Here is a 57,100-nt window from a genome sequence, read left to right as displayed (position 1 = left end):
ATCGCCTTGACCAGCATCGAACCGATGCCCGGCCACTGGAACACGGTCTCGATATACACCGCGCCGCCAAGCACGAAGCCGGCCTGGATGCCGATCACCGGGATCACCGCCACCAGTGCCGCCTTGAACGCGTGCCGGTAGATCACCCGCCGTTCCGACAATCCCTTGGCGCGCGCCGTGCGGATATAGTCCTGGCGCAGCACCTCAAGCATGGCCGTGCGTGTCAGGCGGGCGATCACCCCGGTCGCCACCGCCGCCAGCGTCACGGCCGGCAAGAACAGGTGATGCAGTAGGTCGAGCGGGCCGCCGCCGCCATAGATCGCGTACATGCCGCTGACCGGAAACCATTTGAGTTGCACCGAGAACGCCAAGATCAATAGCAGGCCGAGCCAGAAGGAAGGGGTCGAGATGCCGATCAGCACGATGAAGGTGATCAGTTTGTCGGCCCAGGAGAACTGCCGCACGGCCGAGATGACGCCGGCTATCAGGCCGAGGATCGAACACAGCACCAAGGCACTGCCGGCCAGGATCAGCGTCGCCCAGAAGCGCTCCATCACCTCGTCGAGCACCGGCCGGTTGAGGGTGTAGGAGCGGCCGAGATCGCCCTGGAACAGATTCCCGAGCCAGATGAAATATTGCTGCACCATCGGCTTGTCGAGGCCGAGGTCCTTGTTCAGCTTGGCGACATTTTCGGGTGTGGCGTAGGAGCCGAGAATGGCCGTCGCCGGGTCACCGGGGATCAGCGCCATGATGACGAAGACGATGATCGTCAGCCCGAACAGCACCGGGATGGCGGCCAGCAGCCGCTTTGCAATGTATAGGCCCACTTTGTTCGCCCCGTTCTGGCGCCGGCCGCGGAGGGGCCGGGCACTCCGGTGGATTTGGCAAAGCGGCGGCCGGATCCCTCACCGGGGTCCCGGCCGCACGCGAAAGTCCGCAGCCTATTGCGGCTTGGCAACGTCCTGCAGCATCAGGAAGAAGGAGGGCTGCAGCTTGAAGTTCTCGACACCCGCCTTGGTCACGGCGTTCTGCTTCCAGTTGGCGACGAACACCCAGGGTGCGTCCTCCTGCACGATCTGCTGCATCTGCTTGTACAGCTTGGCGCGCTCGGCCTGGTCGGTCACTTCCCGCGCCTTGTTGAGCAGTTCATCAACCTCCGGATTGGAGTAATAACCGGAATTGAAGCCGCCCTTGTCGGGGAACGCTTCCGAGCGCAGCGCCAGATAAGGCAAAGTATCCGGATCATTGGTCATCCAGGCCATTTCGGCCATGTCGGCCTTGCCTTCGAGGCCCGGATTGACCTTGCCGAGGAACGTATTCCACTCATAGGTCTCGATCTTCACCTTCATGCCGACTTCCTGCAGGTCGGCCTGGATGGCCGTTCCCATGGCAATCGGATCGAGCATGCCCGAGCCGCCTTCGGTGACATAGAAGGTCAGTTCCTCGCCGTCATAGCCGGCTTCCTCAAGCAGCGCCTTGGCCTTCTCCGGATCATGCGGATACGGCTCGAGCGTTTCATCATAGGCCCAGGCAAAGGCCGGCGGTGTCGGTCCGGCGGCCACTTCGGCGGTGCCCTGCAGGACATTCTCGACCAGGGCCTGCTTGTCGATGGCATAGTTCGCGGCCTGACGTACTTTCTTGTCGGCGAACGGACCTTCCTTGGCATTCAGGATCAGGAACCAGACATGCGGTCCGGCCTGCTCGAGCACCTGGTAGTCGGGATTGTCACGGAACTGCGCCAGGCTGTCCGGCGGCACTTCCACCATGATGTCGAGCCCGCCCGCGAGCATTTCGGCAATGCGGGTATTGGCGTCGGTGATCGGCCGGTAGACGATCGCCTCGAGCGGCGGCGCGCCGTCCCAGTAGTCTTCGTTGCGCGTCAGCACCACCTTGGCATTCGGTTCCCATTCGGCGAACTTGTAGGCTCCGGTTCCGGACGGCTGGCGCCCGAATTCGGTGCCTTTCGCCTCGACTTCGGCCGGCGAGACGATCAGCCCCGTCGGATAGGCGAGGTTCGACAGGAACGGCGCATAGGGCGCGTTCAGCTTGAACTCGACCGTCAGATCGTCGACCACGCTCACCTCTTCCACCGCCGAGAAGAAGAAGGCCAGCGGGAATGGTCCGGTATCGTGGGCGGGATGGTCTTCCTTCAGCATCCGGTCAAAATTGAACTTGACCGCCTCGGCGTTGAAGTCCGAGCCGTCATGAAACTTCACCCCCGAGCGCAGCTTGAAGGTGTAGACGGTGCCATCATCGGAGATGGTCCAGCTTTCGGCCAAAGACGGCTCCACTTCCAGTGTGCCGTCCTTGTAACGGGTCAGCCCGTCATAGACGTTGACGAGAATGCGGAAGTCGTTGACCGCCGTCACCGTCGCCGGGTCGAGTGATTTCGGTTCGGCGATCTGACCGACCACCGCGACATTCGGCGGGGTCTGCGCCAGCACCGGCGCGGTCAGGAGCAGGCCCGCCGCGCCAATCGCTGCTGCCAGGAAATGTTTCATGGGGATCCTCTTCCTTCGAAACGGGGAATGCGCATTAAACATGAATAATTTTGGAGATGACAAGGTTTTATTATAATAAATTTGGCACAGCCGTCTTCGAAACCTGCCGTGGAGAGTGTTAAGTGACTGAGAAGAAAACGCCTTCTGAATTGGCGAAACAGCCGCGCATTGCCTCCTCCCGGCTGCGCGAACTGCTTGATGATCTCAATCGCTTTGGTCATGACGCAGAGACCGGCGGCTACAACCGCATCGGCTACGGGGCCGCCGACATGGCCGCCCGCGACTGGTTCGAAGACCTGCTGCGCCGCGAGGGGCTGACGGTTTCGCGTGACGGCGCCGCCAATATCTTCGGTCGCTACGGACCCGCCGAAGGGCCCTCGATCCTGGTCGGCTCACATCTCGACACGGTGCCGCAAGGCGGCGGCTTCGACGGTGCGCTCGGCGTTGCGGCCGGTCTGGAATGCATCCGTGCGCTCAAGACGGCGGAGATCTGGCCGAAGACGGCCGTCGAAGTGGTCGCCTTTGCCGAGGAGGAAGGCCGCTTTGGCGGCATGCTCGGCTCCCAGGCCCTCGCCGGGCAGGTTGATCCGGGCTGGCTGCACACCGCCTCCGATGCGCAAGGCATCCGCCTCGCCGACGCCATGCGACAGGTGGGTCTAAACCCCGACAGCGTCCCGACCGCGGCGCGATCCCCCGCCGACATCGCCGCCTTTCTCGAATTGCACATTGAACAGGGACCGGTCCTGGAATCCGAGGGCCGCGCCATCGGTATCGTCGAGGCGATTTCGGGCGTCTGCAACCTCTCGGTCACCTTCACCGGCCTTGCCAATCACTCCGGCACCACCCCGATGAACCTGCGCGCCGATGCCTTTGCCGGTCTGGCGGAATTCGCCGTGACGATCCCGTCGCTGATCGAGGCGGTCGGCGGAGCGCAGTCGCGCATCACCATCGGCAAGGTCGAGCTCGAACCCAATTTTCCGCACACCATTCCGGGCCTGGCGATCTTTTCGATCATCATTCGCGATACCGACGCGGCAATTCAGCAAAAACTCCGCGAAGCCGTGCAACAGCGCCTGCAAACGGTGGCTTCACGCCATCGTCTGACCGTTGAAATCGTTGAGAAAAGTCTGCTGGCGCCGGTTCGCCTCGATCCTGAACTCGCCGAGCGCATCGCGGCCATCGCCGAGCGGCGCGGCATGGCATGGCGACGCATGCCCTCGGGGGCCGGACATGACGCCCAGACCATGCAGAGCCGCTGGCCCTCCGCATTGATCTTCGTGCCAAGCCGCAACGGCATCTCGCACGCCCCCGAGGAATACACCGAGTGGGACGACGTCGTGTGCGGGGCTGAATTGCTCCTCGACACCCTCACCGAACTGGCGGTGCAGGGCGACAAGTTTTAATATCATATCGCCCGCCTGCCCCTTGCACGTTGAGAACGGATGACACCGATGTCCGAGCGCCATGACTTTCATGCCCGCATCCGCTGGACCGGCAACCGCGGCGAAGGCACCCGCCGCTACACGGGATACGATCGCAACTGGGTAATCGACACGCCGGGCAAGCCGCCCGTCGCCGCCTCCAACGATCCCCGCCTCGGCGGCGATCCGGCTCTGCACAATCCCGAGGACCTTCTGCTTTCGGCGCTCGCCAGCTGCCACATGCTCTGGTATCTGCATCTGGCTTCCAACACCGGCATCATCGTCATGGCCTACCAGGATGCGCCGATTGGCCAAGCCGAAAGTGAACCGGACGGCAGCGGCTCATTTCGCGCCGTGACGCTGCGCCCGAAGATCGAGGTTGCTGCGGGCACGGACCTTGCCAAGGCCAGGGCTCTGCATGCCGAGATCCACAGGCATTGCTTCATCGCCCGCTCGGTGAATTTTCCCGTGACGTGCGAACCCGAAGTGACTGAATCCCGGCCCCGGGATTAGGATCCTAGGCGCCGGCCACGCCCTTGCCGATCATGTTTTCCGGCACGATCACCCGGTCATAGGTCTCGGCATCGATCTTCCCGGACGCCAGCGCCGCCTCGCGCAGCGTCACGCCGCGCTTGTGGGCATCCTCGGCGATGTGCGCTGCGGCCTGATAGCCAATCTCCGGCGACAGCGCCGTCACCAGCATCAGCGAGTTTTCCAGATGCGCGGCGATCTGCGACCGGTCGATCTCGGTGCCCTCCGCCGAGAATTGCCGGAACGTGCCGCAGCCATCGGCAAGAATGCGGATCGATTGCAGCACATTGTAAATGATCAGCGGCCGCATGACGTTCAATTGCAGATTGCCCTGGCTGCCGGCCATGCCGACGGCCGCATCAAGGCCGATCACCTGGGTGCAGATCATGATCATCGCTTCGCATTGCGTCGGATTGACCTTGCCGGGCATGATCGAGGAGCCGGGTTCATTTTCCGGCAGGCGCAATTCGCCAAGCCCGCAGCGCGGGCCCGAGGCCAGCCAGCGCATGTCATTGGCGATTTTCAAGAGCACCACGGCGACGCCGCGCAGCGCCGAGGAAGCCTGCACCATGGCATCCAGCCCGCCAAGCGCAGCGAATTTGTTGGGCGCCGTGACAAACGACTTGCCGGTCAGTTCAGCGATCTTTGCTGCCACAGCTTCGGAAAAACCCTCCGGCGCATTCAGCCCGGTGCCGACCGCCGTGCCGCCGAGCGCCAGTTGATACAAGCCGGCGCGGCTCGCGGCGACGGTTTCCATCACGGCGCGCAGTTGCGCCGCCCAGCCCGACCACTCCTGCCCGACCGACAGCGGCACCGCATCCTCGAGATGCGTGCGGCCGATCTTGGCCACATCCATCCACTGCTCCGCCTTCGTTTCGATCAGCGCCGCCAACTTTTCCAGTTCCGGCAGCAGACGCCGGTCGAGCATGTCCAGCGTGGCAATGTGCATTGCCGTCGGAAAGCTGTCATTCGACGATTGCGACATGTTGACGTGATCATTCGGCGCGACCGGTTTCTGGCTGCCCAGTTCGCCACCGAGCAGCTGGATCGCGCGGTTGGAAATCACTTCGTTGACATTCATGTTGGTCTGCGTTCCCGAGCCCGTCTGCCAGACATACAGAGGAAAATGCGCATCGAGCGCGCCGCTGATGGTCTCCTCGGCGGCCTGGCTGATCGCCTGCAGCGTGTCATCGTCGAGCCGTCCGGCCTCCGCATTGACCAGCGCCGCCGCCTTCTTGACGATTCCGTAGGCGTGGCAGACCTCCTTCGGCATCAGGTCGCCGCCGATCGCGAAATGATGCAGCGATCGCTGCGTTTGCGCGCCCCAGTATTTCTCGCCCGGCACCTCTATCTCGCCCATGGAATCGAACTCCCGCCGAGGCCCTTCCGCATCGATGCCGATTTGCGGAAACCTGGTGTTCGCAGCGTGTGCCATTCCATTTTCTCCTCGTGGCAGTAACCTGGTACCCGCCATATAGGTCACCGGGCAGCCATTGCCCGCATCATCAACCGGCAGCCCGCAAAAAGCAGCCGGACAACCGCGAAATCAAGGACTTGCGCGGCGCGACCTCTTGAAAGACGGCCATCCCGACCTCACATTGCCTGCGAGTGTTACCCTATCCTTGCAGGTCCAATTTCGGCAGTATCCATCCATGTCCACTGATCCCTACGATATCCTCGGGGTGAAAAAGACCGCCAGCGCCGAGGAACTGAAAAAAGCCTACCGCAAGCTGGCGCGCGAAAGCCATCCGGACATCAATCCTGATGATTCCGAGGCCAAGGCGCGTTTTGTCAAGATTTCCGGCGCCTACGATCTGCTCAAGGATCCGGAATTGCGCCGCAGATACGATGCCGGGGAAATCGACGCCAGCGGCCAGGAAAAGCCCGAGCGGCAATTCTACCGGGATCACGCCGGCGGCAGCGATGGCGCTCGTTACCGCACGACGCGCGGCTTCGAGGATTTCGGCGACCCCGCCGACATTTTTGCCGAGATGTTTCGCCAGCGCTCGCGCGGACCCTCGGGCACCGCTGGCGGATTTGCCGACGGCAGCCAGTTCGCCATGCAGGGGGCCGATATGCGCTACGCCATGGACGTTGCCTTCCTAGACGCTGCGCAGGGCGCCACGCGGCAGATCACCCTGCCCGACGGCGGCAAGCTCGACGTCAAGATCCCGGCCGGGATCCAGGATGGCCAGACCATTCGCCTGCGCGGCAAGGGCGGACCCGGTTCGGGCGGAGCTCCGGCCGGCGACGCCTACATCACCCTTTCTGTCAAGCCGCACCACGTGTTTCGCCGCGAGGGCAACGACATTGTCATGACCCTGCCGATCACCATCGATGAAGCGGTTCTCGGCGCCAAGGTGAAGACGCCAACCCTGGACGGACCCGTCAATCTGACGGTCCCGCCGGGAGCGACCTCCGGCCAGTCCCTGCGTTTGAAAGGCCGCGGCATAGCCGCAAAAGGCAAGCCGCGCGGCGATCAGCGCGTCGAGTTGAAGATCGTCGCGCCCCCGGAGATCGATGACGAGCTGAAGACTTTCATGGAAACCTGGCGGGCAAAGAACGCCTATGATCCGCGCCGGGGCATGATCTGAGGAGGCTGCGATGACGTCATTTTACACTGAAGAGCAGGTCCTCACCCGGGTCGGCCGCCTGACCCGCCTGCGCCTTGTCTCCTACGTCGAAGCCGACATCGTGCGGCCTTTGGCCACCGAAAGCGGTCCGGCCTACCGTCCGGTGGACGTGGCCCGCCTCGAACTCCTGTCGGAACTGACCGAGGAATTCGAACTCGCCGACGATACGCTCGCCATCATCGTCTCGCTGCTCGACCAACTGCACGACGCGCGTGCGGATCTGCGAACCCTCGCCGATGCCATTGCCCGCGAGCCGCTCGAGGTGCGCGCCAGGCTCGGACAGGCTCTGGTCCGGCGTCGCGGTTGAGACCTCGGGCCAGTGCCCATCCCTGTAGTTGTCGGGACCGAATCCTAGAGTTTTGAGGTGTCGAGCGCGGCGACCGCTTCAAGCACGCTGTGACCGAACCTGACGCCCGCCGCCCCGGCCGGCCCATTGACATGCGCAATGATACCGCTGGCCCACATGTCGGCGGCATCGCCGATCCGGGCGCTGTCCTTGTCAACCGCCGCAGCCGCCACCCCGTGTTCGGCAAACATCGACAGCGCAACAATCCCGGCCCGGTCCTTGCCGACCCCCGCATCGTTGAAGACCACCAACCCTGGAAAACACTTCAGTGCAATGGCGCCGGAGCTCGCCCCGCCATGCGATCCGGTAATGACCACGGCGCCGCGATCGTCCATTGTCAGGCTGGTGATCGTGTCGAGCAGCAGCACTGCGCGCCCGCCACATTGTCCGATCACTTCTCGCAGCATTGTCTGCCTCCTCCCCTCGCGCCGCTCAGCCCGGCGGCACATAGGACACCTCGCGCTTCAGACAGCGCAAGGAAAAGTTCGATCGCGCGTGGCGCAGGCCCGGGATGCGGAACAGTTTCTCGCGCAGAAACTCCTCGACCCCACGCGTGCCGTCGGCCGCAACTTTCAGAAGATAGTCGAACTCGCCGGCCATCAGATGGACCTCGAGCACCTCCGGCATCGCCGTGATTGCCTGGGCGAAATTTTCCAGCGCTTCGGCATCATGGCGATCAAGAATGACTTCCACCAGCACGGTCTCGCCGACACCGAGCGCCTGATGGTCAAGAATCGCCGCATAGCCGGCGATGATCCCCGCCTCCTCGAGACGTTTGACCCGCTGCCAGCACGGGCTCGGGGACAACCCGATCAGGCGAGCCAGGTCCGTGTTGGACAACCGGCCGTTCTGTGCCAGCGCCTTGAGGATACGGCGATCCATGTCATCCAGCACGGCCATCAGATATTTCTTCCGCAAATATGAGACATAACAGAATTATCGTTTGCCAATACAACGATTGCAAACATTAAAAGCAGAACATTTTGCCTTTTTTTCGCTAGCCTCCATATCCGAGAAGAGCGACACTGACGGCAACCTGACCGTTCAGGACGCAAAGCCGAGGCGTAGAGGAGCACGTCATGGATGCAAGCCAGGCAGGAGCAGCAGGCCTTGCGCCGCAGCCGGCATTCTCCATGCTCGCAACTGCCTTTCGGCTTCAGCACTTCGACCATCTCCGCCGCTTTCTCGATCCGCGCTCCAGCCGCTGCGGCGCCGCCCCTTTGCGCGGCTTGCGCTTTCCGTTTCTCCTCTCCACCTCCCTGCGAAGGACGATGCGCCATGCCTGATTCCAAGCCCTTGTCGCTGCGCATTCCCGAACCGGGCTGCCGCCCGGGCGACCAGCCCGATTTCAGTGATTTCGTCGTGCCGCGCGCCGGCGAAGCGCGGCGCCCCGACACCGATGCGTCGCCCGAAGACATGCGCGACATGGCCTTTTCGATCATTCGCGTCATCAACAAGAAGGGTGAGGCTGTTGGCCCCTGGGCCGATACGCTCTCGGTCGAGAACCTGCGCGACGGCCTGCGCCACATGCTGACCCTGCGCGCCTTCGATGAACGCATGCTCAAGGCACAACGCCAGGGCAAGACCAGCTTCTACATGCAGCATCTCGGCGAGGAAGCGGTCGCCTGCGCATTCCGCATGGCGCTCGAAGAGGGCGACATGAATTTCCCCACCTACCGGCAGGCAGGGTTATTGATCGCCGGCGGCTATCCGCTCGTCGACATGATGAACCAGATCTATTCGAATGCCGAGGATCCGCTCAAGGGGCGGCAATTGCCGATCATGTATTCCTCGCGCGAGCATGGGTTCTTCACCATATCGGGCAATCTCGGCACGCAGTTCATCCAGGCCGTCGGCTGGGGCATGGCCTCGGCAATCGCCGGCGACACGCGCATCGCCTCGGCCTGGATCGGTGACGGCGCCACCTCGGAAAGCGATTTCTACGCCGCGATGGTGTTCGCTTCGACCTACAACGCCCCGGTCATTCTCAACATCGTCAACAACCAGTGGGCCATCTCGACGTTTCAGGGTTTTGCCCGCGGCAATGCCGTCACCTTTGCCGAGCGCGGCCACGGCTTCGGCATTCCCTCGCTGCGCGTCGACGGCAACGATTATCTGGCGGTTCATGCGGTCGCCAAATGGGCCGCCGACCGGGCTCGCGCCGGGCTTGGTCCGACATTGATCGAACATGTCACCTACCGCGCCGGCGGCCATTCCACCTCCGATGATCCCTCCGCCTACCGCTCCAAGGACGAGTTCTCGGCCTGGCCGCTCGGCGATCCGATCGACCGGCTCAAACGCCATCTCATCACGCTTGGCGAATGGTCGGAAGAGCGCCACACCCAGGCGCTGGCCGAGATCACCGAGACGGTCCGCACGGCGCAGAAAAAGGCCGAGGCGATCGGCACCCTGATTTCCGGCAGCCATCCCTCGCCGCGCTCGATGTTCGATGACGTCTATGCCGAGATGCCGCCGCATCTTGTCGCCCAACGCCAGGCCGGAGGCTACTGACATGGCGCGCATGACGATGATCGAGGCGATCCGCAGCGCCCATGACCTTGCCATGCAGCGCGATGAGAAGGTGGTCGTCTTCGGCGAGGATGTCGGCTATTTCGGCGGCGTCTTCCGCTGCACCGCCGGCCTGCAGGAAAAATACGGCAAGCATCGCTGTTTCGACGCGCCGATCAACGAAAGCGGCATCGTCGGCGCGGCGATCGGCATGGCGGCCTATGGCCTCAAACCGGTGGTCGAGATCCAGTTCGCCGACTATGTCTATCCCGCCTATGACCAGATCGTCTCCGAAGCGGCCCGCATGCGCCACCGCTCGGCCGGACAATTCACCTGTCCGATGGTCATCCGCATGCCGACCGGCGGTGGCATTTTCGGCGGTCAGACGCACAGCCAGAGCCCCGAAGCGCTGTTCACGCACGTTTCCGGCGTCAAGGTTGTCGTGCCCTCGAGCCCCTATGATGCCAGGGGCCTGTTGCTTTCGGCGATCGAGGACCCTGACCCGGTGATCTTCCTCGAGCCCAAACGTCTCTACAACGGGCCGTTCGATGGCCATCACGACCGGCCGGTCACCGCCTGGAAAAAGCACCCGCTCGGCGAGGTTCCCGAGGACTACGACACCATTCCCCTCGGCAAGGCGTCCGTGCGCCGCAAGGGCAGCGACGTCACCGTGCTCGCCTATGGCACCATGGTCTATGTCGCCGAGGCGGCTGCCGATGAAACCGGCATCGATGCCGAGATCATCGACTTGCGCAGCCTTATGCCCCTCGATGTCGAGGCCATCACGGCATCCGTGCAAAAGACCGGCCGCTGCGTCATCGTGCATGAAGCCACCCGCACCTCCGGCTTTGGCGCCGAATTGAGCGCCACCGTGCAGGAATCCTGTTTCTATCATCTCGAGGCGCCGATCTTGCGCGTCGCCGGCTGGGACACGCCCTACCCGCACGCCCAGGAATGGGCCTATTTTCCCGGGCCGGAGCGGGTGGCCGCCGCCCTCAAAGATGTCATGGAGGCCTGAGCACATGGCACGCATCACCATCACGCTGCCCGATGTCGGCGAAGGCATTGCCGAAGCAGAGCTCACCGAATGGAATGTCGCGCTTGGCGACGAGGTGCAGGAGGACGACGTGCTCGGCACGGTGATGACCGACAAGGCGGCTGTCGAGGTGCCCTCTTCGGTCAGCGGCAAGATCGTGGCCCTCGGCGGCGAACCGGGCGACACGCTGGCCATCGGCGCCACTTTCGTCGAGATCGAGACCGATGCGGATGCCCCCGTAGCCGCGCCAGCGTCCGAAACTGCGCCACAATCGGCGCAGGCCGGACCGGAGGGTAAGCCACAGCCGGAACCCGGACCGGAAGCGCCGGGCACCGCGCCGGCCGATGGCAGCGCCGATCCCGATCCCGGCACTGGCGCGCCAGCACCGCCGCAACCCTCGGCCGGCTCGGCCGAACCCCGCGCATCGCAACGGTCGGGCACCGCGAAACCGGAGCCACGCACCCGGGCATTGCAGCCCAATGAGAGACCGCTAGCCGCTCCCGCCGTGCGCCAGCGGGCCCGCGATGCCGGCATCGATTTGCGCCTTGTCGCCGGAACCGGACCGGCGGGCCGCATCTCGCACCAGGATCTCGATGCCTGGATCGCCAATCCGCAGATCGGGCAGAGCGGTACCGGCCGTGCGCCGAGAACCGACAGCGAGGACATCAAGGTTCTCGGCATGCGCCGCAGGATCGCCGAGAAGATGTCGATCTCGGCCAGCCGCATTCCGCATATCACCATCATCGAGGAGGTCGACGTGACAGCGGTCGAGACCCTGCGCGCCGAGCTCAATGCCAGCCATGCCGCCGCACGCGGCAAGCTGACCGTGTTGCCGTTCCTGATGCGCGCCATCGTGCGCGCCGTTGCCGAACAGCCGCAGCTGAACGCCACCTTCGACGATGAGGCGGGCGTCATTCACCAGTCCGGCGCCGTGCATGTCGGCATTGCGACGCAAACGCCGAACGGCCTGACCGTTCCGGTGGTGCGCCATGCCGAAGCATTGTCGCTCTGGGAAGCCGCCGCCGAGATCGGCCGCCTCGCGCAAAGCGCCCGCGACGGCAAGGCGAAGCGCGACGAGCTGTCCGGTTCGACCATTTCCATCACCTCGCTCGGACCGCTTGGCGCCCTGGCCACGACCCCGATCATCAATCATCCGGAAGTGGCGATCGTCGGCGTCAACAAGATGGCCGTACGCCCGGTCTGGGACGGCCAGGCGTTTCAGCCGCGCACGATGATGAACCTGTCGAGTTCCTTCGATCACCGCATCATCGATGGCTGGGACGCAGCGGTGTTCGTCCAGAAACTGAAGGCACTGCTGGAAAACCCCGCTTTGCTGTTCATCGACGAATAGGAGCCGATTATGCAAAGACTGACCTGCAAGCTCCTGATCATCGGCGGCGGCCCCGGCGGCTATGTCTGTGCCATCCGCGCCGGCCAGCTGGGTCTCGACACGATCATCGTCGAGGAGAAGACCCTTGGCGGCACATGCCTGAATGTCGGCTGCATACCCTCGAAGGCGTTGATTCACGCCGCTGACGAGTTCCACCGGCTCAGCCGATTCGACGGCACCTCGCAGCTTGGCATTTCGGCCAGCGCCGCGGCCATTGATCTGGCCAAGACCGTGAGCTGGAAAGACGGCATCGTTGACCGACTGACCGGCGGCGTCGCCGGCCTGATCAAGAAGAACGGTGTGCGCGCAATCACCGGAACCGCCAGTTTCGTCGACGGCAAGACGGTGCGCGTTGAAGCACCCGATGGTTCAACAGAGATCGCCGCCGAGGCCATCGTCATCGCCACCGGCTCCGAACCGGTCGAACTGCCCTTCCTGAAATATTCCGGCAAGGTGATCGATTCCACCGGCGCCCTCGCCCTGACCGAGGTGCCCGAGCATTTCGTGGTTGTGGGCGGCGGCTACATCGGCCTTGAGATCGGCACCGCCTTTGCCAAGCTCGGCTCGCACGTCACCGTCATCGAGGCGGAGAAATCAATCCTGCCGCAGTATGATTCCGCCCTCACCCGCCCCGTGCTCAAGGCGCTGGAAAAGCTTGGCGTGACGGTGATGACCGGCACCAAGGCGGAAGGCGTTGGCCCGACCGGACTCGAGATCGAAACGTCTGACGGCGAGACCAGGGAGCTGCAAGCCGACAAGATCCTCGTCACGGTCGGCCGCCGCCCGCGCGCCGCCGAAGCCGCGATTCCGTCTTTGGGTCTGACCATGGACCGCGCCTTCATCCGCATCGACGCGCAGTGCCGCACCTCGATGCGCGGCGTTTTCGCGATTGGCGATGTGACCGGCGAGCCGATGCTCGCCCACCGCGCCATGGCCCAGGGCGAGATGGTCGCCGAGATCGTTGCCGGCCACCGGCGGCAATGGGACAAGGTGGCGATCCCCGCCGTCTGCTTCACGGACCCGGAGATTGTCACCTGCGGCCTCTCGCCGGAGGAGGCCAGATCCGCCGGACACGACATCATCACCGGCCAGTTCCCGTTCACCGCCAATGGCCGCGCCATGACGATGGAAAACGAAGCCGGCTTCGTCCGCGCCGTCGCCCGCAAGGACAATCACGTCATTCTCGGCCTGCAGGCGGTCGGCACCCAGGTGTCCGAACTGTCGGCTGCCTTTGCCATTGCTCTGGAGATGGGGGCCCGGCTTGAAGATGTCGGCGCCACGATCCACGCCCATCCGACACAGAGCGAAGGTCTGCTCGAAGCCGCTCTCGCCACGCTCGGCCATGCCTTGCATATCTGACCATGCGACATGCTGAGCGGTCTAAGCCATGCCGGCAGCCTGCACGGCGGGCGCAACGTCCGGAGACAGCATGCTGCGTGCCACCTTCACCAGCTGCGTTACGGTCGGCGACGGGCTGTCGCCGCGCCAGGTCAGTCCGATCTCGATCACCGGCTCATGCGACAGACCGGCAACTTCAAGAAACCGCACGCCGCCCGGATTTTCGGTTTGCATGCGCGAGGGCACCAGCGCCACTCCCATCCCGACAGACACCAACGAGATGCAGGTCTGCAACCGCAACGCCTCTTGGCCGGTCTGCGCTTTGACGTCGAGCTGCAGCAGGCAATTGGCAACCAGATCATGAAAGCTGGGCGCCCTCTGGCGCGGCATGCAGATCATCGGCAGATCCGCCAGGGCAGCCGGCAACAGCCGGGCACCGCTGGTCCTGACCTTGCCCGTCAAGATCCATTGTTCTGGTACGGCCGCCAGCAACGGATCCTTGGCCAGACCCAGATAGGCAAGCGTCGGTGGCAGGGAGGCCGGCGGCATGACGAGCGCTGCATCGATGTCGCCCTGCAACAGCGCCTCTGTCGGCGGGGCATCACCCATGTCGTGCAGAATGAGATCCACCGCCGGGTATTTCGCGCTGTAGCACCCAGCCAGTTCGGGCATCAGCGCCCCCTCGGTCAGCGTGTCAAAGCCCAGCCGCAAGCTGCCACATGTTCCGTAGGCGAGATGCCGCGCCAGATCCGGCAACGCGTCAGCATCCGCCAGCAACTGCCGCGCATGCGGCAGCAGATGCTGCCCGCAGGGCGACAGTTCGACATGCCGCTTGGTGCGCCGGAACAACTCGACCCCCAGTTCGCGTTCGAGCGCGAGGATGGCCTGGCTGAGAGGCGGCTGCGTCATGCACAGGCGGGCCGCGGCGCGCCCGAAATGCAGTTCTTCGGCGACCGCAACAAAAAAGCTGAGTTGACGAAGATTCATGTTCACGTCCCCGCGGGTAAACAACTATTTGTTACATGAACATTATTTTTCTTCTTAAAGTAGTACAACCCTTTAAATCTGTCAGGATGCCTTCCTTTCAAGCGGAAGGGTTAAGAATCCATAAGGTCGGTCAGTCGGTGTCTTCATCCGAGACTGGATGATGTCGCCGGATGGCGCGGACGACCCACCAGGTTCCAAAAATGGCCACCGGCACGAATGCGCCGGTCGCCAGGGACGTTTCCGGCCAGCCGAATGTCGCTTCCTGCAGCTTGGCCAGATAGCTGAACAGTCCGACCACATAGTAGCTGATAGCGGCGACCGACAGCCCTTCGACCGTCTGCTGCATGCGCAGCTGCAGCTTCACCCGGCGGTTCATCGAACGCAGCAGCGCACCGTTCTGTTTCTCGAGTTCGACATCAATCCAGCTGCGGATCAGCGTCGTCGCACGCGCCATCTTGCGCGACAGGTTGGCCTGCCGCTCCTCGACGGCCTGGCAGGTGCGCAGGGCTGGCGCCAGTCGCCGATCAAGAAACGCGCCCAGCATTTCGCGTCCGGGAACACCGCTTTCACCGAGCGCCGCGATGCGTTCGCGGACGATGGTGTAATAGGCGCGGCTGGCGCCGAAGCGATAGAGACTGAGCGCCGCGTTGGCCTCAAGTTCCGCCGACATGCGGGTGATTTCCCTCAGAAGATCATCGGCATGATGGCGCACATCCTCTTTCATCCGGTGGGTCACGGCGGTCAGTTGCTCCTCCAGCCGCGCGATATCCGGCGACAGCTGACGCGCCAGTTCGAGGCCGAGCGTCGCCAATGTCCGATAGGTCTCGATGTCGAGAAGCCGCTGGCAGATCACCCCGCGCATCGCGTCCGACATGCCCCGGTCAATGATGAGAAAACGCGTCAGCCCGTCCTCGTCCTGGCGAAAATCGGTGACCACCGTCGCACGCGCCGCTTTCAGGTCGCTGATCGTCAGGCTGACCGGATCGAACATCGCGATCGCTTTGTCGATGTCCTCGTCCTCCGGCCGGACCTCGACGCGCGCCCCGGAGAGGAAGGGCCCGGGCGGAGCGAATTCTGCGCCGAAAGGATGCGCCCCGACCGGCGCGAAGAAGGTGTCAGGCGCCGGACAATCCCAGGAATAGGTCGAGAATTCCGTGTGCCGCTCCCAGCGCAATGTTCCCTGCCCCCAGGCCAGCGCCACGTGATTGGTACTGTCATCCGGTGGCGGCACGCCGCGCTGTCGCGCCATATCGGAGACCATTGTCGATCCCGCCGCCGACCCGGACTCGCTCATGAAGGCGAGTTGGAAGACGACCCGCGAAGGACCGAGCGGTCGCAGCGGCCGGGCGTGGATCTCGCCCAGCGCCTGTGCCCGGCCGCTGGCCTGTGGAAATGAAAATGCGCCCCGCATCTGCCCCCGCCAAGCTGAAAGTGATGTGCCAGCGCCCGGGCACCGGCAGATGTACCGGCTGATCGCCGGCGCTCAACTCTACCGCGACCGGTCCTACATCGGCAACTGCCGGGCCACCAGCCCTCTTGCGAGGGATCGCATTCGGTGCCACGCTGCCTGCATCGACCGATCCCGTATCGGACTCGTGCCAGCGCAATCGGCCAGCAAGTTTTCAGCAAGTCTTGGAGATAACCCATGCGAACCGGCAAAACCGCCTCCCCGATCTGTCTGCTACTCGGCGCCGGCTTTCTGAGCGCCACCGCCGCACTCCCGGCCCTGGCCGAGGAGGTCAAGATCACCATTCTTGGCGTTGGCGACGTCTACCAGTTCAACGAATCCGATGGCCGCGGCGGCTTTGCCCGCCTCAATGCCGTGGCCCGCAACGAGCGCCGGAACAATCCCAACACGCTCTATGTCTTTGATGGCGACATGCTCTCGCCCTCGATCCTGTCGGGGCTCGACAAAGGCCAGAACACGGTCGACCTGACAAATCTCGAACCTTTCGACATCGCCGTTCCCGGCAATCACGAATTCGATTTCGGCGTCGAGAACTTTCTCGAAAAGATGAAGGCCTCGGATTACCCCTGGGCCGCAGTGAACATCACCAATGCCGACGGCACGCCGCTCGAAGGGCTTGGCGGCACGATGATGCGCGACATGGCCGGGCTGAAGATCGCGCTTGTGCCGATCGCTCAGGACACCACGCCGGAAGTGGCAAATTCCGGCGATCTGAAATTTCTGCCGACCGTCGAGACCGGTATCGCCGCGGCGGAAAAGGCACGCGAAGACGGCGCCGACCTGGTCATCGGCGTCGTGCAGACCGACATGGCCAATGACCGGCAGCTGATCGCCAGCCACGCCTTCGATGTCATCATGTCGGGCGATGACCATTCCTATGCAACGGCCTATGATGGCGTCACCGCCTATGTTGAGACCTCGATGGATGCCCGTTACCTGGCGCCCCTCGATCTCAATGTGACGATCAGCGAAAACGACGGCAAACGTCAGGTCGAATGGACCCCCTCTTTCCGCTTCATCGACACGGCGACCGTCGACCCCGACCCGGAATCCAGCAAGCTCGTCGCTTCGCTGCAGTCGCGGCTGGATGACAGTCTCGGCGAGGTCATCGGCACGACCCAGACCCCCTTGGATTCGCGTCGCAACGTCATCCGCAGCCAGGAATCGGCAATGGGCAATCTGATCGCCGATGCCCTGCTTGCGGCAACCGGTGCCGACATCACGCTGATCAATGGCGGCGGCATTCGAGCCGACCGCACCTATGATGCCGGCAGCGAACTCACCCGCAAGGATGTGCTTTCGGAACTGCCCTTCGGCAATGTCACCGTCGTCACCGAACTGCCGGGCTCACAGATACTCGCCGCGCTCGAAAACGGCTTCAGCCAGGTCGAGACGGGCGCCGGGCGCTTTCCGCATGTGGCCGGGCTCGAAGTGGTCTACGACCCTTCGGCGCCTGCCGGCTCGCGCGTCGCGTCGGTCACCATCGATGGCGAGGAGATGGACCGCGACAAGCTCTACAAGGTCGCCACCAACGACTACATGATGTCCGGCGGCGACGGCTATGGCGCCCTCGCCGGCGGACGGGTGCTGGTCAATGCCGGCAACGGCAATCTGATGGCAAACGATGTCATCGCCTTTATCAGCGGGAAGAAGTCGGTCTCACCCGAGATCGAAGGCCGCATTAAAAAGGTTGGCGAGCAGTAGAATAGTCCGGCGCACGGCCCGGTAGCCGACGCGTTCACTCGGAAAGCGCGTTGGCCACCGCATTGGCGACCATGATGTCCAGATGCGCGCCGCCGCCGTTCTTGAACAGCGTGATCTCCTCTTCGGTGCGGCGCCCGGCCCGACCTTGCACCAGGGCGTGCAGGTCGCCTTCAAGGTCGCTGCGCGCAATGACACCGCGCTGCAGCGGATCACTCACCTCGCCGATATGGCCGATCGTCGTCTCGAAACTGTCGACAAACAGCCGGCCGCGCCGCAGGGCTTCGTCATCGGCTTCACGCATTGTCGGCGTATAGGCGCCGACCAGATCGACATGTGTTCCCGGTGCGATCAGCGCGCCGCGCAAAAGCGGCTCTTCGCTCATCGTCGCCGTGCAGATCAGATCGGCTTCGGGAACCGCCGCATCAAGCTCGGAGGTGTAACTGGCCGCAATGCCGCGCGAAGTAAGGTCCGCGACCAGTGCTTCGCCGCGTGCCCTCGAGCGGTTCCAGACGATCACCCGCTCGATCGAGGGCCGCACCGACCGGTGCGCGGCGATCAATGGCGCTGCCATGGACCCGGCCCCGACCATCAGCATCGTGGCGATATCGCTTCGTGCCAGGCAATCGGCCCCGAGTGCCGAATCGCCGGCGGTTTTCCATCCGGTCAGATCAACCCCCTCGATCACGGCGCGGACAAAGCCCGCCTTCTCGTCAAAAAGCAGCACCTGCCCTTGCACCGAAGGCCGTGCCGGCACATTCGAAGGGTTGTCAGGATAGATCGTCACCGCCTTGGTTCCGGAGGCAAGACCCGGGATCCAGGCACTGCGCACCAGCATCTTGCGGTGTCCATCTTCCAGAAGGCTGTCGCGCAGGAGCGCCGGATCACGCTGATGCCCCTCCCGCAGTGCGGCCACGATCATCGGCCAGGTGCACACGCGGGCGACATCGGCCCCGGTTATGATCTGCATGAACGCTCTCCTTGACGATCCTGAGCCTTGCGCGACCTGAATCTTTCGCAAGACAACCATGCATGCGCGGCCGCGTCGCCGCAACCGGCGCGCGCCGAGTAAGCCCGCCCAGCCTGTCAGAAATTTGTGAAAAAACAAAGTGTTGTAGCGAATACCGGAATCAGGACGGGAAGCTGTTGAATCGCATTCACAGCACCGATCGAGGGCCGCTGTTCATCCGCTTGGCGGCGGATGGTTTGTCCCCGCAGCCAGTCCGGAGCCTGTCACTTGCCGGAGCCCCTCGGCCACATCTATGGTTCCGACCGACATCAGCGACTCCAGATGCATGTCCGCCCCGAACTTGCGCGCCAGAGCCTGCATCGCCAGATTTTGCGGACCGGTCTCGACGCTCACGCGCACCAGGCCACGCTCTCGCGCCAACGCCAGCAGGGCGGCAATCAGCTGCGTGCCTGCGCCCCTTCGCCGCCATTCCGCTGCCACGGAAAATGCCGTTTCGCCACTGCGGGTACCATTATTGTGCAACTCGGCCACAGCCACCAGCCGGTCCTGGTCAAAGCCGCCGAGCACCAGCGCCTTGTCGAGCGCTTCGCGCACATAGCCGGCCAGCCAGTCGTCTGAAACCACCCCATTGAAGCGGTCGCGCCGATGATCGAAACTCAAGTTCTGCAGATGCGCCAGGAAGAGCGCGGCGTCGGCCTGCTCCAGCCGGCGAATCGTGAATTCACCGTCAGTTGTGAAGGGGTTTCCTTGGGTCGCTTGGGTCGCTTGGGTCGCTTGGGTCGCTTGGGTCGGGAAGAGCGGATCGCAGATCATGCCGGTTTCCTCGGTTACTCCTCCCGAGAACACCTCCCCCGGTGAGATACCACCGGGCCGCTACAAATATTGTGCGCCGCAACAAAAATGACAACCCGTGGCGCGCACCTTTCGTCAGAAAAAGGCCTGCAGATCGGTCTGGGCGCGCCCGAGGATCAGCGCATGCACATCGTGCGCGCCCTCATAGGTGTTGACCGTCTCGAGGTTCTGCGCATGCCGCATGACGTGATATTCGGCCTGGATGCCGTTGCCGCCATGCATGTCACGCGCCATCCGCGCGATATCGAGGGCCTTGCCGCAATTGTTGCGCTTGATGAGAGAGATCATTTCCGGAGCCATATCGCCGGAACCCAGCAACCGCCCGACCCGCAACGAGCCTTGCAGGCCGAGCGCGATCTCGGTCTGCATGTCCGCGAGTTTCTTCTGATAGAGCTGCGTACCGGCAAGCGGCTTTCCGAACTGCTTGCGATCAAGGCCGTACTGGCGCGCCCGCAGCCAGCAATCCTCGGCCGCCCCCATGGCGCCCCAGGAGATCCCGTAGCGCGCCCGGTTGAGACAGCCAAAGGGTCCTTTCAACCCGGCGACATTCGGCAACAGCGCGTCCTCGCCGACCTCCACCGCGTCGAGAACCACCTCGCCGGTCACCGATGTCCGCAGCGACAGCTTGCCTTCGATCTTCGGCGCGGAAAGCCCCTTGCAGCCCTTTTCCAGCACAAAGCCGCGGATCTGGTTGTCATGCGCCTCTGATTTCGCCCAGATGACGAACACATCGGCGATCGGCGCGTTGGATATCCAGGTTTTCGCGCCGCTGATGCTGTAGCCGCCGTCCACCTTGCGCGCCCGGGTTGTCATCGAACCCGGATCCGACCCGGCATCCGGCTCGGTCAGGCCGAAACACCCGACCCATTCGCCGCTTGCAAGCTTCGGCAGATACTTGCGGCGTTGGTCTTCCGAGCCGTAAGCCTGGATCGGGTACATCACCAGCGAGGACTGAACGCTCATCATCGAACGGTAGCCCGAATCGATCCGTTCGATCTCGCGCGCCACCAGCCCGTAGCTGACATAATTGGCTTCGGCGCCGCCATATTCCTCGGGAACGGTAATGCCCAGAAGCCCCGCCTCGCCCATCTCCGCGAAAATGGAGCGGTCAACGGTCTCGTTGAGATAGGCGGCCGTCACTCGCGGCGCCAACTTGTCCTGCGCAAATGCCGCGGCCGCGTCAGCGATCATGCGCTCGTCTTCCTCGAGCTGACCTGCGAGAAGAAAGGGGTCCTCCCAGTTGAAGACCGCTTTGGTTGATGCTGCTGCCGGATTGACGTTCATCACTTCTCCTTGAGCCGGTACCCCTTGAATACTGAGGGCCCCTCGCTTCCACTGCCCGCTATGTCGGCGCGTCATTGTCTTTTCGCATACCTGCCCCGGCGAAGGAAAGTCCGCTGCGCAGAAACAATCACTCTGCGACACGCCGCGGCTGACGCTTGGCCGCGCGCGATAGGCGCGAGGCAAATTGCAGCCTACGCTCTGCGCCGCCGTTACCGTCTTACTTCTCCAACGAGATCTAAGGGTTGAAATTCACCTTGGACGCCATAGTGTTATCTTCACACGTCGCAGCGCGGCGGGTCGCATGAGGCAGTCGGATGGCAGATCGGTTCGAGATATCAGCAGCGCTGGCCGTCCCCGCCATGACCCGCGCGGTAACGATAGGCATCGATCCGAACCCGATTGCCCGCGCTTGCGGTCTGGACCCGGCGCGCTTCTCCCTGATCAATGAACGCGTCAAGCTCGAGCCGGTGTGCCGCTTCGTCGAGACGCTCGCGACGTTAAGTGGTGATCCCACATTCGGCCTGCAGGCGGCGACGACATTCGTCAAGGGATCGACCGGCCTTCTTGGCTATTCGCTGATGCATGCGCCAACCTTCGGGGAAGCGCTCGATTTCGTCCGTCGCCATTTGCGCAAGGTCGATACCGGCACGCTCTATGCCCTCAAGAGCGAGGGAGAGGACACCCGTTACGAGTGGACGTACCCGCCGTTTCTCATTCAGCGGACACAGTTCGTGGATCTCGTCTCCACCATCATTCTCAGCCATTTTCAAAGTCTTCTCGGCTCCGATTTCTCTCAGCTGCGGCTCGAAATGGAGCGTCCTCGCCCGGCCAATCTGCAGGTTTATCGCCGTATTCTCACCAAAAGAGTGACATTCGATGCCCCGGTCAACGCCTGTATCTTTCCCACGCGCCTGCTGGCACGCGAGAACCCGAACAGCGACCGGCGGCTGTTTGAACTGCTGGTGAGCCATGTGGAAAACAGCGCCGAGATGGTGCATCCCGTCACCGATCCGGTAACCGCCACGCATCACTATGTGGCCGGCCTCATCGGACAGAAAACCCCCTCATTGGCCGAAGCGGCAAGGAACTTCGGCATGGGAGAGCGGACCCTGCAACGGCGCCTTGCCGAGGCAGGCACCTCCCTGCAGGAGATCGTCGATGCGGTGCGGCGCGATCTTGCCATGCGCCTGCTGGCTGACACCGATCTCACCCTCTCGGAAATCAGTTATCGCCTTGGGTTTTCCGCACCCAGTGCCTTCACCCGCTCCGCCACGCGCTGGTTCGGTGTTACACCGAAACAATACCGCCATAGGTTGAAGTAGGCACAACCAATACCCGTAACAGTTTTCTTCAAAAATTTGCATGTATGCTCGCCAGGGTGCTCGCACTGCGTTTACCCGGCGCCGCGCCCGTTTGTCATATGAGGTGAAAGAAATATTGAATCTGATCTTCCATATCTTTGCCAAGACTACGGAATTGCGTCGCAAGGTCTCGCGTCATTAGCCGATTGTTTTGACTACACCACAACCAGCCTTGGCAGGTCGCCGAAAAGTTTTTCTTCCCTCGGCGACCACGCGAATGGTGAAAGGTCTCGGATGAATTATTCCGCCCATTCTGGCCTCGTGCCTATGACCAAAACCGAACGCCGGTGTCTTGAACTGCTGGCGAGCGGCAAGACGGAAGCCGAAATTGGTCAGGCGCTGACCCTGTCGGCCAGTGAGGTCGATGCGATCCTCAGCGTCGGGATGCGCAAGCTCGGTGTCGGCAATCGCATCGCTGCGGTCGCCAAGGCCGGACGGCTCGGCCTGCTCGAGACCTGACTCCAGCTGTCTATCTGGACCCAGCGGCGATCTGCTGCGTCCCGTTTCAGCCCGAAGGTGACTTCGGACTTATCGAAACGCTGTGTTCGCCGACCACGGTTGGTTGAACGAGTTGCGTTTCCGCGAGCGTCGGCCGGTCCGGGGGGCAGCCGGCCGACGCCAAGCCCTTCACCTTCCCAGCCTGCTGGCGGCGGTGACCGCAACTGCCGTCTTCACTCCTCCGAGTGCCAGGGACCGTGCGCCTCGCCTTCCGCGTCGGTACGTACGAACCCGTGCGCGCCGAAATAATCACGCTGCGCCTGGATCAGATTGGCTGTTCCGCGCGAGCGGCGCAATTGGTCGAAATAGGCCACCGCGCTTGCCAGCGCCGGCACCGGCTGCCCCTTGCGAATGGCTTCCGCCAGAACCGCCCGCAAGGCCCGGTCGGTATCGGTCACGATCTGTGCGAACTCAGGCGTCAAAAGCAGATTGTCGACATCCGGCGTTGCGGTGAACGCACTGGCAATGTCATCGAGGAAGCGCGACCGGATGATGCAGCCGGCGCGCCAGATGCGCGCGATCACCGGCAGCGGCAAATGCCAGCCATATTCCTTCGATGCGGCCGCCATGACCGAAAATCCCTGCGCGTAGGCCGCCACCTTGCCCGCCAGAAGCGCCTTTTCAAGAAGGTCGAGCGTCGTCGCTCCGAGATCGAATTCACCCTGCCCCGGCACGCCGAGGACAGCCTCGGCCTTTGTCCGCAGATCGATCATAGCCGACAGGCTGCGCGCGCCGACCGCCGCCTCGATGGCCGGAGCGGGCGCGGCGATGCGCAGACTTTCGATCGCCGACCATCGACCGGTGCCCTTCTGCCCCGCGGCGTCAACGATCATGTCGACCATCGGCTTGCCGCTCTCATCGTCTTGTGTCTGCAGGATATCGGCGGTGATCTCGATCAGGTAGGAATCGAGCGGACCATCGTTCCAGGCGGCGAAGACGCCAGCCATCGCCGCCGGTTCCATCTGCATGCCGTCGCGCATGATGCCATAGATCTCGGCAATCATCTGCATGTCGGCATATTCGATGCCATTGTGGATGGTCTTGACGAAATGTCCGGCGCCATCTTCACCGACCCATGCCGCGCAAGGTTCACCCTCGTATTTCGCGGAAATCGCCGTCAGCACATCTTCGATGCGCTGCCACGAGTCGCGCTTGCCACCAACCATGATTGACGGTCCGTGCCGCGCCCCTTCCTCGCCCCCGGAAACGCCCATCCCGAGAAAGGTCGGCCCGCTGTCCTCCAAAGCCTTAAAGCGCCGGATCGTGTCGCGGAAATTGGCGTTGCCGGCATCGATCAACAGATCGTCGCGGTCAAGCAAGGGCTGCAGCGCAGCAATTTGCTGGTCGACCGGATCACCGGCCTTGATCATCAAAATGATCGGGCGCGGCGGCCGGATTGCGTCGACAAGCGCCTCCAGCGTGTCGCAGGCAATGATCTTCTCCGACAGCGCCCCGGCCTCGGCCATGAAGGCGCGTGTCTTGGCCACCGTCCGGTTGTAGACGGCCACCTCGTAGCCGTGGTCGGAAATATTGAGCGCCAGGTTGGCCCCCATCACGCCGAGCCCGATGACACCGATTTCTGCTGCTGGCATGGTTCATCTTCCTTGCTGTGGCCGGCACCCGCTGCTGACCGCCCATTGGCCCCCGCGTGAATCTGCGCGGCAGGCGCCAGCCGTCAAGAGAGTAAACCCCTGAAATCAGATAAGTGATTGAACAGATTAAGGCTTCAACCCTCGCCCCGATTCGCCGCCGGCCATTGTCGCCTGGTCAAGGCGAAAAAAAAGAAATTTCCGCAAGGCAGCGCCGCCTGTGGGTAACTGGTATAGCGGGCACGAAGCCGTATTTTTACCCGCCACCTGCGACATCGTGTGCGCGAGGAAATGACGTCCGCGTCGTTTTCAGCTAAAGCGGTAGCGCCCGACAGACACGCCCGCACTGAGTCCCGGCCGGACGGTTGTCGCCGGTAAGCCAATACCTGAACTTGAGCCGACACCTGAACTGAAGAGAACCGAGAACTCCATGTCCGACGCTGCCCGCAAAATCGACTCTCTCCCCGCCACCGGAGAGAAATCACCGCATTTTCGCGAGGCGCCCGCCAACATCGAGGCTGAGCAGGCTCTGCTCGGCGCCATGCTCGTCAACAATGATGCCTTCTACCGGGTCTCGGACTTCCTCAAGCCGACGCATTTCCAGGAACCGGTGCACCGCAAGATCTTCGAGGTCGCCGGTGACATCATCCGCATGGGCAAGACCGCCAACCCGGTGACCATCAAGACCTTCCTGCCCGCTGATGGCCGCATCGGCGATCTCACCATGGCGCAATATCTCGCCCGCCTCGCCGCCGAAGCCGTGACCATCATCAACGCCGAGGATTATGGCCGCGCCATCTATGACCTGGCCCTGCGCCGCTCGCTGATCGGCATCGGCGAGGACATGGTCAACATCGCCTTCGACGCGCCGCTCGACATGCCGCCGCAAACCCAGATCGAGGATGCCGAGCGCCGCCTCTTCGAACTCGCCGAGACCGGCCGTTATGACGGCGGTTTTCAAAGCTTCAACGATGCGGTGGCACTGGCCATCGAGATGGCCGGCGCCGCCTATCAGCGCGATGGCGGCCTGTCCGGCATTTCAACCGGAATCCAGGCGCTTGATGCCCGCATGGGCGGCCTGCAGCACTCCGACCTGATCATCCTCGCCGGCCGCCCCGGCATGGGCAAGACCTCGCTGGCCACCAATATCGCCTTCAATATCGCCGCCGCCTACGAGCCGGAAGTTCAGGCTGATGGGTCGATGAAGGCGAAGAACGGCGGCGTCGTCGGCTTCTATTCGCTGGAAATGTCCTCCGAACAGCTCGCCACCCGCATCATCTCCGAGCAGACGGAGATTCCCTCGTCCAAGATCCGCCGCGGCGACATCACCGAAGCCGACTTCGAAAAGCTCGTCGGCTGCTCGCAGATGATGCAGAAGATCCCTCTGTATATCGACCAGACCGGCGGCATCTCGATTGCGCAGCTCGCGGCCCGTGCCCGCCGCCTGAAGCGCCAGCGCGGCCTCGATGTGCTGGTCATCGACTATGTTCAGCTGATGACCGGCTCGAAGAAGGCCGGCGAGAACCGGGTGCAGGAAATCACCGAGATCACCACCGGCCTGAAAGCACTCGGCAAGGAACTGAACGTGCCGATCATCGCCCTGTCGCAGCTCTCGCGTCAGGTCGAAAGCCGCGACGACAAGCGTCCGCAGCTCTCCGACCTGCGTGAATCCGGTTCGATCGAGCAGGATGCCGACGTCGTCGTATTCGTTTTCCGCGAGGAATACTACGTCAAGAATGCCGAGCCGCGGCGCTCCAGCGACGAGGTTGCCGCCGATATCAAGACGCCTGAATATCTGGCCTGGGAAGAAAAGATGAGCAAGGTGCGCGGCACCGCCGATGTCATCATCGCCAAGCAGCGCCACGGCCCGACCGGCACCGTGCAGCTGGGCTTCCAGGCCGAGTTCACGCGCTTCTCCGATCTTGCCGACTCGTCCTACAATCAGTATGCGCACGACTGATGGTCGCAACGGGTGGCGCGCTGGCGGCCGGAAGCCGCGCGCTCCCGGCATGGCTCGCTTTGAGGAAGCTGCATGAACAACCGGCCCCCCGTTGACGCCAGCGCTTCTTCCTGCGCGGCCACCACACGGCTGACGATCGACCTTGACGCCCTCGCCGCCAATTGGCGCAGCATGCAAAAGCTGTCCGGCCAGGCCGCCTGTGGTGCCGCCGTCAAGGCTGATGCCTATGGCACGGGGCTGGCGCCGGCCGGGCAACGCCTGTGGAAGGAAGGATGCCGATCGTTCTTTGTCGCCGATGCGTATGAAGGGCAGAAGCTGCGCACGCATCTGCCCGATGCCCAGATCTTCGTCTTGAACGGCGCATTTCCCGATGCTCTCGATCTGCTCAGGGATGCCGCGCTCGTTCCCGTTCTCAATTCACCTCAGCAGATCCATGTCTGGCAGCAGGCGTGCCGCGACAGACCGGCGGCGCTGCACATTGATACCGGCATGAATCGACTTGGCATCCCTTTCGAAGAAGCCGCGGAAATCGCGGCACAAAACGCATTTGCGCCGGCGCTGGTAATGAGCCACTTTTCCTGTGCCGACACACCGGGCCATCCGCTCAACGCTGAGCAGATCGCCCGTTTTGACGCCGTCCGCCAACTGTATCCGCAGGCGCCGGCCAGCCTGGGCAACTCGGCTGGGATCCATCTCGGTTCCGCTGCCCATTTCGATCTCACCCGGCCGGGCATTGCGCTTTACGGCGGCGAAGCGGTCGACGGCGAGCCGAACCCGATGCGACCGGTCATGACCTTCGAGGCGCGCATCCTGATGATCCGCCACGTCCCGGCCGGAGAATGCGTCAGCTACGGGGCGACCGCGCGCCTGCAGCGCACCACCCGTCTTGCGGTTTGCGGTGCCGGCTATGCCGATGGCTTTCCGCGCGCCGCCTCGGGCTCCGGGGTTCCCCTGCGAGACAGCGGAACGAGCGGCGCGTTCGGCGCCTTCAAGGGTCACCTGGTGCCGCTGGTCGGCCGTGTGACCATGGATCTCGTCATCTTCGACATCACCGATCTGCCCGAAGATCTGGCGGCGGCCGGCGACTGGATCGAACTGTTCGGGCCGACGGTCGCCGTTGACGACGTGGCGCGCGCCGCCGGCACCATCGGCTACGAAATTCTCGCCTGCCCCCGCCCCCGCGCCGACATACGCTACAAGGAAGGTGGCTCATGATGCTCATGCGAGAAACAGGTCGCACCGCAATGGCGGTGCCGAAGCGCCGGCGCCGCGCAGAGGGGCCCCGCTGATGGCAAAATCCCGCACCCAGTTTGTCTGTCAGAGCTGTGGCACCACCCACCCCCGCTGGGCCGGGCGCTGCGATTCCTGCGGCGCCTGGAACACCATTGTCGAGGAGGATCCCTCCGGCGGCATCGGCGGCCAGCCAGGTGCCGCCTCGGCGCGCAAGGGCCGCCCGGTGACGCTTGCCACCCTGTCCGGTGAAATCGAGGAGGCGCCGCGCGTGCCGACCGGCATCGCCGAACTTGACCGCGCCACCGGTGGCGGTTTCGTCCGCGGCTCGGCCGTTCTCGTCGGCGGCGATCCCGGGATCGGCAAGTCGACCTTGTTGATGCAGGCTGCCGCCGCCCTGGCGCGCAAGGGACAACGGGTCATCTATGTCTCGGGCGAGGAGGCGACGGCGCAGGTGCGTCTACGCGCCCAGCGTCTTGGCGCTGCCGATACCGATGTGCTCTTGGCCGCCGAGACCAATGTCGAGGATATCCTGGCAACGCTCACCGACGGCAAGCGCCCGGATTTCGTCATCGTCGACTCCATCCAGACCCTGTGGAGCGACGTCGCCGGCTCGGCCCCCGGCACGGTCACGCAGGTGCGCACCGGCGTCCACGCGATGATCCGCTTCGCCAAGCAGACCGGTGCCGCCATGGTGCTTGTCGGCCATGTCACCAAGGATGGACAGATCGCCGGCCCGCGCGTCGTCGAACACATGGTCGACGCCGTTCTCTATTTCGAGGGCGATCGTGGTCATCATTACCGCATCCTGCGCACCGTCAAGAACCGGTTCGGGCCGACAGACGAGATCGGCGTCTTTGAAATGTCCGACAAGGGATTGCGCGAGGTCGCCAACCCCTCCGAGCTGTTTCTTGGCGAGCGCAATGACAAGGCGCCGGGGGCTGCGGTATTTGCCGGCATCGAAGGCACCCGGCCAGTGCTCGTCGAGGTCCAGGCGCTGGTCGCGCCCTCCTCCCTCGGCACCCCCCGCCGCGCCGTTGTCGGCTGGGATTCCTCGCGCCTTGCGATGATCCTCGCGGTGCTCGAAGCCCATTGCGGCGTACGGCTTGGCAGCCACGATGTCTATCTCAACATCGCCGGCGGCTACCGCATTGCCGAGCCGGCGGCCGACATGGCGATTGCCGCCGCACTGGTTTCCTCACTGGCCGGACTTGCCCTTCCCGCCGATTGCGTCTATTTCGGCGAAGTCAGCTTGTCGGGCGCTGTCCGGCCGGTTGCGCAGACTGGATTGCGTCTGAAGGAGTCCGAGAAGCTCGGATTTCCCAAAGCCGTCCTGCCCGCCGGGTCCGCGGATCTGCCCTCCGGCCGTGGCGCGGACTGGACAGACGTGGACACGCTGCCGGAACTGGTCGCACGCATTGCTGGGGGCAATGCAGGACGGCTTTCTGGCAGCGCGAGCGACGAAGATTGATTTGGCGGCCTTGGGATCGGATGAGTTCCGACAGGTCCGCACGGGGAACGAGAGTCTGATCCATGCCCATTACGCTCCTTGACGGCATCGTGCTGGCCGTAACGTTGTTCTCGGCCGTTCTGGCAATGGTGCGCGGTTTCTCCCGCGAAGTCCTCGCCGTCGCGTCCTGGGTGGCCGCCGCCGCAGCGGCCTATTTCCTCTACCCGCTTCTGACCCCGCTCCTGTCGGGCTATATCAGTTCGGAAAAGCTCGCCATGGCTGCCGCCGCCGGCATCGTTTTCCTTATTACCCTGATTGTCGTATCCTACCTGACAATGCGCGTTGCCGACTTCATCATCGACAGCCGCGTCGGCGCGCTCGACCGCACACTCGGATTTGTCTTCGGTGCGGCGCGCGGCATTCTCCTGCTGGTCGTCGCCATGCTGTTTCTCAACTGGCTGGTGGCAACCCCGCGGCAGCCGGACTGGGTGGCCGACGCCAAGTCCAAGCCGATGCTCGATTCGCTTGGCGCCCGCCTGGTGCAACTGCTGCCCGAGGATGCCGATGCTGCTATCCTCAACCGGCTGAAAGGCATTGGCGGCAGCGCAGAAGAGGCCCCGGCAGCCGGTGACTGAGAGCGCGTGACTGGGAGCGGGTGACTGGGAGCGGGTGACTGAGAACGGGTGACTGAGAGGCGGTGCAGCCGCATCCAAGCACGGTGGCAGTGATCACCTCTGGCAAAGCCGAACGGCACTGAAGTCGATGTCGCACCATGCTTTAAGGCATGCATTTACACCATCAGCCTCCCGATCGGGAGTTGATCGGCGTTTTGAAGGATCTGCACAATGAATGACCAGGTCGCAACTGCCGAAGGCCATGAGGCGGACTGTTTTCACGACGAATGCGGTGTCTTCGGCATTCTCGGCCGCGACGATGCCGCAGCGGTCGTCACCCTCGGTCTGCATGCCCTGCAGCATCGCGGCCAGGAGGCAGCCGGCATCGTCGCCTATGACGGCACGCAGTTCTCGGTGGAAAGACATATCGGCCTGATTGGCGACACCTTCACCAAGCGTTCGGTCCTCGACCGCATTCCTGGCGACCGGGCCATCGGCCATACGCGCTATTCGACCGCCGGCGGCGAGGGTCTGCGCAATGTCCAGCCCTTCTTTGCCGAATTGGCCGGCGGCGGCTTTGCCATCGCTCACAACGGCAACATCACCAATGCTCTGACCAAGCAGCGCGAACTGCAAAAGCGCGGTGCCATCTTTTCCTCGACCTCCGATACCGAGACGATCCTTCATCTGATCGCCTTCAGCGAAAAACAGCGCATCACCGAGCGCTTCATCGATGCCATCACCCAGATCGAAGGCGCCTATTCGCTGGTCGGCCTGTCCCAGAAGAAGATGATCGGCGCGCGCGATCCGCTCGGCATCCGGCCGCTCTGCCTGGGAGACCTCGACGGCGCCTATATTCTCGCCTCGGAATCCTGCGCCCTCGATATCATCGGGGCCCGCTTCGTGCGCGAGATCAAGCCGGGCGAGGTCGTCGTCATCACCGAAGGCGGCATCGAGAGCCATTTTCCCTTCGAGCAGCCGTCGCCGCGCTTCTGCATCTTCGAATATGTCTATTTCGCCCGACCCGATTCGATCGTCGAGGGCCGCAATGTCTACGAGGTGCGCAAGCGCATCGGTGAGGAACTGGCGCTTGAAAGCCCGGTCGAGGCCGATGTCGTCATCCCGGTGCCCGATTCCGGCACTCCGGCGGCCATCGGATTCGCGCAAGGGGCCGACATTCCCTTCGAGCTCGGCATCATCCGCAACCATTATGTCGGTCGCACCTTCATCCAGCCGACCGCATCGATCCGCCATATGGGCGTCAAGCTCAAACACAATGCAAATCGGCGCATGATCGAAGGCAAGCGCGTCGTGCTGGTCGACGATTCGATCGTGCGCGGCACCACTTCGCAGAAGATCGTGCAGATGGTGCGCGAGGCCGGCGCCCGTGAAGTGCATATGCGCATCGCCTCGCCGCCGACCATGGCCTCGTGTTTCTACGGCGTCGACACACCGGAAAAATCCAAGCTGCTCGCCTCGCGCATGAGCATCGCCGAAATGGCCGAGTTCATCCGTGTCGACAGTCTCGGCTTTCTGTCGATCGACGGCCTGTACCGCGCCGTGCGCGAGCCGGGACGCAACAATGACAGCCCGCAATTCTGCGATGCCTGCTTCACCGGCGACTACCCCACCGTCCTCACCGACCAGGGTGACAACAAGGACAATGTACGCAGCCTGTCACTGCTGGCCAACAACGGATAGATCTCATGGGCAAACTTGACGGACGACTGGCGCTGGTCACCGGCGCTTCGCGCGGCATCGGCTATGCGACGGCGCTGGCCCTCGCCCGTGAAGGAGCCCATATCATCGCCGTGGCGCGCACGATCGGCGGGCTGGAAGAGCTCGATGATGCGATCAAGTCGGCGACCGGCGGCGAAGGCGCCACACTGGTGCCGATGGATCTGACCGACATGCCCGCCGTTGACAGGCTGGGCGGTGCCATCAACGAACGCTGGGGCAAGCTCGACATTCTCGTCGCCAATGCCGGGATACTCGGCACCATTTCGCCCATCGGGCATGTCGAGGCCAAAGTGTTCAACAAGGTGATCGACACCAATCTGACCGCCACCTGGCGGCTGATCCGTTCGGTCGAACCGTTGCTGCTGAAAGCCGACGCCGGCCGCGCTTTGGTGCTGACCTCGGCGGTCGCCCACACGGCGCGGGCGTTCTGGGGCCCCTATGCCGCCACCAAGGCCGCACTCGAGACGCTGGTCCGCGTCTGGGCCGAGGAGAGCGAAAAAACCGCCCTGCGGGTCAATGCTGTCGATCCCGGCGCCACGCGCACGGCGATCCGGGCGCGCGCCTATCCCGGCGAGGATGCCAGCACCCTGCCCAACCCGGCCGATGTCGCTGCCAAGCTGATCCCGCTCTGCCTGCCCGAGACCGATGAGAGCGGCAAGCTGTTCCGCGTTCGCGACAACCGCTTTTTCAGCTACCGCGAGCCCGTCTGACGCTGCGGCCGGGCGCCGCCAGTCCACCCGCATCCGGAATCAGTTTGACAGCAAAACCCTGCAAGTGATTCCAATCGCTTGCTCTTCTGATTGCGTATGAAGGGCAGTTCAGCGCTGCGCGTCTTTGTCATCAGGCGCATCGGGCTCGTCATCCATGCCCGGTTTTCCCGCCTCCGGGCCGGATGACCCTGCCCCGTCGGCACCGCCGTCGGACAAAACCTCGGCTTTGGATTTTTCCCGCGCTTTCGGACCGTAATTGCGCGCCCAGTAGCGGCTGCCGATCGGCAGGCTGATCAGATAGGCGACCGCCGACAGGGTCAGCGTCTCCCAGGTAAAGCTCATCAGAAGCGCCACATAGACCATGGCCAGCAGGATAATCGGCGTCGCCAGATCACGGCGCACCCGGAAGCCCAGTCCCTTGCCGGAAAAGACCGGCAGCCGGCTGATCAGGAGAAAACCGATGAGCATCGTGTACAGCGAGGCAATCAGCGCCATCGGCTGGCTCGGCGCCACACCGAGAAAACCGAGATAGATCGGCAAGAGCACCAGCAACGCCCCCGCCGGCGCCGGAACACCGACAAAGAATTTCGACTGCCAGGGCTCGGTTGCGGGATTGTCCGCCGCAACATTGAACCGCGCCAGCCGCAACGCCGCGGCGATGGCATAGACAAGCGCCGCGATCCAGCCGAGAGAGCGGGCCTGGTCAAGCAGGAACACATAGAGGACCAGCGGCGGCGCGACCCCGAAATTGATGATGTCAGCCAGAGAATCCATCTGCACGCCGAACTTCGACTGCGCCTTCAGGAGCCGCGCCACGCGGCCGTCGATGCCGTCGAGAAAGGCAGCGATCAGCACCATCATCACCGCCAGTTCGAAGCGGTTCTCGAACGCCAGCCGAATGCCAGTCATCCCGGCGCATATCGCCAGCACCGTGATGAAATTCGGCACCAGCATGCGCAGCGGTATCTGGCTGAGCTTCGGCCCGCGCCCGCTGCTCTCCTCGCGGCCGTGGGGATCAAACGGTGGAAACACCGCCATGATCAGGCGCGCCGGGTCGTAACCGGCCCCTTCGCGGAATTGAACTCGGCGATCACCGTCTCACCGCCCACCGCCGCCTGGCCGGGCGCCACCCGCGCCTGCGCCTCGAGCGGCAGATACACATCAAGGCGCGAGCCGAAACGGATCAGACCGAAGCGTTCGCCGGCTTTCAGCACATCGAGCGGCTTGCTGAAACACAGGATGCGCCTTGCCACCAGCCCGGCCACCTGCACCACGGCGATTTCACCATGCGCGGACTCGATGACCAGACTGTTGCGCTCATTCTGCTCACTCGCCTTGTCCAGATCCGCGTTGAGAAACTTGCCTTCGCGGTAGAGGATGCGCGCAATGCGCCCCGCCACGGGCGCGCGGTTGATGTGGCCATTGAAGACATTCATGAAGATCGAGATGCGCAGCCGCTCACCTTCGCCCAGTTCCAGCTCAGCCGGTGGCACCAGCCGCGTTACGGCCGACACACGACCATCCGCCGGCGCGATCACCCAATCCTCGTCCAGTGGCGTGAACCGCTCCGGATCGCGGAAGAAGAAGGCGCACCAGGCCGTCAGGATCATGCCGATCCAAAACAGCGGCTCCCAGATCAGGCCGAGCAGCGCACTTGCCACCGCGAAGATGGCGACGAATTTTCGGCCTTCCTTGTGGATCGGGACGAGCGTCTTGCGAATGGTGTCGATCAGGCTCATGGAATACTCCGCTTTCCCTCCAGATATGCCACCGCCGCCGGGCATGCAACGTGCCGCATGTGCTTTTTGCAGGCAACCAAATGCATGCGGTCGGCGTTGGTTTCCGACCGAACCGGCGCCAAAGGAGAACGCGAGCCATGACCACGACAATCTATGAAGCCATCAAATCGGACCATGAGGATCATCGCGATCTGCTTGAAAAGCTGAACGCCACCGAGGGCGGCAGCGATGAGCGCCGCGAGCTCTGGCAGCAGTTCTACTACGATGTGAAGTCGCACGCCGCCGCCGAGGAAGAAACCTTCTACGCCAAGCTGATGGAACAGCCGGACGGTCAGGACGATGCGCGCCATTCGGTCTCCGAGCACAAGGAGATGGACGACATCATGGAAGAGCTCAACGGGATGGATCCGTCCAGTTCCGGTTGGCTGACCCGGTTCAGAACGCTCAAGGAGCAGTATGAGCACCATATGGAGGAAGAGGAACAGGACATCTTCCCGAAGGCCAAGGAGGTCGTCGACGAGGACCGGGACGGTGCCCATGCCAAGGCCTTCCGCGAGCGCAAGGCGGCCGAACGTGACCTGGTCGACCAGAAAGCGGAAGACAGTCTGGAGGAATAATCACCGGCCGCTGCCGGAATCGTCCTCGTCGCTCGCATCCCTGGCGTCATCGCCCGGTTGGTCCGGCGCCATCTCTCCGGCGCGGCGCCGTTCGAACAGGCCGAACTCGTCCTGTTCGCGCATCCGCTTGAGCTGCTCTTCCGCCTCGGTGGCCTCGCGCTGACGCGTCCACATCGAGGCGTAGAGGCCACCCTGCGCCAATAGCGCGTCGTGGCGCCCGCGCTCCTTGATCACCCCATCGCGCAGCACGATGATCTCGTCGGCATTGATCACCGTCGACAGACGGTGCGCGATGACCAGCGTCGTCCTGCCCTTCGAGACATAATCAAGGGACGCCTGGATTTCCTGCTCCGTCGCCGTGTCGAGCGCCGAGGTGGCCTCGTCGAGGATCAGGATCGGTGGCGCCTTGAGGATTGTCCGGGCAATCGCCACGCGCTGTTTTTCGCCGCCCGACAGCTTCAATCCGCGTTCCCCGACCATGGTGTTAAGGCCCTCGGGCAACTTCTCGATGAACGGGCCGATCTGTGCCATCTCCGCGGCGCGCGCCACCTCCTCGTCGCTGGCGCCAATGCGGCCATAGCGGATGTTGTAGCCCACCGTATCGTTGAACAGCACGGTGTCCTGCGGCACCATGCCGATCTTGCCGCGCAGACTGGCCTGCGTGACTTCGCGGATGTCCTGGCCATCGATGCTGATGCGCCCCCGATCGATGTCGTAGAAGCGATAGAGCAGCCGCGAGATGGTCGACTTGCCGGCGCCGGAAGGGCCGACGATCGCCACCGTCTTGCCGGCCGGCACCTCGAACGAGATGCCCTTCAGGATGGGCCGGGCCGCATCGTAGGAAAAATGCACATCCTCGAAGCGGATCACGCCATCCGTGACCTCCAGCGCCTTCGCATCCGGGGCATCCTTGACCTCCGGATGCACGTCAAGCAGGGCGAACATCTGCTCGATATCGGCCAGGCCCTGGCGGATTTCGCGGTACACCGAACCGATGAAATTCAGCGGGATCGAGAGCTGCATCAGCATCGCATTGATGAAGACGAAATCGCCGATCGTCTGATCGCCGCGCTGTACCGCCAGCGCCGACATGATCATCATGGCCGCCATGCCGCAGCCGAAGATCAGCGTCTGACCGAAATTGAGCCAGCCGAGCGATGTCCACACCTGCGTCGCGGCCTTCTCATAGCCGGCCATCGAGGCATCAAAGCGCCGCGCTTCCATGTCCTCATTGCCGAAATATTTCACCGTCTCGTAGTTGAGCAGCGAATCCACCGCCTTGGTGTTGGCGTCGGTATCGGAATTGTTCATCGCCCGGCGGATGGCAATCCGCCAGTCACTCGCCTTGACGGTGAACCAGATATACAGCGCCACCGTGATCGCCGTCACCGTCAGATAGCTCCAGCCATAGGCGATCGCGAAGATCAGGGCGGTCAGGGCAAATTCCAGCAGCGTCGGCAGCGTCGACAGGATGGTGAAGCGGACAATCGTCTCGATGCCCTTGGTGCCGCGCTCGATGATCCGCGACAGGCCGCCGGTGCGCCGCTCGAGATGAAACCGCAGCGACAGCTGGTGAATGTGCACGAAAGTCTTGTGCGCCAGTTGCCGCACCGCGTGTTGCCCGACCCGGGCAAACAACGCGTCGCGCAACTGGTTGAACCCCTGCTGGCTGATGCGCATGCCGTTATAGGCGATGACCAGCATCACCGGCGCCACCAGCATCGCGGGCAACCACTCGCTCGCCGCCGTTCCGCCGTTCAGGGCGTCGGTCGCCCATTTGTAGAAATAGGGAACGAGAATGAGAATGACCTTGGCGATCACCAGGAACAGGAAGGCCCAGGCCACCCGTCTTTTCAGGTCGGGTCGGTCGGAAGGCCACATATAAGGCCACAGATTGATCACGGTCGACAGCGAGTTCCCGCTGTCGGCGCTTACGGTTTTACGAGCCAAGTCAATTTGTCCTGTGAACGGGTTCTGCCGGTTCTTCGCCTGCCGCCGCAATCACGCTGTCCGGACAGGCCGGTGGCGACGATGCGGCATCGCTGCGCGCGGTGTTCAGGCTGGACACAAGGGAGCCCAGCGCCGCGGTGGCCGCTTGCAGCCCGGCACCGTCGAGACTGTAGCGTGAGGATTGCCGCTCGGCCTTGTAGCGCACCAGCCCGGCATCGAGAAGCACGCGCACATGCTGCGAGACCGTCGATTGAGCGAGATCCAGCCGGCAGACCAGATCCTTGACACAACAGGCATCGCGCGCCGCCAGACAGCGCAGCAATTGCAGGCGCACCGGGTGCGACAGGGCCGCCATCTGGCGCGCCAGCACCCGATCGTCATCGCAGCATGAAGAAGGGTCGGCAACTTTCATCGTTTATCGGCGATATACGATGAAAGTTACCTCGTCAATCACTTGTACTCGCCGCGCCGTTTTTTCAGCAGCTCCTTGTGCAGGGCTTCGGCATTGTCCAGCGGCGCTTCCGGCACCGAGAAAATCTGGCCGGGCGAGATGAAGTTCGGATCAACGATCTGCTGCTCGTTGGCCAGATAGATCGTCGTGTAGCGCACCCCGCGCCCATAAGTGCGCCGCGAGATCTGCCACAGCGTATCGCCGCGCCGGATGATCACCGACCCCTCGGTGGGCGTCAGAGGCGCCTGCTCGATCGTCGGCGGTTCGGCGGCAGCGGTTTCGGTGTCCGCCTCCTGCTGTGTCATTTCCGCCGGCTCCGAAGCGGCATCTTCGTCTGCCGTCGTCACCGCATCGGCGCGATCGGCAGAAGTGTCCGCAGCTGCTGGCGCCATGGCATCGGATGCCGCGGCTGCCGATTCGCTTGTCGCCTCCTCCGCTGCCGTTTCCTCCATTGCGCCGTCCGCTGTCTCCCGCGCCGAATCAGCCGCATCATCGGTTGGCTCTGTTTCGCCGGCAGCCGCCACTTCGGCCTGCGCGGTTTCTCCGGCATCACTTGCTTCGACCGCATCCGATGCGCCTGCGCCGGTCGTGTCCGTGTCTTGCGCGGCAGTCAGCGCAGAAGTGTCTGACACCTCAGGCTCGGTGCCTGCGCCATCGACATCCGCGACCCCTGTCTGCGGTGTCTCGGGTGCAACTGCGATCTCGGCCTCTTTGGTCTCGGCCTGTTCGGTCTCCGCCTGTTCGGTCTCGGTTGGTGCATCCGCCCTGTCCGAGCCTGCATCATCAGCGGCGACAGTTTCCGCCGGAGCATCGGATGTCTCTGCTGCCGCGATCTCGGCTGGCTCGGAGGAGGGTTGTGAACCATCGCTCCCAGCTGCCACGTCCGTGGCCTGTTCAGCACCGGAAGGGTCCGTTGCACCGGCCGCGGTCGGCGCGTCCGAGCCGGCCGCCTCTCCAGCCTCCGGGGCAACCCCCGTATCTGCGGTCGCATCCGGCGCCGGCGTCGTGACATCGGCCTTCGCCACATCGAGCGAGCCTTCTTCCTCCCCTTCGCGCGTCGCGCCCTCTTCTCCCGCTGCGGCACCGACCATCGCCTCGCCGGCCGCCTGTGCAACCGCATCGGCGGAACTGGCAGTATCGGTGTCGGCATCGGCAAGCGCAGTGTCAGCCGGTCCGTTTTTCATCGCATCGGGAGCCGGTTGGTCGGCGGCAGGCGCGGCCGGCTGAACCGCCGGCGGCGTTGCAACGGCGGCCAGCCGGTCGCCCTCCGGACGATGAAACGGCACCAGCGAACGCATGACGACAGCGCCGCCGTCCGGGTTCAGCAATTCCGCGGCGATCTTATGATCGCCGACTGCCAGATCCGTGCGCGTTTCAAGAATGAAACGACCCTTCTCGTCGGCCGTGACCGTGCCGATCGCCTCGCCGTCCGCCAGAATGCGCACCGACAGACCCTTTGGTGCGGCGCCTGCGATGAACAGCATGTCCTCCTCGATCTCGATCGCATCCACATGCACCAGCGCCGCTGGCGCAGCAGCATCCGGCGCGGCCGGGGTCTCGGCGGGCACCGGTGGCGCGCTGGCCATTTCGGTGGTCTCCTGCGCCTCATCCCCTTCCACAGACCCGGGGGCCCCGGATGTCGCCGCATCCGCCGCCTCGCTTTCCCCTACAGCGGCCTCGCTTGACGCCTGCGCTGTGTCGGTCTCAGAAGCGCCGCTCGCATCCGTCTCGGCATCCGCCTCAGGCGCCGCTTCGGGGCCGGTCGTCCCCTCCGCCATGTCGGCCGCGGAGCTATCGGCAACATCAACGCCCTCGTCCGATGGTGCTGCGGCTGCAATCTCGCCCTCAGAACTGGCGTCAGCGCCCTGCGCATCGGTCGAAACTTCTGCCTCGCTCTCCGCATCCTCTGCCGGCACGAGAACCGCCACGGGTGGTTCCGCCGGTGCCGCATCCTCTGAAGGCTCGGCATCATCAGCTGGCACCAGAACCGCCACCGGCGGCTCTGCGGGGGCCACCGGCGTGACCGGTGCGACCGGCCGTGAGATGATGCGGCTCGGTTCACCCGGCTTGCCGACCATGGCCAGCAATTCCCCGTCAGCGCTGTCCGGCACGCTCACGGTCGCCACATCTTCGGAATTGACCGTCCGCCCGTCCGGCGTCGAACTGCGCAGCCGCAGGGCATAATCACCGGGCGGCAACGGTTCATCCAGCACCGCCGCGAAATCTCCGCTCGGCCCCACCTCGGTCGATGCGATCATCTCCTCGCCGCTGTAAATTTCGAGCAGGGTCTCCGGAGACGCCGTGCCGGCAATCACCGTCGAGCCGTCCGGCTCCACCCGCAGCAGATCGAACCCGGGCACCGCCAGCGCTGCCGCGCTTTGTGCTTCCTCCGAAGCTTCATCGGCGTCAGCCGCTGCGTCCGCGGCGGCTTGCTGCTGCTCCTCAGGCTCGGCGGCCTCGTCGCTGTTCTGCGCGTCAGCAGTCTCGCCCGGCTCAGCCAGTTCGTCATCCTCAGCGGCGGCAATCTCGTCCGATGCGTCGTCGCTCTCGGCCGCCGAGTCAGCATCCGCCACCACGCTGTCCGCGTCATCGGCATCTGAAGCGCCCTCTCCCGGCTCCCCAGTGGATGTACCAGTGGAGGTACCAGTGGATGTGCCAGGGGATGTCGAGGTCGCGGTTCGTTGCGTCTCGCCGTCAAGATCGACCAGCTTCGGTATGGCGTAAAAGCCGGCGGCCGCAACGAGCACGGCGAGGGCAAAATAGATGATGTAGAACAGTCTGCCTTTCAGCATCGGTATCTCCGGCGGATGGACCGCATTGAAGGCGTATCGCCCTTATCTTTCGCGAAACGCTAGACTTTTTAGGGCGGACGCACAAGGATTCAACGCCTTAACGCCCGGTTGCATGCTGCACTATCCTTAACGCCATTCCTGGCTTGACGCTGCTGATCAACTGCTGTTCTGTCCGGCTATGAACAGATCTTTCTCCCCCATCCGGACCATCTGCATCTATTGCGGCTCACAGCCCGGTCTCAATCCCGCCTATCGCGATGCCGCCAGAATTCTTGGCGCTGCCATGGCCGAACGCGGCATCGGTCTCGTGTACGGCGGCGGCACATGCGGCATCATGGGCACCATTGCCGACGCGGTGCTTGAAGGCCATGGCCATGTCACTGGCATCATTCCGGAATTTCTCATGGACAAGGAGGCCAGCCACGAGTCGCTCGAACGGCTGAACGCCCTGCACATCACGCGCGACATGCATGAGCGCAAACATCTCATGTTCGAGAAATCCGACGCCTTCGTTGCGCTGCCCGGTGGCATCGGCACGCTCGAGGAACTGATCGAGATCATGACCTGGGCGCAACTCGGGCGGCACGCCAAACCCATCGTCCTTGCGGATATCGATGGTTTCTGGGCGCCCTTGAAAAGCCTGATCGACCACATGACAAACCAGGGATTCATCCACACCGCCGAGCGCGTCCGCCCGCTCGTCGTCTCTGATCCGCACGCCATACTTCCCGCCATCCTGACCGCGGCAACGCCGCGCGAGGAGGCCGATTCGGACGTTATTGCCCGGATGTGAGCGGCGCGGCCTGATCCCGGTGACGCGCCCGGTGCTGGCGCAACAGCGAGACCGAATACAGCGCCAGAGCCGTCCAGATCAGCACAAAGGCCATCAGCTTCTCGAGACCGAACGGCTCGCGAAAGACGAATATGGCGATCAGAAAGATCAGTGTCGGCGCGATATATTGCATGATGCCGATGGTCGACAGCCGGATCAGCTTGGCACCATGCGCATAGAACAATAAAGGCACCGCCGTCACCAGCCCGCAGCCGAGCAGCAGCAGCACATCCCTGGCGCCGGTCGGTCCGAAATGCCCCGCCCCATGTGCTGCCTGCCAGCTGACATAGATCAGCGCCGGAACCGAAAGCAGCAGGATTTCGAGAAAGAACCCCTGTGTCGGGCCGATCGGCAGGGTCTTGCGGAAGAAGGCGTAAAAGCCCCAGCTCAATGCCAGCGTGAGCGAGATCCACGGCACGCCGCCCATTTCCCACGCCATCACCGCAACCGCGACCACCGCGATGGCGATGGCCCCGACTTGCAGCCGATCGAGCTTTTCACGCAAGAGCACGGCCGCCAGAAAGATCGAGAACAGCGGATTGATGTAGTAGCCGAGCGCCGTCTCGACCGCCCGATCGACGCTGATCGCCCAGACATAAACACCCCAGTTGACCGTCACCAGACTGGCCGTCAACGCCGCCATCGCCAGGGACTTCGGCGTTCGCAATGCCGCCCTGACATCACGCGTGCGCCCGAGCCACAATAGAAAGGCCGCGGTCAGCGGCACCGACCACAAAGCACGATGCGCCAGCACTTCGAGCACCGGAATATGCGCCACGGCTTTCATGTAGACGGCCAGAAGACCCCAGATGACATAGGCGATGAGGGCCAGGACGATGCCGCGCGGCTGATCCTCCGGCGGCATCTGCGCGGGCAGCGGCGCAAGGGCGGTCTTTTCGACACTCGGCAAGGCACGGCTCCGGGTTGCTGCGCCGCCTCGGGGCGCTGGTCTTTGCCATATCCCTGCATGCTACACATTGCAAACGGGTGATCGCGCCGCATTCGGGGAAAAGCGCGGCCGGGTCTTGAAAGCCCTGTGCGGCGAACGGCGCTATTCGGCGGCGATGCGCCCGGCGAGGTCGCGATTCTTCATCAGCTTGTAGACGATGGAGTCACTGAGCGCCTGGAAGGACGCATCGATGATGTTGTCGGAAACCCCGACGGTCCACCAGCGCGCCCCGGAATGGTCGGTGGATTCCACCAGCACGCGGGTGATCGCCTCGGTGCCGCCATTCAGGATGCGCACCTTGTAGTCGACCAGTTCGAGATCCTCGATCTCCGACTGGTAGGCACCGAGATCCTTGCGCATCGCAATGTCGAGCGCATTGACCGGTCCATGCCCTTCCGCCACCGACATGTAGTCGGTGCCATCGACATTGATCTTCACCACCGCCTCGGAGACGGTGCGCAACTCACCGGCGGAATTGAAGCGCCGCTCGACCATCACGCGGAACCCGTTGACCGTGAAGAAGTCCGGTACGCGCCCGAGCATGCGCTGCGCCAGCAGCTCGAAGCTTGCATCCGCCCCCTCATAGGCATAGCCGGACGCCTCGCGTTCCTTGACCACGGCGATCAACCGGTCGAGCCGCGGATCATCCTTGCTCACCGCAATGCCGCGCCGCTTCAACACATCGATGAAATTCGACTTGCCGCCCTGGTCCGAGACCATCACGCGGCGGTAATTGCCGACACTTTCCGGCGGCACGTGCTCATAGGTGCGCGGATCCTTGAGCAGCGCCGAGGCGTGAATACCGGCCTTGGTGGCAAAGGCCGACGCGCCGACATAAGGCGCCTGCACCGACGGAGAGCGGTTGAGCAATTCATCGAAAGCGTGGCTCAGGCCGGTCAGTTCTGTCAGCTTGCCCGCATCGATGCCGACGGCGTAATCCGTGGCAAAGGGCGGCTTGAGAACCAGCGTTGCGATCAGCGTGACGAGATTGGCATTGCCGCACCGCTCGCCGATGCCATTCAATGTCCCCTGCACCTGGCGCACACCCGCCGAGATCGCCGCCAGCGAATTGCTGACCGCCTGCCCGGTGTCGTCATGCGCGTGAATGCCGAGCCGGTCCCCCGGAATGCCGGCTGCCGTCACTGCCGCCACGATCTCCGCGACTTCCGCCGGTTGCGTCCCGCCATTGGTGTCGCACAGCACCACCCAGCGCGCGCCGGCCTCATAGGCTGTGCGGGCGCAGGCCAGGGCATAGTCGCGGTTGGCCTTGTAGCCGTCGAAAAAATGTTCGCAATCGACCATTGCCTCCTTGCCGCAGGCGGTGACGGCTTCGACCGAGGCGCGGATGCATTCGAGATTGTCCGCATTGCTGCAGCCGAGTGCCACCTCGACATGGTAATCCCAGGACTTGGCGACCAGGCAGACCGCATCGCTCGGCGCCTGCAGAAGCGCCGCCAAGCCCGGATCATTGGAAGCGGAAACACCGGCCCGCTTGGTCATGCCAAAGGCGACAAAGGCAGCATTTTGCGTGCGCTTCTCCGCAAAGAAGGCCGTATCGGTCGGATTGGCCCCCGGATAGCCGCCCTCGACATAATCGATGCCAAAGCTGTCGAGCATCGCGGAAATGGCAATCTTGTCCTCCAGCGAGAAATCAATGCCCGGTGTCTGCTGCCCGTCACGCAACGTGGTGTCGAACAGGTAGATGCGCTCTTTGCTCATGCGATCACTCCGCGCGCGCGGCTGTCGGTCCGGCCCGTCGTCATCACGCCGACTTTGCTTCTTCGGTGACGAATTGATCCGTCGCCCAGATCAGCCGGTCGAGAATGCCGGGCTCGGAAAAGGCGTGACCGGCGCCTTCGACAAGATGAAACTCGGCCCGCGGCCAGGCTTTGTGCAGCGCCCAGGCATATCGTGCCGGACACGGCATGTCGTAGCGTCCATGCACGATAACGCCAGGAATATCGGCCAGCAAATGCGCGTCCCGCAGCAATTGCCCCTCTTCCAGCCAGCCGCCATGCACGAAGAAATGGTTTTCGATGCGCGCAAAGGCCAGCGCGAATTCGGCCTGCCCGAAACTCTGCCGCGCCTCCGGTTCGGGCAGCAGCGTGATTGTCTCGCCCTCCCAGGTGCTCCATGCCTTGGCGCAGCGCAGCTGCTCGGAGCTATTGGCGCCAACCAGCCGCTTGCGATAGGCGCCCATCAGATCGCCGCGCTCTTCCTCGGGTATAGGAGCGATGAACTGCTCCCACTTGTCGGGAAACATCTCGGAAACGCCGTACTGATAATACCAGTCAAGCTCCGCCTTGGTCAGCGTGTAGACCCCGCGCAGAATCAGTTCGCTGACCCGCTCCGGATGGGTCTCAGCATAGGCCAGAGCCAGCGTCGAACCCCATGAGCCGCCGAACACCAGCCACGTGTCGAAACCGGCCATCTCTCGCAGCCGCTCGATATCCGCAACCAGGTGCCAGGTGGTGTTGTTCTCGAGCGAGGCATGCGGTGTCGATTTTCCGCATCCGCGCTGGTCGAACAGGATGACATCGTAGCGGTCCGGATCAAACAGCCGCCGGTGCAGCGGCGAAAAGCCGCCCCCCGGCCCGCCATGCAGAAACACAGCCGGCTTGCCGCCGCGCCGGCCCACCCGTTCCCAATAGATGCTGTGGCCATCACCGCAGTCGAGATGTCCGTGATCGAAAGGCTCGATTTCCGGATAGAGCTGGCGCAATCCGCCCATGCCCACGCCGTTCACCCCGCCAGCGCCGCTACGCATCCCCGCACCCGACTTCGATTGCATGCTCGTCATCCACCCACATTACCCGCAAGGCCCACCCTCGACCCGGCGGCCGCCCGCCAATCGGCCCACACAGCGAATATACCATAGGTTTCATAACTTGACGTCCCAGCTTGTGGTCCGGGCGCCGCTCTCCGGATCCTTGCCGTCCTTGAGCCGAATGCCCCGTTCCGCCAGTGCATCGCGGATGCTGTCAGCCTCGGACCAGTTTTTTGCCGCCAGCAGTTCCAGCCGCCGCGCGATCGCGGCCTCCACTTCCTGGGCCAGAGCGGCATCGATCTCGGCCGCCGGGCGATCGAGTCCGAGCAGCGCCGCGCTCGCCAGAAAGCTTTGCCGCGCCGTCTCGTTCTCGTGCGCCTTGAGCGCCAGCGCATGCAAATGCTGGATCGCCGCCACGCTGTTCAGATCATCGCAAAGAGCATCCACCACCGCAGCATCGGGCGCCGCATCGCCGGCCGCGCCGCGTGGCCATTTCGCCAGAAGGTTTTCGGCCTCCTCGAGGCGCTTGACCGAGAAGTCGATCGGCTCGCGGTAATGCGTCATCAGCATGGCAAGGCGCAGGACCGGTCCCGGCCAACGCCGTCCGCCGAAGCGTTCGGTCTCCAGCAATTCGGCAATGGTGACGAAATTGCCGAGACTTTTCGACATCTTCTGGCCCTCGACCTGCAAAAAGCCATTGTGCATCCACAGATTGGCCATCACCGGGGTGCCGTGGGCGCAGCACGACTGCGCGATTTCATTTTCATGATGCGGGAAGATGAGATCGAGACCACCGCCATGGATATCGAAGGTCTCGCCCAGATGCGCCGCGCTCATCACCGAGCACTCGATATGCCATCCCGGCCGGCCGTGAATGGTCACCGCATCGCCGCTGTCCCGGAATGTCGCCTGCCAGCCCGGCTCGTCGGGGTGCGATTCCTTCCAGAGCACGAAATCGCCTGGATGCCGCTTGTGCGCCTCGACGGCAATGCGTGCGCCGGCCTGCTGATCCTCAAGCTTCCGGTTCGAGAGCCGGCCGTAATCCGCCATGGCCGTCACCGAGAACAGAACCTCGCGCCCCTCACGCCCGCTGGCGACATAGGCATGCCCGCCCTCGATCAGCTTCTGGATCATCGCCACCATGCCGTCGATATGGGCGGTGGCGCGCGGCTGTGCCGTCGGCTCCAGGCACCCGAGCGCCGCGACATCGCTGAAATATTGCGCCGCCGTCTTCTCCGTGACCCGCGCGATCGCCGCGTTCAAATCCAGATCCGGGAAGTCGCGGCGCGCCCGCGCATTGATCTTGTCATCGACATCGGTGATGTTGCGCACATAGGTCACATGCGACGCGCCGTAGACGTGGCGCAGCAGGCGAAACAACACGTCGAACACGATGGCCGGCCGCGCATTGCCGATATGCGCGTAGTCGTAAACCGTCGGGCCGCAGACATACAGGCGCACATTGCCCGCATCGATGGGTTCGAAGACCTTCTTGCTGCGGGTCAGCGTATCGTGGAATCTGAGTGCGGGCGAGGTCGGCATCTCGGTCAGCAGGTTCCTGGCTTCGGCCGCTGCTGGCCGGTTCGCTCATGGTGTCGGAAGGAAAGACGAAGGCGACCAGACCAGCAAGGCGCTAGCGGATGTGATGCCGGCGTATGAACCGGCAAGAGCATGGGGCAGCGACGTCGGATCGGCGTATCATGCCGCCCTTATGACCGCTCTCCCCGTAACGGTCAAGACAGGGCCGAAGCACCGCCGCGCCTGGGGTCCCGACCCTATGCACCACCTGAGAAAAACCGCAGATACAATGACAGGGCGAGCGCTGCCATGATCACCGCGATCAACACATCGAGCACCCGCCAGGCAGCCGGTCGCGCAAACAGCGGCTGCAGCAGCCGGGCGCCATAGCCGAGGGCGAAGAACCAGATGAAAGATGCCGCCATGGCGCCGATGGCAAAGGCAAGCCGCGCCGCGCCTTCGTGGCGGGCCGACAATCCACCCACAAGAAGCACCGTGTCGAGATAGACATGTGGATTAAGAAAGGTGAAGGCGAGACAGGTGGCGAGTGCCGCCTTCAGCGAGCCGCTTCCGCTTGTTGCGGCCCGCAGAGCCTGCGGATGAAAAGCCCGCCACAAGGCGAGCACCGCATAGACGGAAAGGAATACCGCGCCGCCCAGCGTCACGATCGCGATCAGCAGCGGCGAAGTGCTGATCAGCGTTCCGAGCCCGGCCACGCCAAGCGCGATCAGGGCGGCATCGGAGACCGCACAGACAAGGCAGAGCACGAAAACATGTTCCCGCAACAGGCCCTGCCGGAGAATGAAGGCGTTCTGCGCGCCGATGGCGACAATCAGCGAGCCGCCAAGCAGCAGACCCGACAAGGCCGGCAGGAAAAGGCTGGAAAGTGTCACAGGCTTACAACAGCTTCAACTGATCGGCCGTCGGGGCCGCGGCCGGTGTGGAACGCGTGCTGACCGTCTTGGCTGCAGTCGGCTCGGCCACCGGCGACTGCAGCTCCGCGCCCGTATTGGCCACCTTGTTGACCGCATCCGACACGCGCACCGCCTCGAAGAAGTCATCTGCGGCCGGTGTCAAAAGATCGGCGACATCGCGCGGTTCCTGCGTCTTGCAATCGAGCCAGCGCGCAAAATCCTGGGGCTCGATGACCACCGGCATGCGATCATGGATTGGCGCCAGGGTCTGATTGGCGGCCACCGTCAGGATGGCTCCCGTATCGATCTCGGACCCGTCTGGTGGCAGATAGGTCTCCATCAGGCCGGCGAAAGCGACAACGCCGCCGTGGCGCGGCCGGATCCAGAACGGTGTCGATTTCTCCTTGCTTCCCTTGGCGCCGCGCCGCCACTCGTAAAAGCCCGAGGCAGCGACGAGAACCCGGTGATGGCGCATCGCCGCGCGGAACGAGTTCTTGCCCGCCGCCGTCTCCGAGCGCGCATTGATCAACAGCGGAAACTCGCGCGGATCCTTGACCCAGGAGGGCAGCAGCCCCCAGCGCACCAGAACCGCCCGTCGCGCCGCGCGATTGTCCCCCGGCGCCCGCGCCACGTCGCCGGCAACAATCAGGATCGGCTGCGTCGGCGCAATGTTGTAGCGCGGCGGGAAGTCCTCGATCTCGTCGAGGCCGAAAAACTCCTGCACCTCCTCGGGAGACGCGGTCAGCGAAAAACGTCCGCACATTCTGGTTCTTCCTCCGCCTCGCCGTCATTCTGCGCGGCGAGCTGATGCCGCACGTCGCTGCGCCCTTCCCCTTGGCGCAGGCGCTCTTCCTTTTACCGCAAGAGCTTGCGCATTCAACGGGACCCGGGCTGCTGATCGCGCGAATCGAATGCGTGGCCGTGTCCATGCTGCCCCTTGCCTTCATGTCCGATGACCGGCGCGTCGTGGCATGCATGTACTGCGCATTCCAGTTCGAAGGTCGCATGCACGATGCCGAATTGTTCGGCAAGCCGCGCCTTGGCCGTGCTCTTGATGGCGTCCGCCGCGTGCCACTGCCCTTCAAAAATCACCAGATGCGCATCGACTGCCGCTTCATTTTCCTGCATTTGCCAAAGGTGCAGGTGATGCACACCGGAAATGCCATCAATGCCGCGCAGGTCTGCAAGCACCGCCTCAGCATCGATGTCTGGCGGACTGCCGAGCATCAGGATGCGGATCACGCCGCCGATTTCGGTGATCGCCTGCCACAGAATATAGCCGGCGATCAGCAGCGTTGCGATGGGATCGATCAGCCGCCAGTCATAAAGAAGGATAAGGCCACCTGCGACGATCACCGCGACCGAGCCAAGCGCATCGGCGACGTTGTGCAGGAAGGCGGCGCGTATGTTGACGCTGGATTTTGCCATCGTGAAGGTCAGGGCTGCCGTAACCAGGTCGACGACGAGCGCCACGACGGCAATGATCACCACAAGCCAACCATCGACCGGCTGCGGGTCGAAAAAGCGCATCACCGCCTCATAGGCCAGGTAAGCACCGATCAGGATCAGCGTCGTATAGTTGATGAGCGCCGCAACCACCTCGGCCCGTCCATATCCGAACGTCATCTGCGAATCGGCCGGCTTGCGGGCGATCTTGCGCGCCGCAAAGGCGATGATCAGCGAAATCGCATCGGAAAAATTGTGCAGCGCATCGGCAATCAGCGCCAGGCTGCCCGCCAAAAGCCCACCGACAACCTGCGCCACGGTCAGGCCGAGATTGACGAGGATCGCCCAAAGGACGCGGGCATCACCAGCGTCAGGATCGATGTGATTGTGATTGTGACCGTGTCCCGCCATGTTCGCACCCGCGTTGTGATTGTCTCGACAGGACCTATATTCTCGCTGCAAACTGCAGCGGCAAGAGGATCGGAAATGGTTTCGACAGACAAGGTCGCGGCGCACCGGCCGCGATGCACTCCGTATTGCCCGAAAGGCGCCCGGCGATGAGGGGTCCAAAGCGATGAGTGATATTTGTGTACCGACAAGCGTTGTCGGCTGCCGCGCCGTCTCGGCCGTGGTCCGGCGCGGCGCGCGCTATCTGTTGGTTCTGCGCGCCAATCCGCCGGCTCAGAACATGTATGCCTTTCCAGGGGGTCGCATCGAAGCCGGCGAAACCGCTGCCGAGGCCGCCTTGCGTGAACTGGAAGAAGAGACCGGCATCCGCGCCACCGACCCGCGTCCTGTCGCCACCTATGATCTGACCTCCGACAAGGCCCCGGAGGCTGGCCCCTATCTTCTCACGGTTTTTGCGGTGCGCGAGAGCGGCAATACCAAGCCGCGCCCGCTCGATGATGCCGCCGCGGTCGGCTGGTTCTCCATCGAGGAAGCGCGCCGCCTGCCAATGCCGGCCAGCATGGTGCACTGCCTCGAACAGATCGAAGCCGGTCGTAGCAAGGTCTGAGGCACAACCATGCCGGGGCCGTCGGTCGCCGCCCTGCCACCATTCACCGAGCTGTTCGGATTCTCGTTTCGTTGCGCCCGGATCTGGTTTATACCGCCAGACATGATCAAAATCCGACCGCCCGCGGCTTTTCGGCTGATGGTTGCCCTTCTCCTGCTGCTTGCTCCTGCGGCCACGCCCGCAGCCGCGCAGTCAGCGCCGCCCGGCGCGGCTCAGATCGATGATTCGGGCACCCCGCCCTACGAGAACAAGCTGTTGCGTCTGTCGGAAATCCTCGGTTCCCTGCAATATCTGCGCACCCTGTGCAACGACGCCGAGCGACCGATCTGGCGCGGCTTCATGGCCCGCCTGCTTGACCGCGAGGCCGGCGAGGAGGAGCAGCGCCGGGCGCAGCTGACAGCCGCCTATAATCGCGGCTTCAGAACCTTTGCATCGGTACACGCCAATTGCTCCCAGGCGGCGCGAATGGCCGAGAGCCGCTATCACCGGGAGGGCGAGACGTTGACGGCGGAGATCATCGCACGCTACGGAAATTGAGGATTTGTTAACTCCGAGACGGCGCTGACCGTGTTGAAACGGCACGGCCCGTGCTAGGTTGATTAACGAGATGATAAGAAACGGCGAGAGCGCATGACCTACAGTACCCAATTGCCGACCGAGGAACTTGACGACCTGATCGTCCAGGAAAAGATGCAGGTGGCACTGGAATATCAGAATGATGCCTGGGCCGACGGCGCTGCCGAAGGCATCGAGCCGGAAATCCTCGCCGACGCCGCCATGACCATGGCTTTGAGCGAAACGGTGCGTCTGCTTGGCGAAGAGCGCGCCGAGGAATTGATTTCGGCACTGCGCGAACGCATTCTGGCGGGAGAATTTTCGCCGAACCGGACGTTGCAATAGCGCCGGACACGGCGCGCATGTTTCAATCTGCCACCGCGCCGCCGGTGCATCATGAGGCAGGCCGTAGAAAAGAGAGCGGGCAGAAAGTTCGGACCGGACACATGAGTCGCAAGTCGATCCCAGACGGCGTCCTCCGCACGGCGGTCAGGCCGGCGCGGATCGGTGCCCTTCTGGCGGCTCTCGGCATCGCGGCTTTCCCATTTGCGCTGGCGATGGTCCCGCCGGCGGCGGCATTGAGCGAGTTGCAATCGCCGACCACAGGTCAGACCGTTCCGATCGATGCGCTGCCATCCGGACCGGAGCCATCGCCCACCGAACAGACGACACCGCCGCCCGACAGGGCAATTGAACGATTGCCCCTGCCGCCGCTGGAAGGCGAACAGGTGGGACCTGATGGCGGCTTGCCGGACCCGGCGCCGCCGATCCGTCGTCGCCCCGAACATCGCGAGCGCGCGCCGACGCCGCCGGTGACTGAACCGGCTGCGCCACAGCAACCGGCCAGCGAGGTGTTCCACGATCTTGAGAATCTGCCGCCCCCCGTGGCGCGCATGCGCGAATTGATTCGCACCGCCGCGCTTGGTGGCGAGCCGCAAGCCTTGCGTGCGCTGCTGGGGCGCGGTCCGACCGCCACACAGATCAGCATCGGCGATATCGCTGAGGATCCGGTCGAATATCTCCAGTCGATCTCGGGCGATGGCGAAGGGCTGGAGATCCTCGCCATCATTCTCGACATTCTCGATGCCGGCTATGTGCGTCTGGGCGCCGGTACCGCCGAGGAAATCTATGTCTGGCCCTATTTCGTGATCAGCGATCTCGACACGTTGAGCAACGCGCAGAAGGTCGAGATCCTGCGCATCGTCACAGCCGGTGATCTCGAGGATATGAAGAATTTCGGCGCCTATAATTTCTTCCGTCTCGGCATTACGCCCGACGGGCAATGGCAGTCTTTCCTCGCCGGCGACTGACACGAATTGATCCGGACCCGGATCCCCTGAGAAAGCAGTGGCTCGCAGCAAAGCCGGAAAATGCCGTAAACTCGTCTTGCGGCAACCGCGGCGTTCCCTTGCCTGCTGACCGTTTAGCGCCTAGTTAGGCCTTTTCCGGATCAAGGACACAGAGCGTGCCGACGGTTCAGTTGCCAGATAGAACCCTGATCGAAATCGCCGGCGACGAGGCCAGCGACTTCCTCGAGCGGCTGGTCACCAGCAATGTGGTGGCCATGCCCGCAGATGTGGCCTGGCCATCCGCCCTCCTGACCCCGCAGGGCAAGATCCTGTTCGATTTTCTGATCACCAGGCACGAGGATCGCTTCCTTGTCGATATCTCCGGCGCGCTGGCGACGGACTTCATGCGCCGCATGATGATGTACCGCCTGCGCGCTGCCGTCGAGATCACCGAGCGTCCGGAGCGGCCGATCGAAGCGCGGTGGGGCGACGCCGTCAAACCAGGTGATTTTCCGGATGCGCGCTTTCGCGCCACCGGCGCCGAACTGCCCGTGGCGCGTCATTACGGCACATCAGCGCAAGCGGAAGACGCCGCAGGCGAGCACGCCGACATCAGCGCCTGGAACAGGCTGCGCATCCACAATGCGGTGGCTGAATCGGGCGCTGACTTCGCCCTGTCCGACGCGTTCCCGCATGACGTTTTGATGGATCTCAATGGCGGCATCGATTTCCGCAAGGGGTGCTTTGTCGGCCAGGAGGTCGTCTCGCGCATGAAGCACCGCAACACCGCACGGCGGCGACTGGCCATTGTTTCGGGCGCGGCCGACCTGCCGGGCACCGGCACGCCCATCATGGCGGCCGGCAAACCGATCGGTGCCCTCGGCACCGTGGCCGGCGATGCCGCACTGGCGATCATCCGTGTTGATCGCGCCGGCAGCGCCCTCGCCGCTGGCGCGCCGATCACCGTCGACAATACTGAAATCACGCTGGCGCTGCCGGCATGGACGGCCTTGACGTTTCCGGCGCCGTCCGCTGCTGACGAAAGCGATCAGACCGGCGGCGGCGAGCGTTGAGCGATGGCTCGATCGGCTCAGCCCCGCGCCTGGCAGCGCATGCTTTCAGGCCGCCGGCTGGATCTGCTCGACCCGGTGCCGATCGACATCGAAATCACCGACATCGCGCACGGCCTGGCCCGCGTCGCCCGCTGGAACGGTCAGACCCACGGTGATCATGCTCTCTCGGTCGCCCAGCACAGCCTCATGGTCGAGGCGATCTGTGCCCGGCTGGGGCAGCGCTATGACAATGATCTCGCCCTGCTCACCCTGCTGCATGATGCGCCCGAATATGTCATTGGCGATATGATTTCACCGTTCAAGTCCATTGTCGGCGGCGGCTACAAGGCAGTTGAAGCGCGCCTGAGCGCAGCCATTCACCTGCGCTTCGGACTGCCGGCGGAGACCCCGGCTACGTCGAAAACGCGGATCAAGCGCGCCGATCGCATCGCCGCCTATTTCGAGGCCACCACGCTGGCCGGATTTACCGTCAGCGAGGCGCGCGCTTTCTTCGGCCAGCCGCGCGGTGTCACATCCGACATGCTTGAACTCGACCCCTGGCCGGCCCGCGAAGCCGAAGCCCGCTTTCTCGACCGCTTCAAGGCCATCGAATCGGCACGCCGGCCGGTCTCGGGAGAACGGTGATGGCGAGCATTTTCGTGTGCCGGCTTGATCAGATCGCCGAAACGGCGGCGCGCCATACCATCAGCGAGATGATCAGCCTTGTCGCCGCTGCACAGGCCTTTCACCGACCGGGCGTCATTCGCGCTGACCGCCATCTCAATCTCGCGCTCAATGATATTGTCGATGATCGCCCCGGCTTTGTCGCCCCCGCCGAGGCGCATGTCGAACAGATCATCGCCTTCGCTCGCGGCTGGGATCGCAGCGCGCCGCTGCTTGTACACTGCTGGCTCGGTATTTCCCGATCCCCGGCCGCCGCCCTGATCGCCGCCCTCGCTGCGGTCCCCGACCAGGACGACGACGCTCTGGTGCAACGCCTGCGCGCCGCCTCCCCTGAGGCCACGCCCAATGGCCGGCTGATCGCGCTGGCAGACGCGCTGCTTGAACGCAATGGCAGGCTGGTCCGCGCCGTCGAGCGCATCGGTCGTGGTGCCGAGGCACGTCACGGCAACGTCTTCCAGCTGATCGTCGACCCGCGAGAGGCCGTCGCTGATGACTGAGACCTTTGCCACATCGGTCCACATCGCGCTGAACGCGGCGATCGTTGCGGTCAGCGCCAATACGCCCTTCATCCTGTGTATTTCGGCACCGGCGGCGCAGGCCAGATCACCTCACGGGGCCAGTGCCGCCCGAACCGCCAACACGCTGCCCTTCGGCGCCTTCGACCCCGCGCGCCATCGCACCTTCGAGACCGGGTTGCGCGAAAGCGTTGAAAGTCGCACCGCGTTGAAACTCGGCTATATCGAGCAACTCTACACATTTGGCGATCGCGGCCGTCACCGTGTCGAAGACGATGTGCGCACCCATCCGGTCTCAGTCGGCTATCTCGCTCTTACCCGCATTGATGACCAGCCGAACGAAGTGCTCAACCGCGCCGGCGCCCGCTGGCGCAACTGGTACGACCTGTTCCCCTGGGAAGACTGGCGCGCCGGCCGGCCCGACTGTCTGGACGCCGCCATTCTGCCGCGCCTGTTGCGCTGGGCCCGCGAGACCGATCCCGCCGCCCGGCACGCGCCGCGTCAATCGCGCCTGCGCATGGCCTTTGGCATCGACGATTTTCCCTGGGACGAGGAACGCGTCCTCGATCGCTACGAATTGCTCTATGAGGCGGGCCTCGTCGAGGAGAGCGTTGCCGATGGGCGGTTTGATGAGACCGGCCTGGCGCAGCCGCTCGGTTCCGCAATGCGCTTCGACCACCGCCGCATTGCCGCCACCGCGATGCAGCGCCTGCGTGCCAAGATCAAGTACCGGCCGGTCATCTTCGAGCTGATGCCGCCGCAATTCACCCTGACCGAGCTGCAGACCACCGTCGAGGCCATTTCGGGACGGCATCTGCACAAGCAGAATTTCCGTCGTCTGGTCGAGGGGGCTGCGCTTGTCGAGCCGACCGGCAGCACGGCGGCAAAGACGGGCGGCCGGCCGGCAGCCCTGTATCGCTTCCGCTCGCGCATTCTCGAGGAGCGCCCGGCCCCCGGCCTGCGTCTCGGCCGGCCCGGCGCCTGAATCAAGAGATCAAGGCAAGGCTCCAGGCTTTTGATCCGGCTAGGAAATCGCGATATCGAGCCCGATATCCAGCGTCGGTGCCGCCATGGTGATTTTCGATGTCGAGATGAAATCGACACCGGTCTCGGCGATCGCATGCACCGTCGACAGATCGACATTGCCGGACGCTTCAAGCACCAGCCGGCCCGCATTCATCTTCACGGCCTCGGCAAGCAGGTCCGCACCCATATTGTCGAGCAGCACCACATCGGCGCCGCCATGCGCCAGAACCTCGGCAAACTGTTCGAGCGTATCGACCTCGATCTCGATCTTCACCAGATGCCCGGCAAAGGCCCGCGCCGCGTTCAGGCTGGCTGCAATGCCGCCGCAGACCGCGATGTGATTGTCCTTGATCAGGATGGCGTCATCGAGCCCGTAGCGGTGCGATGAGCCGCCGCCGCAGCGCACCGCGAATTTCTCCACTGCCCGCAAGCCAGGCAAGGTCTTGCGCGTGCAGGTGATGCGTGCCGGTGTGTCGGCGATCAGCGCTGCGAAGCGGGCCGTATGGCTGGCAATCCCGGACAGGTGCATGAGGAAATTGAGCGCCACCCGCTCTGCAGCCAGCACGCCCCGTGCCGGCCCCTCGACAGAGGCGATGCGATGCCCCGGTTCGACCGGATCTCCGTCAAACACGTGCGCCTCAAAGCGGATCGTCGGGTCGATCAGCCGGAAAGCCGTCGCGGCCAGCGTCATGCCGCAGACGACGCCAGCCTCCCGCACCGCGACGCTGCAGCGCGCCGTCTTGTCCGGGCCGATCGTCGCCTGACTGGTGATGTCGCCGGCCCGCCCCAGATCCTCCTCGAGCGCCGCCCGGACCTGGGCTTCGACCATCAGGGCCGGCAGTTCGGGAAGATGCGCTTTGTCTGTCGTCATGCTTCGCTCTTCTCGCAAAGTTCAGCCACGATCGTGTCGACCTCGGCAAGGGTTAGAAATGTGCGCTGCTTCCAGCTCGGTGACGGCTCGGGAAAATCAGCGCGATAATGGCCGCCGCGGCTTTCCTGGCGGCGCCAGGCGGCCACGGCGATCAGCTTGGCAGTGGCCACGATATTGCAAAAACGCACCCGCTTGTTGCTCTGCTCCAGGCGGGCAATGGCGCGGATCGCCGTCTCCAGCCCGGCCCGGTCGCGAAGCACGCCGACATGCGTGCTCATGATGCCGCGCAGATGCTTGAGCTCGGCACTGTCTTCCACCGTCACCAGCTCATCGGATTCGCCCACCGCGCCGCCCCAGTCGGTCAGTTGCGGCATCGGCAGCATGCCCTGGATATCCTCGGCGATCCGCCCGGCAAACACCACTGCTTCGAGCAGCGAGTTGGAGGCCAGGCGATTGGCCCCGTGCACGCCCGTCGATGTCACTTCGCCGGCGGCCCAGAGCCCGTCAAGCGTCGTCCGGCCCTCGGCATCGGTCAGGATGCCGCCCATGTGATAATGCACCGCCGGAATGACCGGGATGGGCTGCGTGACGGGATCGATTCCCGCAGAGATGCAGGACTCGTACACGGTCGGAAACATCTCGGGAAAATGCGCGCCGACCGCCTTGCGGCAATCGAGAAACGCTCCGCGTCCGGCTTGCACTTCGGCGAAAATACCGCGCGCCACAATATCGCGCGGCGCCAGCTCGCCATCAGCATGGATGTCCGACATGAAGCGATGACCCGCCGAATTTATCAGTTGCGCACCATCGCCGCGCAATGCCTCGGTGGCGAGCGGTGCCGGATCGCGCCCGATATCGATTGCCGTCGGATGAAACTGCACGAATTCGGGATCGGCGATGACCGCTCCGGCCCGCGCTGCCATCCCGGTTCCCGCGCCGCGCGCCTCGGACGGATTGGTGGTGACCGCATACAGATGGCCGATGCCGCCCGAGCACATGACCACGGCCCGCGCCGGAAACGACACCCGCTTCTTTGACAGGCCGGCATCGGGGCGCGCCACGACGCCCGAAACATAGCGCCCGGCGGTCTGCAGTTCCTCGACGACATATCCTTCCATGACCCGGATCGACGGCGTATCGCGCACTGCCGTCACCAGCGCATCCATGATCGCCTTGCCGGCCATGTCACCTTTGACGCGAACGATCCGGCGCTCCGAATGCGCCGCTTCGCGCGACAGCGCCAGGCGTCCTTCCAGATCGCGGTCGAAGGGCACGCCATAGGCGAGCAGATCGAGCACCCGCGCCGGCCCCTCCGCCACCATCATTGCCGCGATTTTTTCGTCGACGATACCCGCCCCGGCAGCCACCGTGTCGGCCAGATGCCTGGCCGGCGTGTCGCCCTCGCTCATCGCCGCGGCAATCCCGCCCTGCGCCCAGGCCGAAGAGGCGCCAAACCCAATCGGGGCGGATGCCAGCACGGTCACCGGCCGGGGTGCAAGCTTCAACGCGCAGAACAACCCGGCGAGACCCCCACCGACGATGACCACATCATCGATGCCCGCCCATGAGACCGGCGGATGCACATCCAGAACATCGCTCGCTGCCATCCGCTCCCCCACTCCCGGGTCGAATCTTTCGGCGCCAACACCCGCCGGCGTGCCATCAATTCTTGAGGTTGATCATCCGCTCGACGGCAAGACGCGCCCGATCGGCGATCATCGGATCGATGGTCACCTCTTCGCTCATCGTCAACAGGCTGTCGAGGATCTTCGGCAGGGTGATGCGCTTCATGTGCGGGCAGAGATTGCACGGTTTGACGAACTCGACCCCTTCGACCTCGCTTTCGATATTCGACGCCATCGAGCACTCGGTCACCAGAAGGACGCGCGAGGGCCGCTGATCCTTGACGTAGTTGATCATGCCCGATGTCGAGCCGGCATAGTCGCACACCGCGATCACATCTGGATGACATTCGGGATGGCCGATGATCTCGATGCTTG

General features: G+C 63.7%; 52 protein-coding genes and 1 pseudogene (2 of these 53 only partly in view). 27 read left to right on the top strand and 26 right to left on the bottom strand.

The annotated features are described in order from the left end of the window. Together KY465_RS11620 and KY465_RS11615 are read right to left on the bottom strand one after the other, a co-directional pair. Positions 1–827, bottom strand: the 5' portion of a protein-coding gene (locus tag KY465_RS11620; RefSeq protein ID WP_219201880.1) for an ABC transporter permease. 118 nt of this gene lie to the left of the window's left edge; only the first 827 of its 945 coding nucleotides appear in the window; the start codon lies at positions 825–827; the stop codon falls past the left edge of the window. A 114-nt stretch (positions 828–941) separates the two neighbouring features. Beyond that, positions 942–2,501: an ABC transporter substrate-binding protein gene (locus tag KY465_RS11615; protein WP_219201879.1), complete on the bottom strand. Its 1,560-nt coding sequence runs from the start codon at positions 2,499–2,501 to the stop codon at positions 942–944. 122 nt (positions 2,502–2,623) lie between these two features. Between KY465_RS11615 and KY465_RS11610 the strand changes: the two genes are divergently transcribed. Beyond that, a complete protein-coding gene (locus KY465_RS11610; protein ID WP_346432632.1) occupies positions 2,624–3,904 on the top strand; it encodes a Zn-dependent hydrolase in 1,281 nt (426 codons plus the stop codon). Positions 3,905–3,943: 39 nt separating this feature from the next. After that, positions 3,944–4,435, top strand: a complete 492-nt coding sequence (locus tag KY465_RS11605; protein ID WP_255561631.1) for an OsmC family protein — start codon at positions 3,944–3,946, stop codon at positions 4,433–4,435. Between the two features lie 4 nt (positions 4,436–4,439). Here KY465_RS11605 and fumC read toward each other — a convergent pair whose 3' ends face one another. Next, positions 4,440–5,888, bottom strand: a complete 1,449-nt coding sequence (fumC, locus tag KY465_RS11600) for a class II fumarate hydratase (RefSeq protein WP_219201878.1) — start codon at positions 5,886–5,888, stop codon at positions 4,440–4,442. A gap of 217 nt (positions 5,889–6,105) precedes the next feature. Here fumC and KY465_RS11595 point away from each other — a divergent pair, with 217 nt between their 5' ends. Further along, positions 6,106–7,047, top strand: a complete 942-nt coding sequence (locus KY465_RS11595) for a DnaJ C-terminal domain-containing protein (protein WP_219201877.1) — start codon at positions 6,106–6,108, stop codon at positions 7,045–7,047. 10 nt (positions 7,048–7,057) lie between these two features. After that, positions 7,058–7,393 carry a hypothetical protein gene (locus KY465_RS11590; RefSeq protein ID WP_219201876.1) on the top strand — a complete coding sequence of 112 codons (336 nt, stop codon included), beginning with the start codon at positions 7,058–7,060 and terminating at the stop codon, positions 7,391–7,393. Between the two features lie 44 nt (positions 7,394–7,437). Here the strand turns inward: KY465_RS11590 and KY465_RS11585 are convergent, their stop codons facing one another. Together KY465_RS11585 and KY465_RS11580 are read right to left on the bottom strand one after the other, a co-directional pair. Further along, on the bottom strand, positions 7,438–7,839 hold the full coding sequence (locus KY465_RS11585) for a hypothetical protein (RefSeq protein WP_219201875.1): 402 nt from the start codon (positions 7,837–7,839) through the stop codon (positions 7,438–7,440). Positions 7,840–7,864: 25 nt separating this feature from the next. After that, on the bottom strand, positions 7,865–8,332 hold the full coding sequence (locus KY465_RS11580; RefSeq protein ID WP_219201874.1) for an Lrp/AsnC family transcriptional regulator: 468 nt from the start codon (positions 8,330–8,332) through the stop codon (positions 7,865–7,867). Between the two features lie 378 nt (positions 8,333–8,710). On the opposite strand from KY465_RS11580, the gene KY465_RS11575 reads away from it, so the two are divergent. The 4 genes from KY465_RS11575 to lpdA are packed head-to-tail and all read left to right on the top strand — an operon-like array spanning position 8,711 to position 13,725. Then, the gene (locus KY465_RS11575; protein WP_219201873.1) at positions 8,711–9,943 is read left to right on the top strand and encodes a 3-methyl-2-oxobutanoate dehydrogenase (2-methylpropanoyl-transferring) subunit alpha; all 1,233 of its coding nucleotides are present in this window, start codon (positions 8,711–8,713) and stop codon (positions 9,941–9,943) included. Between the two features lies 1 nt (position 9,944). Continuing rightward, positions 9,945–10,958 carry an alpha-ketoacid dehydrogenase subunit beta gene (locus KY465_RS11570; RefSeq protein ID WP_219201872.1) on the top strand — a complete coding sequence of 338 codons (1,014 nt, stop codon included), beginning with the start codon at positions 9,945–9,947 and terminating at the stop codon, positions 10,956–10,958. 4 nt (positions 10,959–10,962) lie between these two features. Beyond that, a complete protein-coding gene (locus tag KY465_RS11565; protein WP_219201871.1) occupies positions 10,963–12,327 on the top strand; it encodes a dihydrolipoamide acetyltransferase family protein in 1,365 nt (454 codons plus the stop codon). Between the two features lie 9 nt (positions 12,328–12,336). Continuing rightward, complete coding sequence (gene lpdA / locus KY465_RS11560; RefSeq protein ID WP_219201870.1) at positions 12,337–13,725, top strand: dihydrolipoyl dehydrogenase; 1,389 nt, start codon at positions 12,337–12,339, stop codon at positions 13,723–13,725. 21 nt (positions 13,726–13,746) lie between these two features. Here the strand turns inward: lpdA and KY465_RS11555 are convergent, their stop codons facing one another. Next, complete coding sequence (locus tag KY465_RS11555) at positions 13,747–14,691, bottom strand: LysR family transcriptional regulator (protein ID WP_219201869.1); 945 nt, start codon at positions 14,689–14,691, stop codon at positions 13,747–13,749. Positions 14,692–14,821: 130 nt separating this feature from the next. Then, positions 14,822–16,102 (bottom strand): DUF3422 family protein, encoded by a 1,281-nt coding sequence (locus KY465_RS11550; RefSeq protein ID WP_219201868.1) that lies wholly within the window; start codon positions 16,100–16,102, stop codon positions 14,822–14,824. Positions 16,103–16,336: 234 nt separating this feature from the next. On the opposite strand from KY465_RS11550, the gene KY465_RS11545 reads away from it, so the two are divergent. Continuing rightward, positions 16,337–17,863, top strand: coding sequence for a bifunctional metallophosphatase/5'-nucleotidase (locus KY465_RS11545; RefSeq protein WP_219201867.1), 1,527 nt, complete (start codon positions 16,337–16,339; stop codon positions 17,861–17,863). A 34-nt stretch (positions 17,864–17,897) separates the two neighbouring features. Here the strand turns inward: KY465_RS11545 and KY465_RS11540 are convergent, their stop codons facing one another. The 3 genes from KY465_RS11540 to KY465_RS11530 all read right to left on the bottom strand — a co-directional run bounded on the left by KY465_RS11540 (position 17,898) and on the right by KY465_RS11530 (position 20,966). Beyond that, on the bottom strand, positions 17,898–18,830 hold the full coding sequence (locus KY465_RS11540) for an ornithine cyclodeaminase family protein (RefSeq protein ID WP_219201866.1): 933 nt from the start codon (positions 18,828–18,830) through the stop codon (positions 17,898–17,900). Between the two features lie 213 nt (positions 18,831–19,043). Further along, positions 19,044–19,643 (bottom strand): GNAT family N-acetyltransferase, encoded by a 600-nt coding sequence (locus KY465_RS11535; protein WP_219201865.1) that lies wholly within the window; start codon positions 19,641–19,643, stop codon positions 19,044–19,046. Positions 19,644–19,757: 114 nt separating this feature from the next. Beyond that, a complete protein-coding gene (locus KY465_RS11530; protein ID WP_219201864.1) occupies positions 19,758–20,966 on the bottom strand; it encodes an acyl-CoA dehydrogenase in 1,209 nt (402 codons plus the stop codon). A gap of 314 nt (positions 20,967–21,280) precedes the next feature. Between KY465_RS11530 and KY465_RS11525 the strand changes: the two genes are divergently transcribed. Further along, positions 21,281–22,288, top strand: a complete 1,008-nt coding sequence (locus KY465_RS11525; RefSeq protein WP_219201863.1) for an AraC family transcriptional regulator — start codon at positions 21,281–21,283, stop codon at positions 22,286–22,288. Positions 22,289–22,594: 306 nt separating this feature from the next. Next, positions 22,595–22,786 (top strand): helix-turn-helix domain-containing protein, encoded by a 192-nt coding sequence (locus tag KY465_RS11520; RefSeq protein WP_219201862.1) that lies wholly within the window; start codon positions 22,595–22,597, stop codon positions 22,784–22,786. 212 nt (positions 22,787–22,998) lie between these two features. Here KY465_RS11520 and gndA read toward each other — a convergent pair whose 3' ends face one another. Beyond that, positions 22,999–24,417, bottom strand: coding sequence for an NADP-dependent phosphogluconate dehydrogenase (gene gndA / locus KY465_RS11515; RefSeq protein ID WP_219201861.1), 1,419 nt, complete (start codon positions 24,415–24,417; stop codon positions 22,999–23,001). A 427-nt stretch (positions 24,418–24,844) separates the two neighbouring features. Here gndA and KY465_RS11510 point away from each other — a divergent pair, with 427 nt between their 5' ends. The 6 genes from KY465_RS11510 to KY465_RS11485 all read left to right on the top strand — a co-directional run bounded on the left by KY465_RS11510 (position 24,845) and on the right by KY465_RS11485 (position 32,118). Continuing rightward, positions 24,845–26,374: a replicative DNA helicase gene (locus tag KY465_RS11510; RefSeq protein ID WP_219201860.1), complete on the top strand. Its 1,530-nt coding sequence runs from the start codon at positions 24,845–24,847 to the stop codon at positions 26,372–26,374. A 72-nt stretch (positions 26,375–26,446) separates the two neighbouring features. Next, entirely contained in the window at positions 26,447–27,589 is a 1,143-nt protein-coding gene (alr, locus tag KY465_RS11505; RefSeq protein ID WP_219201859.1) for an alanine racemase, read from the top strand. Positions 27,590–27,662: 73 nt separating this feature from the next. After that, positions 27,663–29,075: a DNA repair protein RadA gene (gene radA / locus KY465_RS11500; RefSeq protein ID WP_219201858.1), complete on the top strand. Its 1,413-nt coding sequence runs from the start codon at positions 27,663–27,665 to the stop codon at positions 29,073–29,075. A gap of 62 nt (positions 29,076–29,137) precedes the next feature. Then, positions 29,138–29,689 carry a CvpA family protein gene (locus KY465_RS11495; protein ID WP_219201857.1) on the top strand — a complete coding sequence of 184 codons (552 nt, stop codon included), beginning with the start codon at positions 29,138–29,140 and terminating at the stop codon, positions 29,687–29,689. Between the two features lie 210 nt (positions 29,690–29,899). Continuing rightward, on the top strand, positions 29,900–31,369 hold the full coding sequence (purF, locus tag KY465_RS11490) for an amidophosphoribosyltransferase (RefSeq protein WP_219201856.1): 1,470 nt from the start codon (positions 29,900–29,902) through the stop codon (positions 31,367–31,369). Between the two features lie 5 nt (positions 31,370–31,374). Further along, entirely contained in the window at positions 31,375–32,118 is a 744-nt protein-coding gene (locus KY465_RS11485; protein WP_219201855.1) for an SDR family NAD(P)-dependent oxidoreductase, read from the top strand. A 108-nt stretch (positions 32,119–32,226) separates the two neighbouring features. Here KY465_RS11485 and pssA read toward each other — a convergent pair whose 3' ends face one another. After that, complete coding sequence (pssA, locus tag KY465_RS11480; protein WP_255561630.1) at positions 32,227–33,156, bottom strand: CDP-diacylglycerol--serine O-phosphatidyltransferase; 930 nt, start codon at positions 33,154–33,156, stop codon at positions 32,227–32,229. A 2-nt stretch (positions 33,157–33,158) separates the two neighbouring features. Then, positions 33,159–33,857 (bottom strand): phosphatidylserine decarboxylase, encoded by a 699-nt coding sequence (locus KY465_RS11475; protein WP_219201854.1) that lies wholly within the window; start codon positions 33,855–33,857, stop codon positions 33,159–33,161. Between the two features lie 137 nt (positions 33,858–33,994). On the opposite strand from KY465_RS11475, the gene KY465_RS11470 reads away from it, so the two are divergent. Next, positions 33,995–34,474, top strand: a complete 480-nt coding sequence (locus KY465_RS11470) for a hemerythrin domain-containing protein (RefSeq protein ID WP_219201853.1) — start codon at positions 33,995–33,997, stop codon at positions 34,472–34,474. Between the two features lie 87 nt (positions 34,475–34,561). Here the strand turns inward: KY465_RS11470 and KY465_RS11465 are convergent. The 3 genes and pseudogenes from KY465_RS11465 to KY465_RS11455 form a co-directional block, all read right to left on the bottom strand. After that, a pseudogene (locus KY465_RS11465) lies at positions 34,562–36,424 on the bottom strand (ABCB family ABC transporter ATP-binding protein/permease); the annotation flags it as partial. Between the two features lies 1 nt (position 36,425). Beyond that, entirely contained in the window at positions 36,426–36,836 is a 411-nt protein-coding gene (locus KY465_RS11460) for an ArsR/SmtB family transcription factor (protein WP_219201851.1), read from the bottom strand. Positions 36,837–36,874: 38 nt separating this feature from the next. Continuing rightward, a complete protein-coding gene (locus tag KY465_RS11455; protein WP_219201850.1) occupies positions 36,875–39,667 on the bottom strand; it encodes a LysM peptidoglycan-binding domain-containing protein in 2,793 nt (930 codons plus the stop codon). Positions 39,668–39,845: 178 nt separating this feature from the next. On the opposite strand from KY465_RS11455, the gene KY465_RS11450 reads away from it, so the two are divergent. Continuing rightward, positions 39,846–40,460, top strand: coding sequence for an LOG family protein (locus KY465_RS11450; RefSeq protein WP_219201849.1), 615 nt, complete (start codon positions 39,846–39,848; stop codon positions 40,458–40,460). Here the strand turns inward: KY465_RS11450 and rarD are convergent. The 7 genes from rarD to KY465_RS11415 form a co-directional block, all read right to left on the bottom strand. Beyond that, entirely contained in the window at positions 40,444–41,364 is a 921-nt protein-coding gene (gene rarD, locus KY465_RS11445) for an EamA family transporter RarD (protein WP_219202694.1), read from the bottom strand. The two genes, KY465_RS11450 and rarD, sit on opposite strands and share 17 nt — an antisense overlap. 186 nt (positions 41,365–41,550) lie before the next feature. Beyond that, the gene (gene cimA, locus KY465_RS11440) at positions 41,551–43,167 is read right to left on the bottom strand and encodes a citramalate synthase (RefSeq protein ID WP_219201848.1); all 1,617 of its coding nucleotides are present in this window, start codon (positions 43,165–43,167) and stop codon (positions 41,551–41,553) included. Between the two features lie 43 nt (positions 43,168–43,210). Then, positions 43,211–44,179: a prolyl aminopeptidase gene (gene pip / locus KY465_RS11435; protein ID WP_219202692.1), complete on the bottom strand. Its 969-nt coding sequence runs from the start codon at positions 44,177–44,179 to the stop codon at positions 43,211–43,213. 150 nt (positions 44,180–44,329) lie between these two features. After that, the gene (gene cysS, locus KY465_RS11430; RefSeq protein WP_219201847.1) at positions 44,330–45,757 is read right to left on the bottom strand and encodes a cysteine--tRNA ligase; all 1,428 of its coding nucleotides are present in this window, start codon (positions 45,755–45,757) and stop codon (positions 44,330–44,332) included. Between the two features lie 233 nt (positions 45,758–45,990). Then, a complete protein-coding gene (locus tag KY465_RS11425) occupies positions 45,991–46,626 on the bottom strand; it encodes a LysE/ArgO family amino acid transporter (RefSeq protein WP_219201846.1) in 636 nt (211 codons plus the stop codon). Positions 46,627–46,630: 4 nt separating this feature from the next. After that, positions 46,631–47,410, bottom strand: a complete 780-nt coding sequence (locus KY465_RS11420) for an SOS response-associated peptidase (RefSeq protein ID WP_219201845.1) — start codon at positions 47,408–47,410, stop codon at positions 46,631–46,633. 113 nt (positions 47,411–47,523) lie between these two features. Beyond that, positions 47,524–48,504, bottom strand: coding sequence for a cation diffusion facilitator family transporter (locus KY465_RS11415; RefSeq protein WP_219201844.1), 981 nt, complete (start codon positions 48,502–48,504; stop codon positions 47,524–47,526). Positions 48,505–48,667: 163 nt separating this feature from the next. Between KY465_RS11415 and KY465_RS11410 the strand changes: the two genes are divergently transcribed. The 8 genes from KY465_RS11410 to KY465_RS11375 all read left to right on the top strand — a co-directional run bounded on the left by KY465_RS11410 (position 48,668) and on the right by KY465_RS11375 (position 54,188). Beyond that, positions 48,668–49,108 (top strand): NUDIX domain-containing protein, encoded by a 441-nt coding sequence (locus tag KY465_RS11410; RefSeq protein ID WP_219201843.1) that lies wholly within the window; start codon positions 48,668–48,670, stop codon positions 49,106–49,108. A 138-nt stretch (positions 49,109–49,246) separates the two neighbouring features. Next, positions 49,247–49,645 carry a TIGR02301 family protein gene (locus KY465_RS11405; protein WP_255561629.1) on the top strand — a complete coding sequence of 133 codons (399 nt, stop codon included), beginning with the start codon at positions 49,247–49,249 and terminating at the stop codon, positions 49,643–49,645. A 93-nt stretch (positions 49,646–49,738) separates the two neighbouring features. After that, complete coding sequence (locus KY465_RS11400) at positions 49,739–50,008, top strand: hypothetical protein (RefSeq protein WP_219201841.1); 270 nt, start codon at positions 49,739–49,741, stop codon at positions 50,006–50,008. A gap of 101 nt (positions 50,009–50,109) precedes the next feature. Then, positions 50,110–50,973 carry a hypothetical protein gene (locus KY465_RS11395; protein WP_219201840.1) on the top strand — a complete coding sequence of 288 codons (864 nt, stop codon included), beginning with the start codon at positions 50,110–50,112 and terminating at the stop codon, positions 50,971–50,973. A 155-nt stretch (positions 50,974–51,128) separates the two neighbouring features. Beyond that, positions 51,129–52,025, top strand: a complete 897-nt coding sequence (gene ygfZ / locus KY465_RS11390; protein WP_219201839.1) for a CAF17-like 4Fe-4S cluster assembly/insertion protein YgfZ — start codon at positions 51,129–51,131, stop codon at positions 52,023–52,025. Between the two features lie 3 nt (positions 52,026–52,028). Further along, positions 52,029–52,649, top strand: coding sequence for a YfbR-like 5'-deoxynucleotidase (locus KY465_RS11385; protein ID WP_219201838.1), 621 nt, complete (start codon positions 52,029–52,031; stop codon positions 52,647–52,649). Next, a complete protein-coding gene (locus KY465_RS11380; protein WP_219201837.1) occupies positions 52,649–53,185 on the top strand; it encodes a tyrosine phosphatase family protein in 537 nt (178 codons plus the stop codon). The genes KY465_RS11385 and KY465_RS11380 overlap by 1 nt, the downstream gene beginning before the upstream one ends. Next, positions 53,178–54,188 carry an NUDIX hydrolase gene (locus tag KY465_RS11375; RefSeq protein WP_219201836.1) on the top strand — a complete coding sequence of 337 codons (1,011 nt, stop codon included), beginning with the start codon at positions 53,178–53,180 and terminating at the stop codon, positions 54,186–54,188. Before KY465_RS11380 ends, KY465_RS11375 begins: the two co-directional genes overlap by 8 nt. Before the next feature lie 39 nt (positions 54,189–54,227). Here KY465_RS11375 and nadC read toward each other — a convergent pair whose 3' ends face one another. The 3 genes in view from nadC to nadA are tightly spaced (at most 55 nt apart) and all read right to left on the bottom strand, a layout consistent with a single transcriptional unit that may run on beyond the window. Beyond that, the gene (gene nadC / locus KY465_RS11370) at positions 54,228–55,100 is read right to left on the bottom strand and encodes a carboxylating nicotinate-nucleotide diphosphorylase (RefSeq protein ID WP_219201835.1); all 873 of its coding nucleotides are present in this window, start codon (positions 55,098–55,100) and stop codon (positions 54,228–54,230) included. Further along, entirely contained in the window at positions 55,097–56,707 is a 1,611-nt protein-coding gene (locus KY465_RS11365; RefSeq protein ID WP_219201834.1) for an L-aspartate oxidase, read from the bottom strand. The genes nadC and KY465_RS11365 overlap by 4 nt, the downstream gene beginning before the upstream one ends. 55 nt (positions 56,708–56,762) lie before the next feature. Beyond that, positions 56,763–57,100: the 3' portion of a quinolinate synthase NadA gene (nadA, locus tag KY465_RS11360; protein WP_219202690.1), read on the bottom strand. 736 nt of this gene lie beyond the right edge of the window; 338 of the gene's 1,074 nt are visible here — the last part of the coding sequence; its start codon lies off the right edge, out of view; it ends in the stop codon at positions 56,763–56,765.

It is taken from the genome of Neohoeflea coraliihabitans (assembly GCF_019334345.1).
Lineage (GTDB): Bacteria > Pseudomonadota > Alphaproteobacteria > Rhizobiales > Rhizobiaceae > Pseudohoeflea > Pseudohoeflea coraliihabitans.
The sequence above is the reverse complement of the archived record's forward strand: the minus strand, read 5'-3'. Positions and strand labels throughout refer to the sequence as shown.

Coding starts and splice junctions, on each gene's coding strand:
- cysS (WP_219201847.1), bottom strand. CDS start 45,757: ATGCCGACCTCGCCCGCACTCAGATTCCACGATACGCTGACCCGCAGC.
- gndA (WP_219201861.1), bottom strand. CDS start 24,417: ATGCCAGCAGCAGAAATCGGTGTCATCGGGCTCGGCGTGATGGGGGCC.
- KY465_RS11555 (WP_219201869.1), bottom strand. CDS start 14,691: ATGAATCTTCGTCAACTCAGCTTTTTTGTTGCGGTCGCCGAAGAACTG.
- KY465_RS11405 (WP_255561629.1), top strand. CDS start 49,247: ATGGTTGCCCTTCTCCTGCTGCTTGCTCCTGCGGCCACGCCCGCAGCC.
- KY465_RS11585 (WP_219201875.1), bottom strand. CDS start 7,839: ATGCTGCGAGAAGTGATCGGACAATGTGGCGGGCGCGCAGTGCTGCTG.
- KY465_RS11485 (WP_219201855.1), top strand. CDS start 31,375: ATGGGCAAACTTGACGGACGACTGGCGCTGGTCACCGGCGCTTCGCGC.
- KY465_RS11375 (WP_219201836.1), top strand. CDS start 53,178: ATGACTGAGACCTTTGCCACATCGGTCCACATCGCGCTGAACGCGGCG.
- KY465_RS11470 (WP_219201853.1), top strand. CDS start 33,995: ATGACCACGACAATCTATGAAGCCATCAAATCGGACCATGAGGATCAT.
- nadC (WP_219201835.1), bottom strand. CDS start 55,100: ATGACGACAGACAAAGCGCATCTTCCCGAACTGCCGGCCCTGATGGTC.
- KY465_RS11415 (WP_219201844.1), bottom strand. CDS start 48,504: ATGGCGGGACACGGTCACAATCACAATCACATCGATCCTGACGCTGGT.
- KY465_RS11535 (WP_219201865.1), bottom strand. CDS start 19,643: ATGATCTGCGATCCGCTCTTCCCGACCCAAGCGACCCAAGCGACCCAA.
- KY465_RS11525 (WP_219201863.1), top strand. CDS start 21,281: ATGGCAGATCGGTTCGAGATATCAGCAGCGCTGGCCGTCCCCGCCATG.
- pip (WP_219202692.1), bottom strand. CDS start 44,179: ATGGGCGGATTGCGCCAGCTCTATCCGGAAATCGAGCCTTTCGATCAC.
- KY465_RS11420 (WP_219201845.1), bottom strand. CDS start 47,410: ATGTGCGGACGTTTTTCGCTGACCGCGTCTCCCGAGGAGGTGCAGGAG.
- lpdA (WP_219201870.1), top strand. CDS start 12,337: ATGCAAAGACTGACCTGCAAGCTCCTGATCATCGGCGGCGGCCCCGGC.
- KY465_RS11530 (WP_219201864.1), bottom strand. CDS start 20,966: ATGAACGTCAATCCGGCAGCAGCATCAACCAAAGCGGTCTTCAACTGG.
- KY465_RS11545 (WP_219201867.1), top strand. CDS start 16,337: ATGCGAACCGGCAAAACCGCCTCCCCGATCTGTCTGCTACTCGGCGCC.
- KY465_RS11450 (WP_219201849.1), top strand. CDS start 39,846: ATGAACAGATCTTTCTCCCCCATCCGGACCATCTGCATCTATTGCGGC.
- KY465_RS11595 (WP_219201877.1), top strand. CDS start 6,106: ATGTCCACTGATCCCTACGATATCCTCGGGGTGAAAAAGACCGCCAGC.
- alr (WP_219201859.1), top strand. CDS start 26,447: ATGAACAACCGGCCCCCCGTTGACGCCAGCGCTTCTTCCTGCGCGGCC.
- KY465_RS11455 (WP_219201850.1), bottom strand. CDS start 39,667: ATGCTGAAAGGCAGACTGTTCTACATCATCTATTTTGCCCTCGCCGTG.
- KY465_RS11605 (WP_255561631.1), top strand. CDS start 3,944: ATGACACCGATGTCCGAGCGCCATGACTTTCATGCCCGCATCCGCTGG.
- KY465_RS11410 (WP_219201843.1), top strand. CDS start 48,668: ATGAGTGATATTTGTGTACCGACAAGCGTTGTCGGCTGCCGCGCCGTC.
- purF (WP_219201856.1), top strand. CDS start 29,900: ATGAATGACCAGGTCGCAACTGCCGAAGGCCATGAGGCGGACTGTTTT.
- KY465_RS11565 (WP_219201871.1), top strand. CDS start 10,963: ATGGCACGCATCACCATCACGCTGCCCGATGTCGGCGAAGGCATTGCC.
- KY465_RS11365 (WP_219201834.1), bottom strand. CDS start 56,707: ATGGCAGCGAGCGATGTTCTGGATGTGCATCCGCCGGTCTCATGGGCG.
- KY465_RS11380 (WP_219201837.1), top strand. CDS start 52,649: ATGGCGAGCATTTTCGTGTGCCGGCTTGATCAGATCGCCGAAACGGCG.
- radA (WP_219201858.1), top strand. CDS start 27,663: ATGGCAAAATCCCGCACCCAGTTTGTCTGTCAGAGCTGTGGCACCACC.
- KY465_RS11575 (WP_219201873.1), top strand. CDS start 8,711: ATGCCTGATTCCAAGCCCTTGTCGCTGCGCATTCCCGAACCGGGCTGC.
- KY465_RS11475 (WP_219201854.1), bottom strand. CDS start 33,857: ATGAGCCTGATCGACACCATTCGCAAGACGCTCGTCCCGATCCACAAG.
- KY465_RS11395 (WP_219201840.1), top strand. CDS start 50,110: ATGAGTCGCAAGTCGATCCCAGACGGCGTCCTCCGCACGGCGGTCAGG.
- KY465_RS11570 (WP_219201872.1), top strand. CDS start 9,945: ATGGCGCGCATGACGATGATCGAGGCGATCCGCAGCGCCCATGACCTT.
- rarD (WP_219202694.1), bottom strand. CDS start 41,364: ATGCCGCCGGAGGATCAGCCGCGCGGCATCGTCCTGGCCCTCATCGCC.
- KY465_RS11520 (WP_219201862.1), top strand. CDS start 22,595: ATGACCAAAACCGAACGCCGGTGTCTTGAACTGCTGGCGAGCGGCAAG.
- KY465_RS11510 (WP_219201860.1), top strand. CDS start 24,845: ATGTCCGACGCTGCCCGCAAAATCGACTCTCTCCCCGCCACCGGAGAG.
- pssA (WP_255561630.1), bottom strand. CDS start 33,156: ATGGCGGTGTTTCCACCGTTTGATCCCCACGGCCGCGAGGAGAGCAGC.
- KY465_RS11460 (WP_219201851.1), bottom strand. CDS start 36,836: ATGAAAGTTGCCGACCCTTCTTCATGCTGCGATGACGATCGGGTGCTG.
- KY465_RS11580 (WP_219201874.1), bottom strand. CDS start 8,332: ATGGCCGTGCTGGATGACATGGATCGCCGTATCCTCAAGGCGCTGGCA.
- KY465_RS11385 (WP_219201838.1), top strand. CDS start 52,029: ATGGCTCGATCGGCTCAGCCCCGCGCCTGGCAGCGCATGCTTTCAGGC.
- fumC (WP_219201878.1), bottom strand. CDS start 5,888: ATGGCACACGCTGCGAACACCAGGTTTCCGCAAATCGGCATCGATGCG.
- KY465_RS11400 (WP_219201841.1), top strand. CDS start 49,739: ATGACCTACAGTACCCAATTGCCGACCGAGGAACTTGACGACCTGATC.
- KY465_RS11590 (WP_219201876.1), top strand. CDS start 7,058: ATGACGTCATTTTACACTGAAGAGCAGGTCCTCACCCGGGTCGGCCGC.
- KY465_RS11495 (WP_219201857.1), top strand. CDS start 29,138: ATGCCCATTACGCTCCTTGACGGCATCGTGCTGGCCGTAACGTTGTTC.
- cimA (WP_219201848.1), bottom strand. CDS start 43,167: ATGAGCAAAGAGCGCATCTACCTGTTCGACACCACGTTGCGTGACGGG.
- KY465_RS11550 (WP_219201868.1), bottom strand. CDS start 16,102: ATGCGGGGCGCATTTTCATTTCCACAGGCCAGCGGCCGGGCACAGGCG.
- KY465_RS11615 (WP_219201879.1), bottom strand. CDS start 2,501: ATGAAACATTTCCTGGCAGCAGCGATTGGCGCGGCGGGCCTGCTCCTG.
- KY465_RS11540 (WP_219201866.1), bottom strand. CDS start 18,830: ATGCAGATCATAACCGGGGCCGATGTCGCCCGCGTGTGCACCTGGCCG.